This is a genomic window from Amycolatopsis sp. NPDC051372 (assembly GCF_040682095.1).
GTDB lineage: Bacteria > Actinomycetota > Actinomycetes > Mycobacteriales > Pseudonocardiaceae > Amycolatopsis.
In genome coordinates this window covers 56,516-114,186 of the sequence record NZ_JBFBAF010000013.1, presented here as the reverse complement: position 1 = coordinate 114,186, position 57,671 = coordinate 56,516, and the positions used below count along the sequence as shown (strand labels likewise).

Genomic DNA, 57,671 nt, shown 5'->3' with positions numbered 1-57,671 from the left:
CGGCGGAGATTTCGGGGCGTCCGCGCCCGCGCCGGACGTGTGGGTGGTGTCGCCCGACTTCGGGGTACCGCCGCCTCCGCCCGACTTGGGTGTGCCGCCGCCTCCGCCTGACTTCGCCGGCGGGGGCGTGAAGTCGGATCCCGAGCCGGTGTAGCCCGAGCCGCCGGGCGTGTCGTCGGCCGACTTCGCGGCGGGCGGCGGGGTGTAGTCCTTCGGCGAGCCTTCGTAGCCGGACGCCTTGGTCGAGTCGTCCGCGCCCGACTTGCCCGGGGGTGGGGTGTAGTCCTTCGGCGTGCCCTCGTAGCCGCCGCCCTTGGGCGCGCCACCGCCGTCACCGGCGGTTTTCACCGGCGGGGCCGTCGGGGTGCCGCTGAGGTCCTTGGTCTTCGGCGGCGGGGCGACCTTGCCGCCCTTGAGGCCTTTCAGCGCCTTGCCCGCGTCCTCGAACAGCGTCCCGGCCTTCTTCAGCAACGGCACCAAGGCCTTGAGCGCCTTCACCAGCTTCGTCACGAGGCCCGTGATCTGCGACGCCGTCTTCGCGACGGCGCCGGCGACCTGCGGAACCACCCACGCCAGCCCGATGCCGAGCGTGAACACCACCTGCAGCGCCCAGCTGATCAGGTGCCCGATGAGCTCGGAGATGATGTCGCGCACGAGCGTCCGGACGGCGGCGACCACTTCACCCGCGGTCTTGACCCCGGACGACGCGCCCTCGGTGCCCTTCTGCGCGGACTGCAGCAGCGTGCCGATGTCCTGCGCACGCTGCCGGTACGCGTCCGACGCGGAGCCCGACCACGACTGCAGGTCGGCGTTCACGGCGTCGGTCAGGTCCGAGGCCACACTGCCGAGCTCTTTGGCGACGTTCGCCCACGTCTCGGACTGCGCCTTGATCTGGTCGGCATTGCCGGTGAGGCCGTTGAGCGCGTCCTTGAGCGGTCCGACGTGCTCCATGAGCCACGACACACCCGCGGCCAGGATCGCGCCGAAGGGGTCCATCGCGACCGACAACGCGTCGAGCGCGGTCCCCACCGCCCCCATAGCGACCGACGCCCAGTCGCCCGACTCGATGGCCGTCGAGAGGTCGTTCGCGGTCTCCAGCAGCGAAATCCCCGAATACGCCTTGGTCGAATCCACGGTCGGCGCAATCAGCGGATTGCTCATGCGGTGTCTCCTCGTGCCCTGAACTTGATCTCATCTCATCACGGCCGCACGGGGGCCGTCGGTTCACCACAGTGATGTGTCGCCGCGCACAAACCCACCCGAATGAGTGCACGATCGACCCTGCCCGCCCGCGTGACGCGGCGCCGATGCGCCCTCACCACTCGCAGTGCGGTTAACCTCGTGCGCGAACGGGAGGCGTCATGACCGCAGAATCGCACGCCCGGAAGCGAGACGCCGCGGCGACGAAAGCGGCGCTGCTCGACGCCGCCGAACAACTCTTCGCCGAGCGCGGCTTCGACCGCACCACCGTGCGCGACATCGCCAGGCGCGCGGGCGCGAACCAGGCGCTGCTGTTCCGCTACTTCGGCAGCAAAGAAGCCCTCTTCGAGTCCGTCATGACCCGCGGCGGCTTCGCCCAGCTGGAGGCGACCCCGCCCGAGCACCTGTTCGCCGAAACCCTGCGCAGCCTCCTCAAGGACGACTCCGAACGCCGCGACCGCTCCCTGGAGACCTACCTGCGCTCCACCGGCACCGACGGCGCCGGCGCCGCCCTGCGCGACCAGCTCGGCGAGGAATACGCCCGCGCCCTGGCCTCCCTCACCGACGAGCCCGACGCCGCCCTCCGCGCCGACCTCGCGCTGGCCTGGCTGCTCGGCATCGGCCTCGTCCGCGCGGTCACCCACAAGGACCCCCTGGCGAGCGCCTCGCCGGAAGACGTGGCCCGGTTGACGGGGCCGGCGGTCCGGACGTTGCTGGAGCGCAGCGAATAAGCCGGAGCAGCACCGCGAGCGGGTCCAGCTCAGTCACGCGGCTGACCGGACCATTCCGACCATGGCGCCGGCCCTCGGCTCGTTCGCCGAAACCTGGCGGGGCACCGGCTAACGCAACGCCCGCCGCAGGAACTCCGCCAGGTGCACCGCCTTTCGGCCCGACTCCTGCGCGATCTGCGTCCGGCAGCTGAACCCGTCGGACAACACCACAGTGGACTCCGCGGCCCCTCGCACCGCCGGCAGCAAGCGGTCCTCCGCCACGGCCTTGGACACCTCGTAGTGTCCCTTCTCGAACCCGAAGTTCCCGGCCAGCCCGCAGCACCCCGAGTCCAGCGTCGTGTTGCGCACGCCCGCCGCCGCCATAGCCGCTTCGTCGGCGGCGAAGCCGAGCACGGCGTGCTGGTGGCAGTGGACCTGTGTGATCGTCTCGACGTCGAGCGACACCTCCAGCGGCTTCGGCGCGTCGGCCAGCAGCTCGGCGAACGTCCGGGTTCGCGAGGCCAGCAGCTCGCCGACGGGATCGCCGGGCAGCAAAGCCGCCAGGTCACCTCGGAACAGCGCCGTGCAGCTCGGCTCCAGGCCCGCCACCTCGTAGCCGGCTTCGAGATACGGCCGCAGCACCGTCAACGTCCGCTGCAGCACGCGCTTCGCCACGTCCAGCTGGCCCGTCGACACCCACGTCAGTCCACAGCAGACACCGCGGTCGGGCAGGACCACGTCGTACCCGGCCGCCGTGAGCACCTCGGTCGCGGCTTCGAGCACGTCCGGCGTGAGGTAGTTGTTGAACGAGTCCGGCCACAGCACCACCCGCCGCTCACCCGTCGCCCAGCGGCGCAAGTCGCGACGGGCCCGCGTGAACGGCACGGTGGCAAACGTGGGCAGGTCGCGTTCGGCCGCGATGCCGCCCAACCGCTTCAGCGGCCCGGCAGCCCAGCGGCGGCGAGAGAAGAAGTTCGCCACGCGCGGCGCGAGCGACACCGCGCGAAGCCACATCGGCAGCCAGCCCATCGAGTAGTGCGACGCCGGGCGCCGCCGCCCGCGGTAGTGCTGGTGCAGGAACTCGGCCTTGTAGGTGGCCATGTCGACGTCCACCGGGCAGTCGGACAGGCAGCCCTTGCACGACAGGCACAGATCCAGCGCCTCGGCGACCTCCTCGGACGCCCAGCCGTCCTTGATCACCTCGCCGTTCACCATCTCGGCCAGCAGATGTGCGCGTCCGCGCGTGGAATGTCGTTCTTCGCGCGTCGCGCGGTAACTCGGGCACATCACACCACCGCCACTGGTGTTGCGGCACTTCCCGACGCCGACGCACCGCCGCATCGCCTGGCCGAAGCTGCCGCGGTCCTCGGGGTAACCGAGCACCGTCACGTCTTCGAGCGCGAGCGGCGCGCGGCGCACACGCAAGTCGGCGTCCACCGGCCGCGGGTCCACGATGATGCCGGGGTTCATCCGGCCCTCCGGGTCGAAGATCGCCTTGAACCGCCCGAACAACGCCATCATCTCCGGGCTGTACATGCGGCCCAGCAGCTCCGAACGCGCCTGCCCGTCGCCGTGCTCGCCGGACAGCGAACCGCCGTGTGCGGCGACGAGATCCGCGGCCTGCTCCAGGAACTTCCGGAATTGCGCCTTCCCCGGCGTGGACAGCAGGTCGAAGTCGAGCCGCAGGTGCAGACAGCCCTCGCCGTAGTGGCCGTAGACCACGCTGCGGCGGCCGTGCTCGCGCATCAGCTCCTTGAACCCCCGCAGGTACGAGCCGAGCTGCTCGGGCGGCACCGCGGCATCCTCCCAGCCGGGCCAGGCTTCCGCGCCGTCGGCCAGCCGCGTGGCCAACCCCGCCCCGTCCTCGCGGATACGCCACAACCGGCGCTGCGCCGCGGGGTCGTCGAGCACCACCGAACCCGTGAGCGCGCCACCCAGCGAAGCCGCCAGCTCCCGCGCCCGCGAAGCGGCTTCGGCCGGCGAGGAACCCGCCAGCTCCACGAAAAGCCACGCCCCGCCCGGCGGAAGTCCTTGCGCCCGACCGGGTTCCAGCATCGCGACGAGCTCCGCGTCCACGCCCTCGACGGTCAGCGGCGACCACGGCAGGATCCCCGGCACCGCGTCGGCCGCGTCGATGTCGGACGGGAAACCCAGCACCGCCAGCACGCGGTGCTTCGGCAGCTCGGCGAGTGCGACGGTCGCCCCCAGCACCGTCACGCACGTGCCCTCGCTGCCGACCAGCGCCTTGGCGACGTCGAACCCGTTCTCCGGCAACAGGTGCTCCAGCCCGTAGCCGGAGACGCGCCGGGAGAAGCTCGACAGTTCGGTGCGCAGCAAAGCGAGGTTGTCCCGCACCAGCGAACGCAGCTCGGTGAACACCCGACCCTCGGTGCCCGGAAGACCGGCCCGGGCGTCCGCTTCGGACGGTGTCGTCGGCCCGACCGTGAGCCGCGTGCCGTCGTAGAGGAGCACGTCGAGCTCACGCACGACGTCGACGGTCCGGCCCCACGCCACGGAGTGCGAACCGCAGGCGTTGTTGCCGATCATGCCGCCGATCGTGCAACGGCTGTGCGTGGACGGGTCCGGCCCGAACCGCAGCCCGTGCGGCGCGGCCACCGCCTGCAGGTCGTCGAGCACCGTGCCGGGCGCCACGCGCGCGAGCCGCGTTTCGGGATCGATCCACTCGATCCCGCGCACGTGCCGTGACGTGTCGACCACGATCCCCGGCCCGCACGCGTTCCCCGCGACACTCGTGCCCCCACCACGCGGCACCAGCGGCGCCCCGCGCTCGCGCGCCGCCGCGACGGCGGCGACCACGTCGTCCACCGTCTCCGGCAGCACCACGCCGAGCGGCACGTGGCGGTAGTTCGACGCGTCGGTGGTGTAGAGCGCCAGCGTGGCGGTGTCGCTGAGGATTCGCACGCCTTCCATTCAAGACACGCCGTCCTCCGGGCGGCACAGGGGGGACCCCGGAAAATCTCGACATCACCCCAGAGAACACGTGAAATGCACGACATCGGGCCTGTCGGGACGGAAACTGTCGGTGGTGCGGGTTCTACTGGAGCAGCGAAGGAAGGAGGCACCGCGATGCAAAGTGAAGACTCGAGTGAGCTGAACTACCGCGAGCGGGCCACCCTGAGAGCCGTCGCGTCGGGGCGGGCCGAGATCAGCTGCAGCTGCGAGCCAGACCTGTACGTCGACGGGTTGAGCTGTTGCGACCAGGCCACCACCCGCCGGCTCGTGCGGCGCGGGTTCATCGAGGCCGCGGCCGAAGGGCCGTGCGGCGAACTGGTGCTGGCCGTGCTGACCGCGGCCGGGATGGTGGCGCTGAACGAAGCCACTCGGTCCGGGGCGGTCACCGCCGCCTGAGCCGGCCGCGCACCGAGCGCGATTCCCGGCACCCCACGGCGGTTCCGCAGCGGAGGCGTCCGTCAGGAACGCACCCATTCCTCCCCGAGTTCGACAGCCTCCGCCGTTCCGCCGGTCAGGTCGGCCAGCCAGGCGGCGAACGCCGGTTCCTCACCGGGAGCCAGGCCGACCTCGAAGTGCGCCGACGCCTCGAACCGGGTGTCGTGCAGCACATACGACGAAGCACGCAGGTCGTTCTCCAGTCGGCCCGAGCGGGTGTAGTCCACCTCGACGTCGAACAGCAGCAGGCGCCGGTACTCGACCACGGACGCGGCGTCCAGCGCGTCGGACACCGCTTGCCCGTACGCGCGGATCAGACCTCCCGCGCCGAGCAGCACCCCGCCGAAGTGACGCGACACCACGGCGACCGTGTCGGTCACCTCGCGCCGGCGCAGCACCTCCAGCATGGGGACGCCCGCGGTGCCGGCCGGTTCGCCGTCGTCGCTGGAGCGCTGGGTACGGCCGCCCGCGCCGAGGACGAAGGCGTGGCAGTGGTGGCGCGCCGCCGGTTCGGCCTTGCGCCGGGCCGCGATCACGGCCCGCGCGGCCGCCTCGTCGGCCACCGGAGCGAGCGCGCAGAGGAACCGGGAGCGCTTGATCTCGATCTCATGCAGTACCGGGCTCGCCACGGAGAGATAACGATCAGCCATCGACGATTCGCCTCATGTGTCCAGTCAACCAGCTCCACCCGCGGCACAACCCGCGACCCGCGCAGCCGTTTGCGCAGGTCAGCGCGGCTACTGACCAGTGGTCGGGAGACGTGGCCCGACATATGGGCATACCCGCGGAGCCGTCAACGTAAGCGTGGCATTTCCCACCCGGGCGCAACGACATATGTCGAACACAGCGAATTCACACTATCGTCATAAGACCCGGCGAACCCGGGGGTAACACCACGCGCCCGGCCGGCCCCCCACCACACAGGCTGACCGAACCGCGCGTGCGCAGCCGCAGCGAACCGCTGCACCACCGAAGGACTGCTGCACCGACGAGAACAACAGCGCCGATCGTCAGGCAGAGCACTGGCGTAGAACGCGGCGCTGACGTAACTTGTGGCCGCCCAATGCTGTGCGGCTGTACCCGGAACCGCCCCTGCCGCAGCCCGGTCGATGTCGACCGAGCCGGCTTCAAGGGCGGTTTCCCCTTCTCGACTGACCATCGCGGTTCCGGACCACTTCGTTAACCGGTTCAGTGTCGAACCACCCGATGGAGTGAGTACCGGTCGCGCCAACGCCTTGGGAGGCGGCCAGCCGTGACCCACCGTTCCACTGCCGGTTCCACCGGTCTGTACGACCCCGCGTATGAGCACGACGCCTGCGGAGTCGCCTTCGTCGCCGATCTCGCCGGTCGCCGAGATCATCAGATCGTGGCGAAAGCCCTGGTCGCACTGCGGAACCTGGAGCATCGCGGAGCGCGCGGCGCCGAGCCCGACACCGGCGACGGCGCCGGATTGCTGATCCAGGTACCCGACGCGTTCTTCCGCGAGGTCGTGGACTTCACGCTGCCCGAAGAGGGCGCGTACGCCGTCGGCACCGCGTTCCTGCCCCGCGACGAGAAGCGCCGCGGCCGGGCCATGACCACCATCGAGCGGATCGCCGCCGAGGAGGACATGCGCGTGGTCGGCTGGCGCGAGGTGCCCGTGGACACCGCGCACTGCGGCCCGACCGCCGCCGAGACGCGCCCGCACCTCACACAGCTGTTCCTCGCCGGGCGCCGGCACAACCGCGACGGCCTCGGGCTCGAGCGGTCGGCCTTCTGTGTGCGCAAGCGCGCCGAGCACGAACTCGTGGACGATGACGTGTACTTCCCGTCACTGTCCTCGCGCACCATCGTCTACAAAGGAATGCTCACCGAGGACCAGGTCGAGCGGTTTTTCCTCGACCTGCAGGACGAGCGCGTGACGAGCGCCATCGGCCTCGTGCACTCCCGCTTCTCCACCAACACCTTCCCCTCGTGGCCGCTCGCGCACCCGTACCGCTATGTGGCACACAACGGCGAGATCAACACCCTCAAGGGCAACCGCAACTGGATGGACGCCCGCGAGGCCCTGCTGGAAACGGACCTCATCCCCGGCGACCTCAAACGCATCTACCCGGTCATCACGCGCGGCGCGAGCGACTCCGCCTCGTTCGACGAGGTGCTCGAACTGTTGCACCTGGGCGGCCGTTCGCTCCCGCATTCGGTCCTCATGATGATCCCCGAGGCCTGGGAGAACCACCAGGAAATGGACCCCGCCCGGCGGGCCTTCTACGAGTTCCACTCCACGCTCATGGAGCCGTGGGACGGACCGGCGCTGGTGGCGTTCACCGACGGCGCGCAGATCGGCGCGGTCCTCGACCGCAACGGCCTGCGCCCCGGCCGCTACTGGGTCACCGACGACGGCCTCGTCGTGCTCGCCTCCGAGGTCGGCGTGCTGGAGCTGGACCAGTCGACGATCGTGCGCAAGGGCCGGCTGGAGCCGGGCCGCATGTTCCTCGTGGACACGGTCGAGGGCCGGATCATCGAGGACGAGGAGATCAAGGGCCAGCTCGCCACCGCGCACCCGTACGACGAGTGGGTGGAGGGCGGCCTGCTGCGCCTGGAAGAACTGCCCGAGCGCGACCGCGAGGTGCCGCTGCACGCCGCGCTCGTGCGGCGTCAGCAGTCCTTCGGCTACACCGAGGAAGAGCTCGAGGCCATCCTCGAGCCGATGGCCCGCACCGGTGCGGAGCCGATCGGCTCCATGGGCAACGACTCGCCGCTCGCGCCGCTGTCTTCGCGTTCACGGCCGTTGTTCGACTACTTCATCCAGCTCTTCGCTCAGGTCACGAACCCGCCACTCGACTCGATCCGCGAAGAGCTCATCACGGCGCTCGGGACGCAGGTCGGCGCCGAACCGAACCTGCTCGTGGCCAACGCGGCGTCGTGCCGGCGCATCGTGCTGCCGTTCCCGGTGCTGGACAACGACCAGCTCGCCAAGCTCGTGCACGTCAACGACGACGGCAACCTGCCAGAGTTCCAGGCCGTGACGGTGCTCGGCCGCTACAACGTCCATGGCGGCGGCGAAGCGCTCGTTCAGCGGCTCGACGAGATCCGTTCCGAGGTGTCCGAGGCCATCGAGGACGGCGCGCGGCTGATCGTGCTGTCCGACCGCGGCGTCGACGAGAACCACGCGGCCATCCCGTCGCTGCTGCTGACCGGCGCCGTGCACCACCACCTCGTGCGGGAGAAGACACGCACGCAGGTGGGCCTCATCGTCGAGGCCGGCGACGCGCGCGAGGTGCACCACATCGCGCTGCTTGTCGGGTACGGCGCGGCCGCGGTCAACCCTTACCTCGCGATGGCGACGGTCGAGGAAATGGCCCACCAGGGCCTGATCCCGGGCGTCACGGCGAAGCAGGCGACCGCGAACCTGATCAAGGCGCTCGGCAAGGGCGTGCGCAAGACGATGTCCAAGATGGGCGTCTCGACAGTCGCCTCCTACACCGGTGCGCAGATCTTCGAGGCCGTGGGCCTGGGTGCCGACATCGTCGACACCTGCTTCACCGCCACCACCTCGCGGCTCGGCGGCGTCGGGTTCGACACGATCGCCGACGAGGTCGAGCAGCGCCACCGCCGCGCGTTCCCGGGTGACGGTGTGCGCGCGAGCCACCGCGAGCTGGAGACCGGCTCGGACTACCAGTGGCGCCGCGAAGGCGAGCCGCACCTGTTCAACCCGCAGACCGTGTTCAAGCTGCAGCACTCCACGCGCAGCGGGAAGTACGAGGTCTTCAAGGAGTACACGAAGGCCGTCAACGACCAGTCCGAGAAGCTGCAGACGCTGCGCGGGCTGTTCGACTTCAAGACCGGCGAGCGCCCGCCCGTGCCGATCGAGGAGGTCGAACCGGTCTCGGAGATCGTGAAGCGCTTCGCGACCGGCGCCATCTCCTACGGCTCGATCTCGATGGAGATGCACCAGACGCTGGCGATCGCGATGAACCGCCTCGGCGGCAAGTCCAACACCGGCGAAGGCGGCGAGGACGCCGAACGGCTCTACGACCCCGAGCGCCGCTCCGCGGTGAAGCAGGTCGCTTCGGGCCGTTTCGGCGTGACGAGCGAGTACCTCGTGAACGCCGACGACATCCAGATCAAGATGGCGCAGGGCGCGAAGCCCGGTGAAGGCGGGCAGCTGCCCGGCGCGAAGGTGTACCCGTGGATCGCGAAGACGCGGTACTCGACGCCCGGTGTCGGCCTGATTTCCCCGCCGCCGCACCACGACATCTACTCGATCGAGGATCTCGCCCAGCTGATCCACGACCTGAAGAACGCCAACCCGGCCGCGCGCATCCACGTGAAGCTCGTGTCCGAGGTCGGCGTCGGCACGGTCGCGGCGGGTGTGTCCAAGGCGCACGCCGACGTGGTCCTCATCTCGGGCCACGACGGCGGCACCGGCGCGTCGCCGCTCTCGTCGATCAAGCACGCGGGCGGTCCGTGGGAGCTGGGCCTGGCCGAGACGCAGCAGACGCTGTTGGCCAACCGCTTGCGCGACCGCATCGTGGTGCAGACCGACGGGCAGCTCAAGACCGGCCGCGACGTCGTGATCGCCGCGCTGCTCGGCGCCGAGGAGTTCGGTTTCGCGACCGCGCCGCTGGTGGTTTCGGGCTGCATCATGATGCGCGTGTGCCACCTCGACACCTGCCCGGTGGGCGTCGCGACGCAGAACCCCAAGCTGCGCGAGAAGTTCAGCGGCAAGGCCGAGTACGTGGTGAACTTCTTCGAGTTCATCGCCCAGGAAGTGCGGGAGTACCTGGCGGAGCTGGGTTTCCGGTCGATCGAAGAGGCGGTGGGCCGCGCCGAGGTGCTCGACAAGCGCAAGGCCGTGGACCACTGGAAGGCGGCCGGGCTCGACCTGTCGCCGATCTTCCACGTGCCGGAGCTGGCCCCGCGCGCGGCGCGCCACCAGGTCGTGAAGCAGGACCACGGGCTCGACAAGGCGCTGGACAACACGCTGATCCAGCTCGCCGAGGGCGCGCTCTCCTCGGGTGACAAGGTGCGGCTGGAGCTGCCGGTGCGCAACGTCAACCGCACCGTCGGCACCATGCTGGGCTCGGAGCTCACGAAGAAGTGGGGCGGTGAGGGCCTGCCGGACGACACGATCGACGTGACGTTCACCGGTACCGCGGGCCAGTCGTTCGGCGCGTTCGTGCCGAAGGGCATCACGCTGCGGCTCATCGGCGACGGCAACGACTACGTCGGCAAGGGCCTCTCGGGCGGACGGCTGATCGTGCGCCCGCCCAAGGAGGTCTCCTTCGCGGCGGAGGACCACATCATCGCGGGCAACGTGATCGCCTACGGCGCCACGAGCGGCGAGATCTTCATCCGTGGCAAGGTCGGCGAACGGTTCTGCGTGCGCAACTCGGGCGCGCTGGCCGTCGTCGAAGGCGTGGGCGACCACGGCGGCGAGTACATGACGGGCGGGCGAGTGGTGGTGCTCGGCGCCGTCGGGCGCAACTTCGCGGCCGGCATGTCCGGCGGCATCGCCTACGTGCTCGACCTGCCGGCGCACCGCGTGAACCCGGAGATGGTCGACATCGACCCGCTCGACGCCGACGACACCGACTTCCTGCGCGAGACCGTGGAGAAGCACTACAACGAAACGGAGTCCGCGGTCGCGCGCGAGCTGCTCGCCGACTGGGACGCCGCCGTCGACCGGTTCGGCAAGGTCATGCCGAAGGACTACAAGCGCGTGCTCGCCGCTCAGGTTCAGGCGGAGCGGGATGGGCGCGATGTGAACGAGGCGATCATGGAGGCCGCACATGGCTGACCCCAAGGGCTTTCTGACCACCACCCGTGAAGAACCGAAGCGCCGTCCGGTCGATCTTCGGCTGATGGACTGGCGTGAGGTCTACGAGGACTTCGCGTCGACCAAGCTGGAGAAGCAGGCCGGGCGGTGCATGGACTGCGGTATCCCGTTCTGCCACCAGGGCTGTCCGCTCGGGAACCTGATTCCCGAGTGGAACACGCTGGTGTGGCGGGAAGACTGGCGCGAGGCGGCCGAGCGGCTGCACGCGACCAACAACTTCCCGGAGTTCACCGGCACGCTGTGCCCGGCGCCGTGCGAGACCGCGTGCGTGCTCGGCATCAACGACGACCCGGTGACGATCAAGCGCGTCGAGATCTCCATCATCGACCGGGCTTTCGCCGAAGGCTGGGTCACGCCGCAGATCCCGGTGGCGAAGACGGGCAAGAAGGTCGCCGTCGTCGGGTCCGGGCCGTCCGGGCTGGCCGCGGCGCAGCAGCTCACGCGAGCGGGCCACAGCGTGGTGGTCTACGAGCGGGCCGAGAAGATCGGCGGGCTGCTGCGCTTCGGCATCCCCGAGTTCAAGATGGAGAAGTTCCGCCTCGACCGCCGGCTCGACCAGATGCGGGCCGAGGGCACCGAGTTCCGGACGTCGGTGAACGTCGGCGTGGACGTCACCGTCGAACAGCTGCGCTCGAACCACGACGCGGTGGTGCTCGCCGGCGGCGCGACCGCGTGGCGCGACCTGCCGATCGACGGCCGCGAGCACGACGGGATCCTCCAGGCGATGGAGTTCCTGCCGCCGGCCAACCGCGTCGCGTCGGGTGACCTCGACGAGGTCGAGTACTCCGCCGAGGGCCTCGACGTCGTGGTCATCGGCGGCGGCGACACGGGCGCGGACTGCGTCGGCACGTCGCACCGCCAGGGCGCTCGTTCGGTCACGCAGCTGGAAATCATGCCGCGGCCGCCCGAGGCCCGTTCGGACGCGCACCCGTGGCCGACGTACCCGATGATCTACCGGGTTTCCTCGGCCCACGAAGAGGGCGGCGAGCGCCTGTACTCCGTGAACACGCAGGAGTTCCTGGCCGACGCGGACGGTCGCGTGCGCGCGCTCAAGCTCGTGGAGGTGCGCAACGAGGGCGGCAAGTTCGTCCCGGTCGAGGGGAGCGAGAACGAGCTGCCCGCGCAGCTCGTGCTGCTGGCGATGGGCTTCGTCGGCCCTCAGCACTCGGGCCTGCTGGAGGACCTCGGCGTCGACCTCGACCAGCGCGGCAACGTCGCGCGCGACAAGGACTTCCGCACGAGCGTCGACAACGTCTTCGTCGCCGGCGACATGGGCCGCGGCCAGTCGCTGATCGTGTGGGCCATCGCCGAGGGCCGCTCGTGCGCCGCCGGCGTCGACGCCTTCCTCACCGGCCGGGCCTTCCTCCCGGCCCCGATCGCGCCGACGGACCGGCCGATCGCGTGACCCCGTGGTGGGCGCACCAACGTTGCTGCGTCCGCCACGACCCCCTCAGCCCGAGGCAGGCGCACCAGCGTTGTTGCGCCTGCCTTGTCCTCAGTGGACCGTCCGCGGTCCGCCCCGGTCCCGGGTGGTCACGGCAACGGCGCCGTGTCCGCCCGGCCCGAGGTGTCCGCCCGGCCCGAGGTGCGCGCCTGGGCGAAGTGTCCGCCCGGCCCGAGGTACGCGCGCAGGCGTTGTGCGCGCCTGGGCAAAGCGCGCCAGGCAATCCCCTTACCTGGCTGGGCAAACCCCCACCCTCCCGAGGGGGCGTCCCGGCTCCAGTCTATCGACTACCCCCGACAAAACCCGTGGCCAAGCCGAAAACGGGCCGAGCTGTCCACAACTCGGTATGCCTGTGGACAAGCCGCGCAAACGTGTGCGCCGGCCTGAACCACGCCGAGCCCCGCGCCGGGAAGCCCGCCCGCGAAATCACCGGCCACGCAACAGATCCAACGCCAGCAACGCCGCACCGAGCCGCCCTGCTTCGTCACCCAGCGAGGCCACCCGAAGTTCCGGCATCCGCTGGAAAGTCAGCGCCGAAGCCAGGTAGTCGCGCACCGGATCGAGCACGTAGTCGGCCGCGGTGAACAGCCCGCCGCCCAGCACGATCACCTCCGGCGCCAGCAACGTCAGCAGCGTCCGCAAGCCGTGGCCGAGGCCGTCGAGCGCGTCGGACACCACGGCGACTGCGGCTTCGTCGCCGTGGCGCGCGGCGTCGACCACGGGCTGCGCACCGTCGGCGGGGCGGCCGGTCCGTTCGGTGTAGCGACGTGCGATGGCCGAGGCCGACGAGATCGCCTCGAGGCAGCCCGTGGCGCCGCAGCCGCAGACGATGCGGTGGCCCACGTCGATGTGGCCGATCTCGCCGGCCAGCCCGTGGGCCCGGTAGAGGCGCCCGTCGAGCAGCATCGCGGCCGCGATCCCCGTGCCCACGGCGATGAACGCCGCGTCGGTGCAGCCCTTCCCCGCGCCCACGCGGAACTCCGCCAGCCCACCGGCGCTCACGTCGTGGCCGAACGCCACCGGCAGCCCCAGCCGGTTCTCCAGCAGGTCGCCGAACGGCACGTCGCGCCAGTCGAGGTTGGCCGAGAACCGGGCGACGCGCGCCTGTTCGTCGACGATGCCGGGCACCACGACGCCGACCGCGCCCGGCGAGCCCGTGCCGGCCTGCTCCGCGAGCGAAGAGACGACATCGGCCACCTGCTCGGCCAGCGCCGTTCCGTCCGCGCTCTTCGCCGTGGGCACCCGGGTCGTCGCGAGCGCGTTGAGTTCCGCGTCGAGCAGGGCCGCCTTCACGGTCGTGCCGCCCACGTCCAATGCCGCCACCAATTCAGCCATACCGTGATTCTCACATCGGGCACCTCACATCGATGTGACATTGACGGGCGGTAGCACAGCAACCTACGCTCGGTCAGCCAGACGACGAGTTCCGGAACGCGGTGAGAATCCGCGCGGTCGCGCCACTGTGACCCCTCGACGAATTTCGAGGGGAAGCCAGACCCGGACCCGTCGTGTCGCTCCCGATGAGGCCGCGAAAAGCCCGAGGAGGCACAGTGACCACCCCCGCAGCACCCGCCGTCGCCACACCGATCCCCGTCCGGATCCCCGTCCGCCAGATCGTTCCGTGGGCAGTGCTGGTGGGCCTGCTCGCCCTCATCGCCCTCTACTTCGTGAGCGCCGAACAGGGCGCCACCGCGGTGTTCGCCAACATGTACGTGCACGAGTTCGTGCACGACGGCCGGCACCTGCTCGCGTTCCCCTGCCACTGAGGCGGGCGAACCACCGTGATGAGGTCCCTGCTGGTCCGCGGCATGCTCGCGGGCCTGATCGCCGGCGTGCTCGCGTTCGTCTTCGCCTACCTGTTCGGCGAGCCGTCGGTCAACAGTGCCATCGGCATCGAGGAGGCCGGCTCCGCCGCGCACTCCCACACCCACGACCCGGCCGCCGGCCAGGGCACTGGCGAGGCTGCCCAGCCGGCCGAGGAGCCCGAAGAAGAGCTGGTGCCGCGCGACATCCAGAGCACCGTCGGCCTGCTGACCGGCGTGCTCGTCTACGGCGTCGCGATCGGCGGGCTGTTCTCGCTGGCCTTCGCGTTCGTCTACGGCCGCATCGGCTCACTGCGCCCCCGCGTGACCACGGCGCTGCTCACCGCGGGTGCGTTCGGCGTGGTGTTCTTCGTGCCGTTCCTCAAGTACCCGGCCAACCCGCCCGCGGTGGGCCAGCCGGGCACCATCGGGGAACGCACCGAGCTGTACTTCGGCTTCGTCGCCGTCTCCCTGCTCGCGGGCATCCTCGCCACGGTGTTCGGCCGCAAGCTCGCCGACCGCCTCGGTGCGTGGCGCGGCGGCCTGCTGGCCTGCGCCGGTTACGTCGTGGTGATGGCCGTGGTCGCGTGGCTGATGCCGGTGATCGACGAGGTGCCGCCGACGTTCCCGGCGTCCACGCTGTGGAGCTTCCGCACCGCGTCCATGGGCACGCAGGTGACGCTGTGGCTCACCCTCGGCCTGTGCTTCGGCTTCTTCGCGGAGAAGGTACTGAAGCCCTCCCAGAAGGCCGTCGCAGCAGCCGTCTGAGGGCCCGGGTCACCAGTCCAGGTCGCCGGTCATTTCACGCCGTCCAGTCGGGGTGGTTCGGCATCGCCGGGGTGGTGGAGCCGTACAGCCAGTCGTGGAAGAACGCGCCCAGGTCGCGGCCGGAGACGCGTTCGGCCACGGCGACATAGTCCTGCGTCGCGGCCGGGCGGCCTTGGAACTCGTCGAAGAAGGTGCGTTCGATGCGGTCGAAGGTCGCCGGGCCGACGAGGCTGCGCAGCGCGTACAGCGTGAGCTTGCCGCCGAGGTCGGTGCCGAACATGACGCCCGTGGCGGAGCTCTGCTGGGCGACCGGGCCGTTCTGCTTCAGGATCTCGTTGTTCTGCGAGTAGCCGGACTTGGCCTTCTCGTCGAACGGTTTCCCGCCGTGTTCGGAGTCGTAGAGGTCCTGGTAGAAGGTGGCGTGGCCCTCGCTGAGCCACATGTCGTCCCAGTGCCGCACCGGCACGGCGTCACCGAAGTACTCGTGCGTCAGCTCGTGCGCCATGGTCGAGACCTCGCTGGGGTATTCGAGGGCCAGGGCGCTGTAGGTCGGCATCGCCGCGGTCTCCAGCGCGACACCGCCACCGTAGAGGCGGTTGACGCCGAGGGCGCCGGCGCTCGCGTACGGGTACGGGCGGCCCAGGCGCTGCTCCAGCCACGCGATGATCTCCGGGGTCTTGCGAGCGGTGTCGAGCGCGGCCGGTTTCGCCGCCGTGGTCACGTAGCTGCGCACCGGCAGGCCGTGCGGGCCCACCTGGTCGACCTCGGTGAAGTGGCCGGCCGCGAGCTGCACGACGTCGGTGGCCGTGGGCCGGTCGACGCGGAACACCGAGGTCACCCGGTCGCCCGCACGGTGCTTTCCGACGAGCGTGCCGCTGCCGACGCCCTGGACGTCGGCCGGTGTCGTGATCCGCAGGGTGTAGGTGGCCGGGTCGCCGGGAACGTCGTCGGAGGGGAAGACCGCGTGCTCACGGTCGGTCTGCCCCATCACCGCGAAGCCGTCCGGGGTGTTCTGCCACACGCCCACGGCCTCGGCGAGGTCGGGCGGCAGCGGGAACTTCACCGTGGGCGAGGCCGGGCTCTTCGCGCGGTCCGCGACGTAGCCGATCCGCACGGTGAACGGCACACCTTTGCGCACCGGCCGCACGGGCGTGACCACCAGCTTTTCGCCCTGCACCACGAACTTCGCGGCCGCGCCGTCGACCTCGACCGTCCGGATCTCGCCCACGGCCGAGTCGAGCCCGAAGGAAGACAGCGACTGCGTGGCGACGGCCCGCATCGTCACCGCCGCGTCCATCGTGGTCACCCCCGGCCGGTAGTCGAGGGAGACGTCGTAGTCGCGGGCGTCGTAGCCGCCGTTGCCGAGCCCTGGGAACAGCCGCTCGCCCGCGCTCAGTGCGCCGGGAGACGCGGGATCAGCCGTGGCAGCGGTCGCGGTGCCGGCGGCCAGCACCGCGGCGAGCCCTGCCACCGCTGCGGTTTTCACGATCGTTTTCGCCATGCGGTCCACCTTGCCGAGGCCGCCGCCGCGCGCACATCAGCCAGGCAGCTCGAACGGGCTAACCGGAAAGTCGTACGGTGATCGCCGTGCGACTGCTACTGCTCGACGCTTGCCTGGCGATCGCGGTCGCGGGCGCGCTCGTGCTGGAGGCGCTCGCCGGCGTGACCCGGCCCCCGCTGTGGCAGCTCACGATCGTGGCCGTGCTGGTCCTGTTGGTGCTGCGGCGCCGGTTCCCCCTGGTCACGATGCTCGCGTTGGCAGTGCTGGCCTGGTTCGAGCCGACGACGGAGATCGCCATGATCTTCACGCTCTACACGGTCGCCGCGCTTCGCGGGCCGAAGTGGCCGACGGCGGTCGCGGTGGGCGCCGACCTGGTACTGGCGCTGGCCACCTACCGGCCCGACGACCTCCAGGGCTGGGAGATCGTGGGCTTCGTCCTGGCCCTGACGCTGCTCCTGCCGCTGCTCGCGGGCCTGTGGATGCACCAGCGCGCCGTGCTCGTCGACGCGCTGCACGACCGCGCGGACCAGGCCGAACGCACTCGCGACCTGCTCGCCGAGCGCGCCGTGACGGCCGAGCGCAGGCGGATCGCGCGCGAGATGCACGACGTGGTGGCCCACCGCGTGAGCATCGTCGCGTTGCAGGCCGGAGCGTTGTCCGTGCGCGCGCCCAACGACGAGACCGCCCGGCTCGCCGAGGTGATCCGCGAGTCGAGCGCCGCCGCACTCACCGAACTGCGCGACATCCTGCGGGTGCTGCGCGAGGACGAGACCGAGCCGAAAGCACTGCCGAGCCCCACGCTCGACGGCGTCGCGCAGCTGGCCGGCGACCTCGCCGCGGCCGGCGCGGACGTCGACGCCGAGGTGCCCGATCCCCTGCCGCAGGTGCCGGAAAAGGTGGGCCGGGCGGCGTACCGGATCGTGCAGGAGTCGCTGACCAACGCGGCGAAACACGCACCGGGCGCGCCGATCCGCGTCCGGCTGTCGCTGGACAGCGGCAAGCTCGTGGTCGAGGTGGCCAACGCCCTCGGCGCCTCGGCGGGCCTGCCCGGCGCGGGCTACGGCGTGATCGGCATGCGCGAGCGCGTGACGCTGGCCGGCGGCGCGCTGCGCGTCGGCCCTGACGGTTCGGGTGACTACGTGGTGCGCGCGGTGTTCCCGCTCGCCGGCGGCGCGTGAGATGAGGAGGACGCTGCGGTGATCAAGGTCGTGCTGCTGGACGACGAGGTGCTCGTGCGCAGCGGCATCCGGATGATTCTCGAGTCGGATCCGGAGATCCGCGTGGTCGCGGAGGCGGGCGACGGTACGGGCGTCGCCGAGCTCGTCGCGCGGCATCAGCCTGACGTCGTGCTCACCGACATCCAGATGCCCGGCGTCGACGGCCTCGAGGTGACCCGCGTGGTCACGGCGCTGCCCGAGGCGCCGTCGGTGGTCGTGCTGACCACGTTCGACCTCGACGAGTACGTGCACACCGCATTGCGCCGCGGCGCCACCGGGTTCCTGCTCAAGGACACGCCACCACGCGACCTGGTGAGCGCCGTGCACGTGGTGCGCCGCGGCGAGGCGATGCTGTCGCCGGCCATCACGCGGCGGCTGCTCGGCGAGTTCGCCTCAGGCGGGGCCACGGAGAGCGCGAAGGCGCGGCTGACTGCGTTGACCTCGCGCGAGCGGGAGGTCGCGGTGGCTGTGGCGGAGGGCTGGAGCAACGCGGTGATCGCCACCCATCTCGGTGTGAGCGAGGCCACGGTGAAGGTGCACCTGGGGCGGATCATGTCCAAAGTGGAGGCCGCCAACCGCACCCAGGTGGCCATCCTGGTGCACGACGCCGGTCTTGCCTGAATTGTTGTGGTGCAGGCGGTCTCGCACCGGTTACGATCTTCGACGGGTCGGGGGATTCCACAGAGAAAGTTCAGGGGACCCTTCATGTCCGAATCTGTCCTGCCGCCCAAGCCGACGGGGCCGAGTTACCAGGACGCGCCGCTGCCGCCACCGCCGCCGCGCGCGGCCGGCAACACCAACGGCTTCGCCATCGCCTCGCTGGTGCTGGCGTTCCTGCCGGCCACTGCGTGGCTGAGCGTGATCTTCGGGATCCTCGCGTTGGTCCAGATCCGGCGCAAGGGCCAGCGTGGCCGCGGGCTGGCGATCGCGGGGCTGTCCATCAGCGGCGCGTGGGTGCTCCTCATCGCCGCGGCCATCGCGATCGGCGTCGCGACCGGTGGCTTCGCGCCCGCCGCCGACAACGCCGCCGCGTCCGTCGGGGACAACAGCGTCTTCGCGGCGAAGAAGGGCGAGTGCTTCACCACCTACGACGAACGGACCAGCAACATCGAAAAGGTCCCGTGCGACAAGCCGCACCACTCCGAGATCTACGGGCTGGTCGTGCTGCCGGGCGACGACACGGACGCCTACCCCGGCGACGCGACGCTGTCGGCACAGGCCCGTCAGTACTGCGAGGCCGAGCAGAGGAACTTCTTCGCGACCACCACGCCGCCTTCGGACCTGGTCATGGCCGTGTACTACCCGGATGAAGGGTCGTGGCAGCACCGCGGGCACTCGGCGGTCTGCACCTTCGAGTCCCAGAACGGCGCGCTGACGGCCCCGGTGGTGCATTAACGGATCACGGTGCGCCGGGCGGAACGAACGGCAACCCGTCCGGCGCACCGTTTTCCAGCAGCTCCAGCAGGTTCTCTGTGTCCACTTCGGACTCTACGGCGTCCGCAAGACGTTCCAGCATGTCTTCGCGCAGCGACGCGAAGCCCGGCGCACCCACCGCCGGAGCCCAGTCGACGCCCGCCTGAGCCGCCGCTTCGGTGAGCCACGCACGGCGGAAGCCGTCGTTTTCGAAGGCGCCGTGCCAGGTCGTTCCCCAGACCGCGCCGACTCGGAAACCGTCCAGAAAGGACTCGGCGTCGGCGGTCGAGGCGCTGCCGTGGTGGATTTCGTAGGCCTCAACCCGGTGGCCGCACCATTCGCCGACCGGGCGGTCGAGCACCTTCTCCCCCGCGAACGTCACCTCGGTCGGCAGCAAGCCGAGTCCCTCGACCGTGCCGGCGCGCGACTCGACGTCGTCGTGGATGGTGGTGGCGAGCATCTGGTAGCCGCCGCAGATGCCGAGCACGGGACGGCCGGCGGCGGCGCGCGCGGTCACCGCGTCGGCGAGGCCGCGCTCGCGTAGCCAGCGCAGATCGTCCACGGTGGCGCGGGAACCGGGCAGCACCACTAGATCCGCGGCGGCGACCGTGTCCGGGTCGGCGGTGAGGCTCACCGTCACGCCGGGTTCGGCGGCGAGGGCGTCGACGTCGGTGGCGTTCGAGGCACGCGGGAAGCGCACCACGGCCACGCGCAGCCCGCCGCCCCGCGGGGCTTCGTGCCGCCAGCCCGCCACGGCCAGCGCGTCTTCGGAGTCGATCCACACGCGGTCGAGCCAAGGCAGCACCCCGAGCACGGGCCGGCCGGTCACGTCTTCGAGGCTCTTCAGCCCCGGGCGCAGCAGGCCGACGTCGCCGCGGAACTTGTTGACCACCCAGCCCGCGACCAGCGCCTGATCCTCCGGCGACAGCAGCGCGAGCGTGCCGAACATCGCCGCCAGCACACCGCCGCGGTCGATGTCGCCGACCACCACCACCGGCAGCGAGAACCGCCGCGCCAAACCCAGGTTCACGTAGTCGCCGCCACGCAGGTTGATCTCCGCGGGGCTGCCCGCGCCCTCGCACACGACCACGTCGAAGCGGGAGCTCAGGTCCTCGAACGCGCCGAACGCGATCTCCGCCAGCCCAGCGCGGCCGGTCGCGTACTCGCCGGCTTCCAGCGTGCCGAACGGTTTCCCGAGCGCGATCACGTGGCTGCGCCGGTCGCTGCCCGGCTTGAGCAGCACGGGGTTCATCGCCGCTTCGGGCTCGACGCGCGCGGCGCGGGCCTGCAGCCACTGCGCGCGGCCGATCTCGGCACCGTCGGCGCAGACCATCGAATTGTTCGACATGTTCTGCGACTTGAACGGCGCCACCCGCACGCCGCGGCGCGCCAGCCAGCGGCAGATCCCGGCCGTGACCAGGCTCTTGCCGGCGTCGGACGTCGTGCCGGCGACGAGCAGCCCGCTCATCGCGCCACCGCCACCGCTGCTGCCACCAGGGCCGCGGCCGCGCCGACCACGCGCGACAACCGCACCGCGCGGCGCAGGTCGACGGGCTGCGGCGCGCGGCCGTCACCGAGCGTGCCGCGGTCCTCGATCTCGCCGCCGTAGCTGTTGGTGCCGCCGAGGCGCAGGCCGAGCGCGCCGGCGAACGCCGCCTCGACCTGGCCGGCGTTGGGGCTCGGGTGGTGCGAGCCGTAGCGCCGCCACGCCCGAAACGACGCCCGGACCTGCCCACCCGCGAGCGGCGCGGACACCGCCGTGAGCACGGCGCCGGCCCGCGACGGGACGAGGTTGACGAAGTCGTCGAGGCGTGCCGCCGCCCAGCCGAAGTTGCGGTGACGCGGCGAGCGGTAGCCGACCATCGCGTCGAGCGTGTTCAGCGCGCGGTAACCGAGCAGGCCGGGGATTCCGGCGACGGCACCCCACAGCAGCGGTGCGACCACGGCGTCGGACGTGTTCTCCGCGATCGACTCGGTGGCCGCGCGGGTGAGCTCGGCGGTTTCCAGCTCCGTCGCGTCACGCGCGCAGAGGTGCGACAGCCGGGCGCGCGCGCCGGGGACGTCGTGGGCGTCGAGCAGCCGCGCCATCTCACGGCCCTCCGCCGCGAGGCCGCGGCCGCCGAGCACCACCCACGTCGCGGCGGCGGTGAGGGCGAAGCGCGCGAAGGGACGTCGGCGCGTGCTGAGCTGAGCGGCCACGCCCAGGCCCGTCGCGGCTCCCGCGCACACCGCCGCGTACGCCGCTCCGCGCGGCTTCGAGTCGGCCCACCAGCGGCGTTCCAGCGCGCCGGCCCAGCTGCCGAACACCGCGACCGGGTGCCCGCGGCGGGGGTCACCGAAGAGTGAGTCGGCCGCATATCCGGTGATCAGGCCGGCCGCTGTGACGGCTTGTCGGAGTGGCACGTGGCGAACGGTAGCGCGTGCACGAGAATGCCGGGTATGACCAAGCTGACGCACCGGCTCGCCGGGTATCTCGAGACCCTGGCGCGGACCCTCCGCCGGTACGGACGCGACGACGGCAAGGTGCTGGTCCTCGGCGGCGTCCGCTCGGGGAAGTCGAGGCACGCGGAGCGGATCGTCGCGCACCACACGCACCTCGTGTACGTGGCCCCTGGCCTCCCGCCGAGCGACGACGACCCCGAGTGGGCCGCCCGCGTCGCCGCGCACAAGGCCCGGCGCCCGCGCCACTGGACCACGGTGGAGACCACCGACCTGGCGACCGTGCTGCGCTCGGCGACGAGCCCGCTGCTCATCGACTGCCTCGGCACGTGGCTCTCGCGCGTGCTCGACGAGGTCGGCGCGTGGTCGGGCAAGCCGGGCTGGGAGCGCCGTCTCGACGACCGGCTCGAGGATTTCCTGGCCGCCTGGACCCAGGCACGCGTGCCCGTGGTGGCCGTGAGCAACGAGGTCGGCAGCGGTGTGGTGCCCGCTACGTCGTCCGGACGGCTGTTCCGTGATGTGCTGGGCGCACTCAACAACCGGGTGTCCGCCGAGTCCGACCGGAGTCTGCTGGTCGTCGCCGGGCGGGTGCTCGAACTGCCGTAAGGAGTCCGCCGTGCCGCGTTTCGACATTCCCGTGCCCGACGCCGCCGCTCGCGCCGCCGCGCAGGAGCGCCTCGACGGCCTGGTGAAGCCACTCGGCGCGCTGGGCCGGCTCGAGGAACTGGCCGCGTGGCTCAGCGCCGCCCACGGCGTGGTGCCACCGCGTCCGCTGGACGACGTGCGCGTGGTCGTTTTCGCGGGTGACCACGGGGTGTCGGCGCAGTCGGCCTACCCGCGTGAGGTCACGGCGGCGATGGTGCGGGTGTTCCTCGCCGGGCGCAGTGGCGTCACGGTGCTCGCCGCGCAGGTCGGCGCTCGCGTGCGGGTGGCGGACATCGCGGTCGATTGGGACGCTTCGGATGTTCCGGCTTCGGTGACCGCGCACAAGATCCGCCGCGGCTCGGGCGCCATCGACGTCGAGGACGCGCTCGCCCCGGGTGAGGCGCTCGCCGCGTTCGAGGCGGGGCGCGCCATCGCGGCGGAGGAGGCGGACGCGGATCTGCTCATCCCGGGCGACATGGGCATCGGCAACACCACGATGTGCGCGGCCCTGGTCGCGGCCACGCTGGGCCTGCCCGCGGCCGAGGTCGTCGGCACGGGCACCGGCGTGTCCGGGGCGGCTTTGGACGCGAAGACGGCCGTGGTGGAGGCCGCGGTGCAGCGCGCCGCGGGACGGGTCGCCGATCCGTTCGAGCGGCTGACGGCGTTGGGCAGCGCCTGCGTCGCGGCCACCGCGGGGTTCCTCGTGGAGGCCGCGGTGCGGGGCATCCCCGTGCTGCTCGACGGCATCTTCTCCGGCGCGGCCGCCCTGGTCGCCCGGGACATCGCGCCGGGTGCCGAGCAGTGGTGGCTCGCAGGGCATTGCTCGACGGAGCCTTCCCAGGCGTTCGCGTTGAAGGCGCTCGGGCTCACGCCGATCCTCGACCTGGGCCTGCGCCTCGGCGAAGGCAGCGGCGCTGTGCAGGCCGTTCCGACGCTGCGGGCGGCCCGGGCGATCATCGCGGACATGGGGTTGCTGGCGGACCTCGCGTGAGGGCTGCCCGCGAGGAGGTGAGGGCCGCCGGAGCACGGCTCGAAGGATCCGGGTGGCCGTCAGCCGCGGCGCGGCGAGGCGCGGCGAGGCGGCCGGCGGCCGCTGTCAGGTGCCTCGATTCCGGAGGGCTGCGAGTGGGGCGCCGGTGAAGCTCGGCGACGCGCTGCGGCTGGCCGTCGGCACCCTGACCACCGTGCCCGTGCCCGCCCCGCGCGTCATCGATCGAGGGGTGGCCGGGGCGGCGATGGTCCTGGGCCCGGTCGCGGCGGTCCCCCTCGCGGCGGCCGCGGGCCTGGTCGTGGCCGGCGGCGTGGCCGTGGGACTGCCCGCGCTCGCCGTCGCCGCCCTCGCGCTGGGAGTGGTGGCTCTGGGCAGCCGCGGCCTGCACCTCGACGGGCTGGCCGATACCGCGGACGGGCTCGGCGCGTCGTACGACCGCACCAAAGCCCTCGACGTCATGCGCCGCGGCGACTCGGGCCCGACCGGGGTGGCGACGCTCGTCTTCGTGCTCCTGGTGCAGGTCGGTGCTTTGACCGGCGCCGTGTCGGCGGACCACGGCGTCGTGGCCGCCGTGGTCTCCGTGCTGGCGGGCCGGTGCACGCTGTCGATGTCGTGCGCGCGCGGCGTGCCGTCCGCCCGGCCGGAGGGGCTCGGAGCGACGGTGGCGGGGTCCGTGCCGCGGCTGGTCGCGGTGGCCGTCGGTCTGGTGGCCGCCGCGCTGGCCGCGCTGGCGCCCGGCTTGCCGTGGTGGCAAGGGGTGGCTGCGGTCGGCGCCGGGTACTTCGTCGCGGCTGCCTTGCTCGCCCGGTGCGTCCGGCGCCTCGGCGGAATCACCGGTGACGTCCTCGGCGCCGCAGTCGAAGTGGCGGTGGCGGCGACGCTGCTCACGCTCGCCGTCTGAGCCGCACCCGGTTCCGGTCGGCGACGGCGACGCTAGCCGAACGTGAACACGTACGCCTTGGCGCCGGGTTCGAGGAAGGTGATCTCCAGCGTCCGCTCGCGGACCTCGCCCTGCTGGCGCACGAGCTGGTAGAGGCGGGCGTCCCGGAGCAAGCCGTTCCCGTCCTCGTCGACGTCCACACCGTGTGCCGGGCCCGGAGCCGCGCCATCGAGGAACACGCGGAAGACAATCGGCTCTCCCGCACCGCGAGACAGCACGAGATGCGCGTCCCGCGCGTGGAACCGGTAGGAGATGCTCCCCCCGGCTCGGTCGAGCACGACGTTCTCGGGCCCGATCGTCCAATCTCCGGCGAGGGCCCAGTTGCCGAGGTGCAGGTGCGGCGGGACCCCGTAGGTGCGGCGTTCGTCGAACCCGACGCGGCCCGGCGACGCGAAGTGCTCACCACGCCCGTAGCCGAGATACGTCTCGGACGTCCGCAGGTGCTCCCAGTCGGCCTCGGCCTCCACGCCGCGCCCGGCGACGGAGACGAGCTCGCGCTCGACACCGAGCAGCCGCTGGATGAGGCGCTCCGACTGTTCGTAGCGTCCTTCACCGAAGTGGTGGTCGCGGATGACGCCGTGGGCGTCTACGAAGTAGAGCGCCGGCCAGTAGTGGTTGCCGAAGGCGCTCCAGATGGCGTAGTCGTTGTCGACCGTGACGGGGTAGTCGATTCCTCGTTCCATCGTCGCCTGCCGCACGCGGTCGATCTTGTGCTCGAAGGAGAACTCCGGCGTGTGGACTCCGACGACGACCAACCCGTCGTCGCGATAGGCCCGCGACCAAGCGCGGACGTAGGGCTCCTGGCGCAGCCAGTTGATGCAGGTCAGCGTCCAGAAGTTGACGACGACGACGCGGCCCTCCAGCTCGGCGGGGCCGAGGGGCCCGGAGTTGAGCCACTCGGCCCCGCCGAGTGCGGGCATCTGCACGCGTGCGGATACCGACATCTAGCGGACCGAACGCAATCCGGCGCGGACCTCGGAGGCGAACAGCTTCGGCTGCTCCCAGGCGGCGAAGTGCCCGCCCTTGTCCAGGCGGTTGTAGTGGACGAGGCGGGGATAGGCCTCCTCCGCCCAGCTCCGCGGCACCTGGTAGAGCTCGTCCGGGAAAACGCTCACCGCCACCGGGACGGAGACGCCCTTCGGGTCGAAGAAGCCGAGCTTGTTCTCCCGGTAGAGGCGTCCCGAGGAAACCCCCGTGTTCGTCAGCCAGTAGTGGGTGATGTTGTCGAGCACGTCGTCTCGGGTCAGGCCCTCGGCCTGCCCGTCGAAGACGCGTGCGATCAGCGCCAGACTGGCCGAGTCGTGGTCGAGCATCCAGGCGGCGAGGCCGACGGGTGAATCGGCGATCCCGTAGAGCGTCTGCGGGTGGGTCCCCATCTCGAGGGCGTAGGCCACGTCGGTCGCGAAGAAGTCCTTCAGCTTTTCGTAGAGGCGGGTTCCCTCGTCGGACAGATCGGGCGGCGCCGAGCCGCCGGACTGCACGGCCTGGGCGACGTCGGGTCGGACGGCGCCGGGGAAGTTGGTGTGGATGCCGATCAGGCCTCCCGGTGCCTGTGCACCCATCAGATCGACGATCTGCCCGCCCCAATCGCCGCCCGAGGCGACGTAGCGTTCGTATCCCAGGCGCTTCATCAGCACCGCCCAGGCGCGCGCGATGTGCTCGGGGCCCCAACCGGTGACGGCCGGCTTGCCCGAGAACCCGTAGCCGGGCATCGACGGGATCACCAGGTGGAACGCGTCCGCTTCGCTCGCGCCGTGGGCAGTGGGATTGGTGAGCGGATCGATGATCTTCAGCTGCTCGATGACCGAGCCGGGCCATCCGTGCGCGACGAGGAGCGGCAACGCGTCTTCGTGTTTCGAGCGAACGTGGATGAAGTGGATGTCGAGGCCGTCGATCTCGGTGATGAAGTGCGGTAGAGCCTTCAGTCTCTCCTCGCACCTGCGCCAGTCGTACTCCGTCGCCCAATAGCGGGCGAGCGCCTGCATCGTCTCCAGCGGCACGCCCTGTGAGATGTCCGAGACGGGTTCCTTTTCCGGCCAGCGAGTGGCCAGAATGCGCGCACGCAGATCATCGAGATCCGCATCGGGCGTCTCGACCGTGAACGGCCGGATCGCTTGATCGTGCGCTGCTCCTTCAGTCGTGACAGACATGCGTCTCCTCGGTGGGCTGGGTGCGGTGGTCGATGGCGCGTTGCCGGACCAGACGCGGAGCTCGGTACTGTGCCACCGGAGCACCGGCGGTTCCTCACCCGAAACGAGTGATACGCACGGTTTCGTCGTGCTCGCCGGCTAGAGCGAGCGGGCCAGCGCGGCGACGAACCCGTCGGTCACCTCGCGGGAACGGACCGCCAGGCGCAGGTGCCGGGGGCCCAAGCCGGGGAACGTATCGCCGCGGCGCACCGCGTACCCCGCGGAGCGCAGGCGAGAACGCAGGCCTTCGTCGGGAGCCTCGATCAGCACGAACGGACCCTGCGGGTCACCCAGGACCGGAATGCCCAGTCCGCTCAGGCGGGAGACGAGGTAGTCACGGTCGGATTCGGCGGTGGCGGCCAGCTTTTCCGCTTCTTCCAGCGCGGTCGGGCGGCAGCAGGCGACCGTGGCGACCGCGGCCGGCGTCGACACGGACCACGGCGGCTGGACGGCCCGCAGCCGAGCCAGCTCTTGAGGCGGGCCGAGGACGTAACCCGCGCGCAAGCCCGCCAGCCCCCACGTCTTGGTCAGGCTGCGCAGCACGACCACACCGTCGAGCGACGAACCCGCCAGGCTCTCCGCTTCGCCGGGGATGGCGTCGAGGAAGGCTTCGTCCACCACGAGCAGGCGGCCGGGCTGTGCCAAGGCACGAAGTACGTGAGCGGGGTGCAGCACCGAGGTCGGGTTCGTCGGGTTGCCGACGAACACCAGATCGGCCGACGCCGGGACGAGTCCGGGATCCAGCACGAAACCGTCCGACGACGGCAGGACCACACGCGACACGTCGTGACCCGCAGCGCGCAGGGCGGCCTCGGGTTCGGTGAACTGCGGGTGCACGACCACCGCGTGCCGCGGCTTCAAAGCCGAAGCCAGCAGGGTGAACGCCTCCGCCGCACCGGCCGTCACCAGCACTTCGTCCACCGGCCGGCCGTGCCGCGCGGCCACAGCTGCCTGTGCCGCCGACGGATCGGGGTACGCGGCGAGACTGTCCACAGCGGACACCAGCTCCCGCCGCAACCACTCGGGCGGGCGCGGCAGCCGGACGTTGACGGCGAGGTCCACCAGCCCCGGCCCGACCTCGCGATCGCCGTGATGGTGCAGGTCGTAGTCCGAGGTGTCAGCCACGCGAAGCCACCTGGGCAAAGGCGCGTACGTGGGTAGCGAACCGTTCCGCGAGCTCCGGGTACCCGGCCCAGTGCACATGCAGGTACGACGCGTGCAGCGAAGCCGAAGCGAACCCGTCCACTGTCCGCTCCCAGCCCCACGCCGGCGACGGACCGGCCCCAGGCGTGAGCTCCGTCCGGTGGAACTCGTGGCCGGTCACACGCTGACCCGCGACCGCGAGCACGTTGTCCGCCAGCGAAACCGCCGTCCGATACCCCAGCTTTCCGCGCTTGGTCATCACCGCCGTCGCGTCGACGACACCGGCCATCGGCAGTCCGTCCAGCTCACGGCACAGGTAAAGCAGCCCCGCGCACTCCGCGCTCACCGGCATGCCGAGCCCGACCGCGTCCGCCACCGCCGTGAGCAACGGCTTGTTCGCCGACAGCTCCGCCGCGTGCACCTCCGGGAACCCGCCGCCGAAGTACAACCCGGCACAGCCCTCGGGCAGCTGCTCGTCCCGCAACGGATCCACGTCGACGACGTCCACGCCGAGCGAAGCCAGCTGCTCGATGTTCTCCGTGTACCGGAACGTGAACGCCGGCCCGGCCGCGGCGGCCACCACCGTCCGCGGTCCCTCGAAGTCACCAGGCGGTGTCCACACGGGACCAGTCAACGGCGGCGCCGCCCGCGCGACCCGGACCACGGCCTCGAGATCCACCCCGCCGGCCACCCACGACGCCAGCTCCGGCAGCACCCGCTGCGAGTCGGCAGCGCGCTCGGCCGCGGGCACCAGGCCGAGGTGGCGGCTCGGCGCGTGCACGTTCTCGTTGCGCCGCAACGCACCCAGCAGCGGCACGCCCGTGGCCTCCAACGCGGACGCGATCTCGTCCTCGTGGCGCTGCGAACCCAGCTTGTTCAGGATCACCCCGGCGAGACGCACGCGCGTGTCGTAATTCGCGAACCCGAGCACGGTCGCCGCGACGCTGCGCGAAGCGGCCGAAGCGTCGACCACCAGCACCACCGGCGCGTCGAGGACCCGGGCGACGTGAGCGGTCGACGCGTAACCCTCCGTGCCGAGGGCGCCGTCGAACAGTCCCATCACGCCTTCGATCACGGCGATGTCCGCGTCGGAGGAACCGTGCCGCAGCAGGGGAACCAGCCGGTCCTCACCCTGCAGGAACGGATCGAGGTTGCGGGCGGGACGGCCCGTGGCGAGCGCGTGGTAGCTCGGGTCGATGAAGTCGGGCCCGACCTTGTGGCCCGACACGCGGTGCCCGGCCGCGCGCAACGCCGCCATCAGCCCTGCGGCGATGGTGGTCTTGCCGTGCCCGGAACCGGGCGCGGCGATGACCACCCGCGCTACCACTCGATCCCCCGCTGCCCCTTCTGGCCCGCGTCCATGGGGTGCTTGACCTTCGTCATCTCGGCCACCAGGTCGGCGGCCTCGACGAGCTCCGGCGGCGCGTAGCGGCCGGTGATCACCACGTGCTGGTGCCCGGGCCGGGAGACCAAAGTGGACACCACGTCGTCGACCTCGAGCCAGCCCCACTTGAGCAGGTAGGAGAACTCGTCGAGCACGTAGAAGTCGTGCGTCTCGGCGGCGAGGCGGCGCTTGATCTCGGCCCAGCCCTCGCGCGCGTTGGCGGCGTGGTCGGAGTCGGTGCCGGACTTGCGCGTCCAGCTCCAGCCCTCGCCCATCTTGTGCCACTCGACGGGCCCGCCCTCACCCGTGTCGTCGTGCAGCTTCCCGAGCGCACGGAACGCGGCTTCCTCCCCGACGCGCCACTTCGCCGACTTCACGAACTGGAACACCCCGATCGACCAGCCCTGGTTCCACGCGCGCAGCGCCATGCCGAACGCGGCGGTCGACTTGCCCTTCATCTCGCCGGTGTGCACGGCGAGCAGCGGGCGGTTGCGCCGCTGGCGCGTGGTGAGCCCGTCCTGCGGGACGACGGCCGGTTTCCCTTGCGGCATCAGGCAGCCCTCCCGGTGTGTTCGCGGACGGCCGAGGCCAGCGTCTCGGCCGCGACCTCGGCGAGCGGCACGTGCTCGGCGCCGAGGTGCCCGGCCAGCTCCGCCGCCAGCCCGAGGCGCATACGGCCGCTCTCGCAGTCCATCACGATGGTGGTGACGCCGGCCAGCAACCCCGCCGCGGCCTGCGAGCGTGCGACGGCGTCGGCTCCGCTCGTGGCCCGCCCGTCCGTGACAAGAACCACCAGCGGACGCCGGCGTGGATCGCGGATCGCCTCCACGCGCAGCACGCGCGCCGCTTCCAGCAGCCCTTCCGCGAGCGGCGTGCGGCCGCCCGTCGGCAGTCCTTCCAGCCGCGCGGCCGCGGCCTCGACGCTGATCGTCGGCGGCAGCGCGAGCTCGGCCGAGTCACCACGGAAGGTGACGAGCCCGACCTTGTCACGCCGTTGGTAGGCGTCCAACAGCAGCGACAGCACCGCCGTCTTCACCTCCCGCATCCGCGTGCGCGCGCCCATGGAGCCCGACGCGTCCACACAGAACAACACGAGGTTGCCTTCGCGCCCTTCGCGCAGCGCGAACCGCAGATCCTGCGAACGCACCAGCAGTCCGGGACCGCTTCGGCCACGGGACCGTTGGTGCGGCGCGGCGGCACGCATCGTGGCGACGAGGTGCGGCCGGCCGTCGCGGACGCTCGGTGGCTGGACCCCGATCGTGCGGCCGGTGTCGGTGATGGCCCGCGACCGGCGGCCGCGCTCGCCTTCGCCGGTTCCCTTCACGCGGAACACGCGCGCCCGGAACGTCTCGCCGGAACCGACCGTGTTCTGTGGTCCGGAACCCGTCCCGTCGCCCGGTTGCTGCTGCGGTTGCTGCTGGGGAGGCGCCGGCTGGTCCCCCGGCGGCTGCTCACCTTCGGCGCGCGGGGACCCGGAACCCGAGCCGGGCCCGTCGTCCTCCGGGCCGGAACCGGGATCTTCGGACGGTTGCGCGTCCTGCAACGCCTGTTCCAGCTGCTCCTCGGAAATCCCCGGCGCGTCGAACGGGTTGCGGCGGCGCCGGTGCGGCAACGCGAGCCGCGCGGCCACGCGCACGTCCTCGGTGGTCACCTCGTTGCGCCCGGCCCACGCCGCGTGCGCGACGGCCGTGCGCGCCGTGACGATGTCGGCCCGCATCCCGTCCACCTCGAACGACGCGCACACCTCGGCGATCTGCCGCAGCGCGTCGTCGGGCAGCTTCACCGCGGGCAGAAGCCGTTGTGCCGCCTCGATGTCCGCGGCCAGGGCCGAGTCTTCGGCGGCGTACGCGGCCGCGAACCCGTCGGGATCCGCCTCGTACGCGAGGCGCCGGCGGACCACCTCCACGCGCTGCTCGGGCTCCCGGCTCGACGCGACCTCGACGGTCAGCCCGAACCGGTCCAGCAGCTGCGGCCGCAGCTCGCCTTCCTCGGGGTTCATCGTGCCGATCAGCACGAACCGCGCCGCGTGCGACACGGACACGCCCTCGCGCTCCACGGTCGCGCGGCCCATCGCGGCGGCGTCGAGCAGGGTGTCGACGAGGTGGTCGTGCAGCAGGTTGACCTCGTCCACGTAGAGCAGGCCCCGGTTCGCCGCGGCCAGCAGACCCGGCTGGTAGTCCGTGACGCCCTCCGACAGCGCCTTCTCCAGGTTCAGCGACCCGACGACCCGGTCTTCCGCCGCGCCGACGGGCAGCTCCACCAGCCGCGCCGGCCGCCGGTGCGCGGGCGCGCCCGCCGGGTGCGGACCGTCCGGGCAGACGGGGTCGGGCGCGGCGGGATCGCACGAGAACCGGCAGCCGTCCACCACGTCGAGCTGGGGCAGCAGACCGGCGAGCGCACGCACCATCGTCGACTTCGCCGTGCCCTTCTCGCCCCGCACCAGCACGCCGCCCACGGCGGGTGAGATCGAGGACAGGATCAGCGCCAGGCGCAGGTCCGGCATCCCGACGACGGCGGTGAACGGGTACGGCTTCAAGAGCTCTCCTCGTGGTCGGCGTCCAGCCGATCATCGCACAGGAAACGCGTCGTCTAGCGTGGGTGAACGTGCGCGAAAAATCACCTCTCACAGTGGTCGGGATCGGGGCCGACGGCTGGGCGGGGCTGGGCGGAAAAGCGCGAAAAGCCGTGCTCGAAGCCGACGTCGTGCTGGGCGCGCCGCGGCAGCTCGCGATGCTGCCCGAAGGCGTCCGCACGCAGCCGTGGCCGAGCCCGCTGCTGCCCGGGCTCGACGACGTCCTCGCCGAGCACGCCGGACGCCGGATCTGTGTGCTGGCCAGCGGCGATCCTCTGCTCTCAGGCATCGGCACGACCCTGCGCGACCGCGGCCACGAGATCGACGTCCTGCCCGCGCTCTCGTCGGTGACGCTGGCCCGCGCGCGGCTCGGCTGGTCGTTCGAGGAGACCGAGGTGGTCACCGTGGTCGGGCGCGTCGTGGACCGCGTGGCCCGCGTGCTCGCGCCGCGCCGGAAGGTGCTGGTGCTGGGCGCGAACGCGGCCGACCTGCGGGAACTGCTCCGGACCCGCGGCTACGGCGAATCCACCCTGACCAGCCTCGAAAACCTCGGCGCCGAAGACGAGCACGTCGCCGACGGCTGGACGCACGAACCCGGCCCCCTCACCGTGTTCGCCCTGGTCTGCGCCGGCCCCGCGCTCCCGCTCACCGGCCTGCCCGACAGCGCGTTCGAGCACGACGGCCAGCTCACCAAACGCGACGTCCGCGCGTCCGCCCTCGCCCACCTCGCGCCCGTCCCCGGCGAGCTGCTCTGGGACGTCGGCGCGGGCGCGGGCAGCATCGGCATCGAATGGTCCCGCGCGCACCCGCTCAACCGCGCGATCGCCGTCGAACGCGACCCCGCACGCGCCAAGCGTATCACCCGCAACGCCGCCACGCTCGGCGTCCCCGAGCTGCGAGTGGTCACCGGCCCGGCCCCCGACGCGCTGGCGACCCTCCCCGGGCCCGACGCCGTCTTCATCGGCGGCGGCCTCACCGTGCCCGGCCTGCTCGACGCGTGCCTCGCCACCGGTGCCCGCGTGGTCGCCCACGGTGTCACGCTGGAAGCAGAACAGATCCTGGCGAACGCCTACGCGAGCCGGGGTGGTGAGCTGACGAGGGTCACCGTCGACCACGCGCAGCCGCTCGGCGGGTTCACGGGGTGGACCCCGTCGCGCACCGTGACGTCCTGGAGTTCGAGATGACCGTTCACTTCATAGGCGCCGGCCCCGGCGCGGCCGACCTCATCACCGTCCGTGGCCGCGACCTGCTCGCGCGCTGCGGTGTGTGCCTGTACCCGGGCAGCATGACGCCGACCGATCTGCTCGCGTACTGCGCGCCCGAGACCGAGCGCGTCGACACGGCGAACCTGAGCCTCGACGAGATCGTCGAACGCCTGATCACGGCCCACCGCGCGGGCCACGACATCGCGCGGCTGGTGTCCGGCGACCCGTCGCTCTACAGCGCGGTGGCGGAAACCGTGCGCCGCCTCGACGCCGCCGGAGTGCCCTACGCCATCGTCCCCGGTGTGCCCGCGTTCGCCGCGTCGGCCGCCGTGCTGGGCCGTGAGCTGACCGTGCCCGGTATCGGGCAGAGCCTCGTGATCACGCGGGCGCAAGCGCGGTCGACGGCGTTGCCCGAGGGCGAGACGCTGGCGAACTTCGCCCGCAGCGGCACCACACTCGCGTTGCACCTGGCCATCAACCACATCGAGCGCGTCACCGAGGAGCTCGTGCCGTTCTACGGCGCCGACTGCCCCGCGGCCGTCGTGGCGCTGGCGAGCCAGCCGGGCGAGACCGTCGTGCGCGGCACGCTCACCGACATCGCCGCGCAGGCGCGCGAAGTCGGAATGACGCGCGCGGCCACCATCTTCGTCGGCCAGGTGCTCGCAGCCGGAGGATTCCCCGACAGCTTCCTGTATTCGAGCACCCGAGACCGCGCGAGCCAACCGGAGTCACTGTGACAGACCTACGCTGGGGCCTGCTGGCCGCCGGATCGATCGCCGCCGACTTCGCGACCGGCGTCGAGCTCAGCAAACACGGCACGCTGGAAGCCGTCGCCGCCCGCTCGGCCGACCGGGCGCGCGAGTTCGCCACCCGCTTCGACATCCCGAAGGCCTACGGCTCCTACGTCGACCTGCTCGCCGACCCGGACATCGACGCCGTCTACATCGCCACGCCGCACCCGATGCACGCGGAGTGGGCGATCCGCGCCGCCGAAGCCGGCAAGCACGTGCTGTGCGAGAAACCGCTCACGGTCACGGCGGCCGAGGCCGAGAAGGTGATCGACGCGGCGCGCCGCCACGACGTCTTCCTCATGGAGGCGTTCATGTACCGCCTGCACCCGCAGACGCGCCGGCTCGTCGAGCTGATCTCGTGCGGCGCGATCGGTGAGGTCCGGGCCGTCGACGTCTCGTTCAGCTTCGACACCGGCGCCAACGACGCCCCTCGCCTGGCCGACCCGGCGCTCGGCGGCGGCGGGATCCTCGACGTGGGCTGCTACTGCACGTCGCTCGCGCGGCTCGTTTCGCAGGCGGCGACCGGCATCGACGTCGTGGAGCCCACCACCGTCACCGGGATGGCGCGGCTGACCGACCGCGGCGTCGACGAATTCGCGATGGGCCTGCTGCGGTTGCCGGGCGACATCATCGCGCAGCTGTCCTGCGGCTACCGGCTCACGCAGGACGACCACATCCGGATCTACGGCACCACCGGGCAGATCCACGTGCCGAAACCGGCCTGGCTGCCGCAAATGCGCCGGGCGACGTCGTCGCAGATCGTGCTGACGCCGGGGGGCGGCGAGCCCGAGGTGATCGAGATCGAGGCGACGCAGAGTGTGTTCGCGCGCGAGGCCGACCACGTCGCCGCCCACGTGGACAACCGGCAGGCACCCGAGCTGACTTGGGCCGAGACGCTCGCGAACATGCGCACGCTCGACCGCTGGCGCGCGGCCGTGGGCTACGGCGGATGACCGTGCTGATCCTCGGCGGCACGGCCGAGGCGCGGGCGCTCGCGGCCGAACTGCACTCGCGCGGAGTCGCCGTGGTGTCGTCGCTCGCCGGGCGGGTCGCCCGGCCACGGCTGCCCGCCGGCGAGGTGCGAGTCGGGAGTTTCGGTGGTGTCGAAGGGCTGTCCGCGTGGCTTCGTGAGCACGACGTGGCGGCGGTTGTCGACGCGACCCATCCGTTCGCGGAACGCATCGGTACCAACGCTTTCGCCGCCACGTCGGCCATCGGCGTGCCGCTGCTGCGGCTCGCCCGGCCCGGTTGGCAACCCGCCGAAGGCGACCGCTGGCACTGGGCCGACGACCTCGGCGCCGCCGCCGAACTGCTGCCCGGCCTCGGCTCCCGCGTCTTCCTGACCAGCGGACGACAGGGGCTCGCCGCGTTCGCCGAGCTCGACGCGTTGTGGTTCCTCATCCGCTGCGTCGACCCGCCCGAGCCGCCGTTGCCGAGGCAGCACGAGGTCCTGCTGAATCGCGGACCGTACGAAGTGGACGGAGAGCGCGCGCTGCTGGCCGAGCACCGCATCGACGTTCTCGTCACCAAGGACAGCGGCGGCCCGATGACCGCTGCGAAGCTCACCGCCGCCCGCGAGCTGGACCTGCCGGTGGTCGTCGTGCGCCGCCCGCCGCGCCCGGCCACCGCCGAGGTCGCGGGGGTCGCCGAAGCCGTGGAATGGGTGCTGCGCCGATGATCGACGAGTTCTACGAAGTACTTCGCCGCCGCCGCGACGTCCGCGGCGAGTTCACCGGCGAGCCGATCGACGACGCCGTGCTCATCCGCGTGCTCGAAGCCGCGCACGCCGCGCCGAGCGTCGGTCTGAGCCAGCCGTGGGACTTCGTGCTCGTGCGCGATTCCGCCACGCGCGAGTCCTTCGCCCAGCACGTGCACGACGAGCGCGACGTGTTCGCGGCCGAGCTGGCCGGCGAACGCGCCGACACGTTCTCCCGCATCAAGATCGAGGGCATCCGCGAGTCGACCCTCGGCATCGTCGTCACCTACGACGCCGAACGCGGCGCGCCCGCCGTGCTGGGCCGGCACGCGATCGCCGACGCCGGGCTGTACTCGGTCTGCCTCGCCATCCAGAACCTGTGGCTGGCCGCGACCGCCGAGGGCCTCGGTGTCGGCTGGGTGAGCTTCTACCGCGAGCCGTTCCTCGCGTCGTTGCTCGGCATCCCGACCGGAATCCGGCCCGTGGCCTGGCTCTGCGTCGGCCCCGTGACCGCGCTGGCCGAGGTCCCGGACCTCGAACGCCACGGCTGGCGCACCCGCGCGCCGTTGGCCAACGCCGTGCACCACGAGCGATTCACGCTCCGCAGTGAGGGGCCTTCGTAGCCCCTGCGGCGCACCGGATAACTTCTCCCGATGCGTCCGATTGCCGTAGCGCTGGGGTTGCTTTCGGCGCTGTGCGCCCTGGCCTATCCGTTCCTGCCCGTCGTGCAGGACACCGCGTTGGTCGGCTGGCCGACCGGCTCCGACACCCGGTCCGTCAACGCGCCCTTGACCGGGTACTGGGCCCAGGACCTCGAGGCCGAGATTCCGTGCGCCACGGTCAAGTCGCTCGACGCGCGCACGAACGGTCCCGCGCTGCTGTTCGCGACGGTGCCGGACGGGCGCACCGACCCGCGCGCCGGCAACGGCGTCGGATTGCAGCTGCGCGTGGACAACGGCGTGCTGCTCGCGTCCAGCCAGGGCCAGCAGATCACGCAGCAGCCACTGCCGCCGGCCGGCTGCACAGTGACGCTGAAGTCGGACGCCACGCAGATGACGCTCGCCGTCGCGGGCACGACGGTGTTCCACACGACCGGCGACGTCCGCCCGCGCGTGGTCGGCATCTACTCCTCGATCAGCTCCGCGAAGGACCCGATCGCGGGCCTGCGCGTGACGGTCGTGCCGGACACCCGCTACCAGACTTCGCCGACGGCGTTGAAGATCGGCGTCGGCATCCTCGGCGTGCTCGCGTTCGTCGCCTGCCTGATCGCCGTGTGGCGTATGGACTCCGGGTTCGCCCGGCGCGCGCCGCGTTGGGCTCCCGTGGGCTGGTGGCGCCTGACCGGCCGCGACGCGACGGTGATCCTCGCGCTCGGCGCGTGGGTGTTCATCGGACCGGTGACCTCGGACGACGGCTACATCCTCACGATGGCCAGAGTCACGGAGTCCACGGGCTTCCTGACCAACTACCACCGCTGGTTCGGCGTCGCGGAGGCGCCGTTCGGCTGGTTCTACCACCTCTACGAGCTGATGACGCACGTCAGCACGGTGCCGCCGTGGATCCGGCTGCCCTCGTACCTGGTGGGCGTGATCAGCTGGCTGCTCATCAGTCGCGAGGTGATGCCCCGGCTGGGCACGCAGGTGCGCGGCAGCCGCGCGGCCGGCTGGGCCGCGGCGGCCGTGTTCCTCGTCTGGTGGATGCCCTACAACAACGGCGTGCGGCCGGAACCCGTGGCCGCGCTGGGTTCGCTGCTCGCGATCTGCGCCGTGGAACGCGCGTTGGTGACGCGCCGCCTGCTGCCGCTGTGCCTCGGCCTCACCGCGGCCGCGTTCACGCTCGCCGCGACGCCGACGGGGCTGATCGCGGTGGCGCCGTTCCTGGTCGCCGCGCGGCCGTTGTTCAAGCTCGTGCGCCAGCGCGCGGCCGGTGGCTGGCTCCCGATCCTCGCGCCGATCGCCGCGTCCGGGCTGCTCGTGCTCGTGGTGGTGTTCGCGGACCAGACGTTCGCGACCGTGCAGGAAGCCACGCGCATCCGCACGCAGGTGGGGCCGAACCTGTCGTGGTTCCAGGAGCTCGCGCGCTACCAGCTGCTGTTCGAGAACCTGCCCGACGGGTCCGCGCCACGACGGTTCCCGGTGCTGCTGGTGGTCCTGTGCACGGTGACGTGCCTGGTCGTGCTGCTGCGGCGCGGCCGGATCCCGGGCGCGGCACTCGGGCCGAGCCGGCGGCTGATCGGCACCACCGCGTTGTTCTTCCTGCTGCTGGCCCTCACGCCGACGAAGTGGACGCACCACTTCGGCGCGTTCGCGGCCGTCGGGGCGTCGATGGCGGCGTTGACCGCGTTGGCGACGAGTTCCACCGTGCTGCGCTCGAACCGCAACCGGGCCACGTTCCTGGCGGGGCTGCTCGTGGTCGGCGCGCTCGCCGCGACGGGACCCAACACGTACTGGTTCGTTTCGCGCCTGGGCGTGCCGTGGACCGGGCTGGCGCCGTCGGTCGCCGGGATCCCGCTGTCGACGATCCTGCTGGTGGCCGCGGCGATCGCGGGGATCTACGCGTTCGTGGAGAACATCCGCGCCCACCGCCCGGTCGCGCCCGCGCCGCAGGAAAAACGCGGCCGGTCGCTGCGGCTGGGTTCGCTGTCGCTCGTGGTGGTCTGCGGCTTGGTCGCGGCCGGCGAGTTCTACACGATGGCGGCGGCGATCTACATCCAGCGGGGCAGCTACAGCCTGGGCGCCGCCGACTTCGGGCACCTGTTCGGCAAGAGCTGCAACCTGTCCGACCACGTGATGGTGGAGACCGACGCGGCGAAAAGTGTCCTGCACCCGCAGCCCGAGCAGCGGACCGTGCCGGCGAAACAGGAGGAGTCGCCGCTGCCGAACCCGGATCAGGGCAACGGCCAGGTGCAGACCGGCTTCCACCCGCGTCCCACCGAAGAGGACGACCCGCTTTCCGAGCCCCCGCACGGCTTCACGCCCGACACCGTGCCGATGTGGAGCAGCTACTTCGAGCAGAACCGCGCGGGCCGGCTGCGCAGCGAGTGGTACGCGCTGGCCGACAAACCCGCCGACGGCCAGATCGTGATCGCGACGGCGGGCCAGCCGCGGCGTCCCGCGTCGGTCAGCCTCGACTACGGCGTGGTGACGGCCGACGGCGTCAAGGTGCTGCGCAGCCAGTTCGCCCTTCCGCCGGGCGCCGGCACCGGCGGCTGGAACGACACCCGCATCAACCTGCGCGACCTGCCGCCGCAGACCACGTCGGTGCGCGTGGACATCGTCGACAACGACCTCACCGAGGACGGCTGGATCGCCGCGTCCGCCCCGCGCGTGCCGACCTTCACGACGCTGACGGACAAACTCGTGGGCAAGTCCGTGTACATCGACTGGCCCGCGTCGTTCGTCTACCCGTGCGCGAATCCCGTGACCTCCCACGACGGCATCTCGCAGGTCCCCGACTACCGCATCACGGCCGGCGCCCTGGCCGACGAGGCGCAATGGGCCTCGGCCACCAACGGCGGGCCGATCGGCTGGCTCGAGGAGGTGGCGAAGGAACCCGAGGTGCCCAGCTACCTGATCGGCCAGCCGAGCCAGTCGTGGGGCCAGCTGCTGCAGGTGGAACCGTTCAGCGAAGGCATCGCGCCCACGGTGCAGCACGGCCGGAAAACGGTGTGGGGCTGGTGGTCTCCGGGGCCGGGGCCGGCACAGCCGAACGGGAAGGACCCGACGCGCTGACCCTCACGCCTTGACCGTCTCCTGTGGACGGTCCTCGTGGTGCGGTTCGGTCAGCCCGCGGGCCGCGACCGCGGCGAGCACCGGCAGCACGGTCAGCGACAGCAGCGCCGACTGCAGGCCCGCCGCGTTCGCGAGCCCGCCGACCGCGGGCGCGGCCAGGCCGCCGACGCTCACCGCCAGGCCGAGGGTGACGCCGCTGGCCGTGCCGTGGCGGTGGGGCAGGTAGTCCTGGCCGAGGGTTACGTGCAGGGAGAACGGGACGTAGGTGGCCACGGCGGTCAGCGCCACCAGCGCGTACACCGCGGGTCCGGGCACGAGCGCGACGCCGGCGACGGCGGGAATCGCGACCAGGTACGCCACGCGCAGGGTGCGGATGCGGCCCCAGCGTTCGGCCAGCACTCCGCCGAGCAGGGTGCTCGCCGCGCCGGCGCCGAACAGCACGACCAGCGCGGCCCCACCCGCCGTCGGACCACCGCCGACCCGTTGCGCGACCCAGATCGCGAGGAACGTGCTCAGGCCGAACGGCACCATCGAGCGAGCGACGACCACGATCGTCAGCCGGGCGAACTGGCGCCAGTCGTCGCGCCCGGCCGCGGCGGCGTGGCTCGCGGCGGCGAGGGGACCCTGCAGCTTCCGCAGCACGGCGACGGTGAGCAGGCCCGCGGCGAGCGCCGGGACCGCCAGCAGCGGGGTCGCGCCGAGCCCGCCGAGGTGGAGCACGGGCGTGACGAGGATCGGGCCGAGCGCGAAACCGACGTTGCCGCCCAAGGAGAACCAGCTCATGCCGACGTGCCCGCGCCGCGCGACCCGGCGGGCCAGCCGCGCCGATTCGGGGTGGTACGCGGCGACGCCGAGCCCGGACAACGCGATGGCCAGCCACGTGAGCGCACACGAGTTCCCGAGACCGGACAACCCGTGCCGGCACCGGCGACCGTCATGCCGGCCGGGACGAGCTACGGCAGCGCCCGCCGGTCGGTCAGCACACCGAACAGCGGCTGCACGACCGACGACAGCAGCGTCGCGGCCAGCGTGATGCGGGAAGCGGCGAGGTAACCGTAGGAGCGCTCGGCCACGAGGAACGGGACGAGGGCCGGCACGGCGCCCTGGTAGCGGTCGTCGACCGCGTGGCCGACGACGAGCATCACCATCGGCCACCGGGAGTTCGTTGAAGTCATTCGGGGATCGTCGCGCCGGCCGAGGTGGTCCCGATTCCGTTATTCTGCCGACCTATATCGATTTCTCGCCATTTGCCCGCGGCGCCCACCTTCGAGCCGCGAGCTCCAGACCACTGAGGCGGTCGCGGCGCACTGGCACGACGAGAACCAGGTCGTCTACGCGAGCCGCGGCGTGCTCGCGGTGCACACGGCAACCTCGCGGTGGATCACGCCGGCCCACCGCGCGCTGTGGGTCCCGGCGGGCACCGTGCACGCCCGCCGCGCATACGGCGTCACGCGGATCCACCTGGTCGGCCTCGCCCGCGCGCTCAACCCGCTGGGCCTGGTCGAGCCGACTGCACTGGAGGTCTCCCCGTTGCTGCGAGAACTCCTCGTCGCCTACACCACGCTCGCCGACGATCGCGACAGCCCGGTCGGGCGGCGGATGCGCGCGGTGCTGCTCGACCAGCTCGCCGCCGCCGAGGAGCGGCCGGTACGCGTGCCGGAAGCCCGGGATCCACGCCTGGCCGCGGTCTGCCGGCTGCTGGAGGCCGACCCGTCGGACTCGCGCGGGCTCGACGCGCTGGGCCGCCAGGCGGGGGCGAGCGGCCGCACGTTGACGCGGCTGTTCCGGCAGGACACCGGCATGACGTTCCCGCAGTGGCGCACCCTGCTGCGGCTCTACCACGCGCTGCGGCTGCTCGCCGAGGACACGCCCGTGACGACCGTCGCACGCGAGTGCGGCTTCGCGACGGCGAGCGCGTTCATCGATGTGTTCCGGCGGTCGCTCGGGCACATCCCCGGGTTCTACCTCCGCGGCGGCGACGGCTGAGCCGCTTTGACGCTACCGACGACCGTGGCTAGGTTCGTTGTCGTGGCTGATAAACCTCGACTTCCCGGATTGACGTTGGCCGACGCCGATGAGCTGGTGCGGACGGCGCTGGCCGTCGGCGCTGAGCGGGGTTTCCCGCCGCTGGCAGTGGCCGTGATCGACGTGGCCGGTGAGGTGATCGTGCTGCGCCGTTCCGACGGTGGCATGCCGATCACCAGCCGCGTCGCCGTGGCCAAGGCGCGCACCGCCCTGCGGATGCTGCAGCCCTCCGGTGAGATCTCCCTGCCCGGCGAGATCGTCGAAAGCATCCAGCACCTGTACTCCGGCGACTTCGTGCCGCGAGCCGGCGGCGTGCTGGTGACCGAGGGCGACGTGATCGTCGGTGCCGCGGGCGCGTCCGGTGCGCACGGTTCCGAGGACGAGGAAGCCGTGCGCACCGCCGTCGCGCGGTGGCAGGAGAAGCGTCAGGCGTAGCTCTGCTGCTGGTTACCGACCCGACCACAGTCACGGCGGGAATGGTTGTCCAACAAGGTAACGTCCTGCTGGGTGCCCGCCTACTTCTGGTCGGATGGGTAACTGCGCGGCGTCCAGACGACCGTCGTGCCGTCCAGGCCCTCCTGCGCCACCGTTTTCGACGAGCCCACAATGAGCAGGCACCGCATGTCCACAGTGGACGGGTCCAGCTCGCTCAGGGTGGTCACCGTGATCCGCTCCTCCGGCCCGCCCACGTCACGCGCCACGACGACCGGAGTGGCCGGTTCACGGTGGCGCAGCAGGACTTCCCGCGTGGTGGCCAGCTGGGTCGTGCGAGTGCGCGAAGCCGGGTTGTACAGCGCCAGCACCAGGTCGGCCGCGCCCGCGGCGTCCAGGCGGCGTTCGATGACGTCCCACGGCTTGAGGCGGTCCGAAAGGGACAGCACGCAGTAGTCGTGACCCAGCGGCGCACCGACACGGGAAGCGGCTGCCTGCGCGGCCGTCACCCCGGGGACGATGCGCACGCGCACGCCGGCACCGCGGCCGGCGGCGACCTGTTCCAACACGGCGGAGGCCATGGCGAACACGCCCGGGTCCCCTGAGGAAACCACCGCAACCCGCGCCCCGGAAGCCGCCAGCTCCAGCGCTTCCACCGCACGGTCGGCCTCGACGCGGTTGCCCGACGCGTGCCGCTCCTGGCCGGCACGCTGGGGCACGCGGGCGACGTACGGGCCGTAGCCCACGATGTGTTCCGCCGCGGCCAGCTCGGCCGACGCTTCGGGCGTCAGCCACTCCGGTCCCGCCGGGCCGAGGCCGACGACCACGACCTCGCCGGTGCCGGAAACCGGCTTCGCCGCCTGAGGAACCACCGCCGGCTCACCGTCCACCCTGGACGCATACGCCGGGCTCGGCAGCAACGCCAGCGAGAAGTACGGCACCGTCGACGGATCGACGTCGGCGAGCGGCTCGATCCGCTGCTCACCCCACGTGGCGCGCTCGACGTACCACACGTCGTCCAGCTTGCCCGCCTCCGCGAACGCCTCGCGGACGGCGCCGAAGGTGCGCCCCAGCTTCAGCACGGCCGCGGCCTGCGTGTCGGCCAGCCGGCGCGCCAGCTCGGGCGCCGGCAACGTGCCCGGCAGGACCGTGAACACCTCGTCGCGCTGCACCAGCGGACGGCTCAGCACCGACGACGCCGCGCTCACCGACGTCACGCCCGGCACGACCTCGGCCTCGAAGCGACCGGCGAGGCGCTCGTGCATGTACATGTAGGAGCCGTAGAAGAACGGGTCGCCCTCGCACAGCACGACCACGTCGCGTCCCGCATCGAGGTGCTCGGCCAGCTTTTTCGCGCTCAGCTCGTAGAAATCGGCGATCGCGCCCTCGTAGCCGCCGGGGTGGTCGGTGGTCTCCGTGGTGACCGGGTAGACCAGTGGCTCCTCCAGCTGCCCCTCGCGCAGGTACGGCGCGGCCACCGAACGCGCGATGCTGCGGCCGTGGCGCGCGCTGTGGTAGGCGATCACGTCGGCCTCGCCGATCAGCCGCGCGGCCTTCACCGTCATCAGTTCCGGGTCGCCGGGGCCGAGCCCGACGCCGTAGAGCCGGCCGGTCATTCGACCACGCTCGCGATCGCGTTGACGGCCGCCACGGCCATCGCGCTGCCACCCCGGCGCCCCTGCACCACCAGGTACGGCGCCGGAGCACGCTTCGCCAGTTCCACTTTGGACTCGGCCGCGCCGACGAAACCCACCGGCACGCCGATGATCGCGGCCGGCGCCCCGACACCTTCCTCGAGCAGCTCCAGCAAGCGGAACAACGCCGTCGGCGCGTTGCCGATCGCCACGACCGAACCCGGCAGCCGGTCGCGCCACAGCTCCAGCGCCGCGGCCGACCGCGTCGTGCCCATCCGCTCGGCCAGCCCCGGCACGCTCGGGTCGTCGAGGGTGCAGACGATGTCGTTGGCCGCGGGCAGCCGCTTGCGGGTGATGCCGCTGGCGATCATCTTCGCGTCGCACAGCACCGGCGCGCCCGCCTCGAGCGCCGCCCGGCCCGCCTCGACGACGTCGAGGGAGTAGCGGAGGTCGTCGACCAGGTCGACCATGCCGCAGGAGTGGATCATCCGCACCGCGACGCCGGCGACGTCGTCCGGCAGAATCGCCAGGTCCGCCTCCTCGCGGATCGTGGCGAACGAGTGCCGGTAGATCTCGGCACCGTCGGCCAGGTAGTCGATCACGGGTTTTCCTTCCTCACCAAGGAGTCCGCCAGGCGGGACGCCGCCAGCAGGCGTCCGCCGACACGGTAGCCGCCGGCTTCGGCGACCACGTCGAGGTGGGGGCCCGACGGCCGCCCGCAGCGCCGTGCACAGCCCGCCACGTGGGCGCGGACCCCGGCCGGGACCAGGCGCGCGGCGTCGGCGCGCACGTCGGCCAGCGACTTCGCGCAGCCAGGGCGGCCGATGCAGGCCGTGATCTCCAGCGCGGCGGGGTCGGTGCCCAGGCCGGCCGCGTGCAGGCGCGCGACGGCGTCCGGCGCGGCGTCCGGCAGCACGATCGACCGCCACGGTGTGACGACGGCGAGGTCGGCGAGATCGGCGAGAATCCACAACTGTGCGGCCGTGAGCTGCCCGAACCGGGGCGCGACACCGACGCCGTGGTCGCCGAGCGGCCCGACGGTCGGGTCCACGCGCACCGGGCGCTCCACGGGCTCAGCCCGCGATCCCCGGGGCAGCAGCACGGTGGGATCAGGCAGCTCCGCGATCCGCCAAGCCGTCCCCCGCTGCGCGGCGAACTCGCGCGCGACAGCCAGCAACGCGGCCACAGCTTCGTCACGCGGCACGGACCAGCCGGTGTCCACGCCCGCGAGCAGCACCGTGCCCGCGTCGGACGTCACCGCGCGCCAGCACACATCGGCGCCTTCACCCGCGACGTCACCCCGGCCGTCGTCGAACGCGAACAGGAACCGCCCCGGCAGCTCGGCCAGCTCCGGCTCGGCGCACAAGGCCACGTCCAGCTCCCCCGCCAGCCCGCGGACGTCAGCGGTCCCGCCGTGCACCCCGCTCAACGGCGAGGCCAGCACGTTGCGTACCCGCTCGTGCGTCGGCGAAGGCAACAACCCGGCAGCCATGAGCCTCGACGCGAGGCCGGGCCGCCGCACCCCACGCAGCTGGACGTTGCCCCGCGAGGTGAGGTGCACGTCGCCGTCACCGAAGTCTTCGGCGCAGGAAGCCAGCACCCGCAATCGCTCCGCGGAGACGACCCCGCCGGGCAGGCGCACGCGGGCGAGCGGTCCGTCCGCCGCGTCGTGCGTGGCGAAGACGCCGGGGCAGGCGTCGGCGCGTACGCGGGCAGGGCTGGACATGCCGCTCACTGTAGCTGGCTGCGGATTGAGCAGGATTGCGATCGTACGTAGTAGGTATGCTACATTTCGTCGCACACAAACGATGGGGGTGGATTCGGTTGAGGAATCCAGAGGAAGTCGTGCTGCGGGTCGAGGGCTTGCGCATGAGATACGGCGCCAACGACGTGCTCCACGGCGTCGACTTCAAGGCCTACCGCGGCGAAGTGCTCTGCCTGCTCGGGCCCAACGGCGCCGGCAAGACGACCACGATCGAGATCCTCGAGGGTTTCCGGATGCGGTCGGCGGGCGACGTCGAGGTGCTCGGCACCGATCCCGCGCGCGGCGGTGAGGACTGGCGGGCACGGCTGGGGGTCGTGCTCCAGTCCTGGCGAGACCACGGGAAATGGCGCGTGCGCGAACTGCTGACGCACCTCGGCGAGTACTACGCGCCCTACTCGACCGACACGATCCGCCGCCCGTGGGACACGCGCGAGCTGATCGACGCCGTCGGGCTCACCCCGCACGCGGACAAGAAGATCCGGCAGCTCTCCGGCGGGCAGCGGCGCCGCCTCGACGTCGCGATCGGCATCGTCGGCCGGCCCGAACTGCTCTTCCTCGACGAACCGACAGCGGGCTTCGACCCCGAGGCGCGGCGCGAGTTCCACGACCTCGTGCACCGCCTGACCGACGACGAGGACACCACGATCCTGCTCACCACCCACGACCTCGACGAGGCCGAGAAGCTGGCCGACCGGATCCTCATTCTCAACGGCGGCCGGATCGTCGCCGACAGTTCCGCCGACGAGCTCAGCCGCCGGATCTCCGGCGAGGCCGAGGTGCGCTGGTCCGTCCACGGGCAGCACTTCGTGCACTCCACCACGGAGGCCACGAAGTACGTATTCGAGCTCTTCAAGCAGCACGGCGAGGCCGTGGCCGACCTGGAAGTCCGCCGCGCGTCCCTGGAGGACACCTACATGACCCTGGTGCACCGCGCCGAGGCCGGACTCGTGGAAGCGGGTGTGTGATGACTGCGATGACCACGCCGATGGCGTTCGCCGCGGCCGCGAAGCGAAGGGCCCTGCGCACCGGGTTGCGCCGCGGGCTGACCGAGTTCCGCCAGCAGTGGACCAACCGCGACGACGTGCTCGGCCAGGTGGTCTGGCTGGTCCTGATCCTGACCACGCTGTTCTTCATGCGCAACGCGCACCTGCCCGGCACGTCGTTCTCGCTGGGCACCGCGACCGTGCCGAGCGTGCTCGGCGCCGGGATCGTGTTCAACGGCCTCTCGGGCGCGGCCGGCCAGCTCGTGATCGACCGCGAGGACGGCACGCTGCTGCGCGCCAAGGCCACGCCCAACGGCATGCTCGGCTACCTCCTCGGCAAGATCGTGTCGCTCTCGCTCATGCAGGTGGCCGGCCTGGTCGTGGTGCTGGTGCCGTGCCTGTTCCTGTTCTCCGGGCTGGCCGCGGACGGCGTGTGGTCGTGGCTCGACCTGATCTGGGTCCTGGTGCTCGGGCTCCTGGCCACGCTGCCGCTGGGCGCCGCGATCGGCTCGCTCATCCGCGACCCGCGGGCGATGGCCCTGGTCATGCTGCCGGTCACGGGCCTGACCGCGATCTCCGGCATCTTCTACCCGATCACGGCCCTGCCGGTCTGGGTGCAGGGCATCGCCCAGGTGTTCCCGATGTACTGGCTCGGCCTCGGCATGCGCTCGGCGCTGCTGCCGGACTCGGCGGTGGTGGTGGAGATCGGGCAGTCGTGGCGGCCCTGGTGGACCCTCGGCGTGCTGGTCGTGTGGGCCGTGATCGGATTGGCGCTGGCCCCGGTGCTGCTGCGGCGCATGGCGCGGCGGGAATCCGGGTCGTCGGTGGCCGAACGACGGGAGAGGGCACTGCAGCGTGTGTGATCCGCGGTGAGCGAGAACGTCTACAACCGCATCGCGGTGCTGCGCGCCGAACGCGGGATCTCGCGCCGGCAGCTGGCCGACGCGCTCGGCGTGCACTACCAGACGATCGGGTACCTGGAACGCGGCGAGTACAGCCCGAGCCTCCACCTGGCCCTGCGCATCGCGGAGTTCTTCGAGGTGGCCGTGGAGGTGCTCTTCTCCACCGAGCCGTTCCCGCGGATCGGCGACCGGTCGGCGTAGAACGGATGGGGTGACCGCCCACCTGCACGCCGCCGAGGACTTCATCGACCGCCTCTCGCCGGAGGCCAACCGTTACAAGGCCTCCGGCGAGCCCGACGTCGTGAGCTGGACTCGGCCGCGGCGCAACCACACGCAGTGCGCCTCGTTCCAGACCCAGCTGCTCAAGCACGTCTACGACTGGGCCGACGACGAGTTCTTCACCACCCACTTCCGCTCGGTGAGCCCGCCTTCGCGCACGTACCGGTGGGTCTTCGAACAGCAGCAGGTGCCGCACTTCGCACGCGTGGACGCCGTCGCCGATCTGCGCCCCGGCGATCTCGTGGTGATCGACTACGGGCACCGCCGGCCGACGAACACGGGGCACATCGCGCTGGTGCGGGGCACGCCCGTCGTGGACGAGGACAAGTCGTACGTCGTGCCCGTGGCCGATTGCACCGCCGACCCGCACGGCACGTCACCGGACTTCCCCGACAGCCGCTCCCCCACAGGTCAGGGCGCCGGTTACGGGCACCTGGTCTTGCACGCGTCGCCGGATACGGGCGGCTTCGCGGGTTACGCGTGGAGCGTCACGGCCCAGCGGTCCCACCGCGTGGCCGAGCGGCCGATCGTGGCCGTGCGCGTGGTCTGAGACGTCACCTTGACGCGGGCTCGCACGCCCGTGAGAGTGAGTGGCGAACCACGCGTCGGCAGGTGGAGGAACCCGGTGAGAGTCCGGGACGGTCCCGCCACTGTGACCCGGAGTGATCCGGGGAGCCAGGAACTCCCGCCGGCGCGACCTACGACCCGGGGCGCGGACACCCCGAGTGAGGAACGCCGTGATCCTGCTGCTGTCCACTTCGGACACCGATCTGCTCAGCGCCCGGGCTTCACAGGGTGTGTTCCGGCTCGCGAACCCGGCCCGGCTCGACGTCGCGGACCTGCCGGGGCTGCTGGACGGCGCGCCGATCGTCGTGGTCCGGATCCTGGGCACGCCGCGGTCGTGGCAGGAGGGCCTGGACACGCTGCGTGCCTCGGGCTCGCACGTGGTGGTGCTGGGCGGTGAGCAGACGCCGGACGCGGAGCTGATGAAGCTCTCCACCGTGCCGGCGGGCATCGCGGCCGAGGCGCACGCGTACCTCGCGCAGGGCGGGCCGGAGAACCTCACGCAGCTGCACCGGTTCCTGTCCGACACGCTGCTGCTGACCGGCGACGGCTTCGAGCCGCCCGCGCAGCTGCCGTCGTGGGGGGTGCTGGAGCGCGCTTCTTCGGGTCCGGCGGACGGCCCGGTCGTCGGGATCCTCTACTACCGCGCGCACCACCTGTCCGGGAACACCGGGTTCGTCCACGCGCTGGCCGACGCGATCGAGGCCGCGGGCGGGCGCGCGCTGCCGATCCACTGCGCGTCGCTGCGCAACCGCGAGCCGGAGATGATGGCCGAGCTGGGTCGTGCCGACGCGCTGCTGGTCACGGTGCTGGCGGCGGGCGGCACGCGGCCCTCGGAGGCCGGCGCGGGGGGCGACGACGAGGCGTGGGACGTCGCCGAGATGGCGGGGCTCGACATCCCGATCCTGCAGGCGCTGTGCCTCACCAGCGACCGCGCGACGTGGTCGTCGAGCGACGAGGGCCTGTCGCCGCTGGACGCGGGCAACCAGATGGCCGTGCCGGAGTTCGACGGCCGGCTGATCACGGTGCCGTTCTCCTTCAAGGAGTTCGACGAAGACGGCCTGCCGCGCTATGTCGCCGACGCCGAGCGCGCTTCGCGGGTGGCCGGGATCGCGCTGGCGCACGCGCGGCTGCGCCACACGCCTCCCGCGTCGCGGCGCATCGCGCTGATGCTCTCGGCGTACCCGACGAAGCACTCGCGGGTGGGCAACGCCGTGGGGCTGGACACGCCGGCGTCGGCGATCAAGCTGCTGCGGCTCATGCGTTCGCAGGGTTACGACCTGGGCGCCGACGCGTTCCCCGGCGTCGAGCCGACGGGCACCGACCAGCCGGACGGCGACGCGTTGATCCACGCGCTGATCGCCGCCGGCGGGCAGGACCCGGAGTGGCTGACGGAGGAACAGCTCTCGGGCAACCCGATCCGGGTCCCCGCGGCGCGGTACCGCTCGTGGTTCACCGAGTTGCCCGCGGAGCTGCGCGAGGCGATGGAGCAGCACTGGGGTCCGGCACCGGGCTCGCTCTATGTCGACACATCGGCAAATCCCGAGGGCGACATCGTCCTGGCGTCGCTCCAGTCGGGCAACGTCGTGATCATGATCCAGCCGCCGCGCGGGTTCGGCGAGAACCCCGTGGCGATCTACCACAACCCGGACCTGCCGCCGAGCCACCACTACCTCGCCGCGTACCGCTGGCTGGAGGAGGAGTTCGGCGCGCACGCCGTGGTGCACCTGGGCAAACACGGTTCGCTGGAGTGGCTGCCGGGCAAGACGGCGGGCCTGTCGGCGTCCTGCGCGCCCGACGCCGTTTTGGGCAACCTGCCGCTGATCTACCCGTTCCTCATCAACGACCCGGGCGAGGGCGCGCAGGCGAAACGGCGGGCGCACGCCACGATCGTCGACCACCTGATCCCGCCGATGGCGCGGGCCGAGTCCTACGGCGACCTCGCGCGGCTCGAGCAGCTGATGGACGAGCACGCGAACATCGCCGCGATGGACCCGGCCAAACTGCCGGCCATCCGCGCCCAGATCTGGACGCTGATCCAGGCGGCGAAGCTCGACCACGACCTGGGTGTCGCCGAGCGCCCGCACGACGTGGAGTTCGACGACTTCCTGCTGCACATCGACGGCTGGCTCTGCGAGGTGAAGGACGCGCAGATCCGCGACGGCCTGCACATCCTCGGTGAGGCCCCCGTCGGCGAGGCGCGCGTGAACCTCGTGCTGGCGATGCTGCGGGCCCAGCAGATGTGGGGCGGCAAGCAGGGGGCGGTGCCGGGACTGCGTTCGGCGTTGGGGCTGAAGGAGAACTCCGACGCCCCGCTGTCCGAAGTGGACGCGGTCGAGACCACGGCGCGGTCGCTGGTGGTGGCGATGGAAACGCGTTCGTGGGCTGCGTCGGCCGCGCCCGCCGTGGTCTCTGAAGTTCTGGGCACCGCGGACGCGGAAGTTTCGCGGGTGCTGACGTTCGCGGCTTCCGAGATCGTCCCCCGGCTGGCGGGTACCTCGGGCGAGATTTCCGCGGTGCTGCACGCTCTCGACGGCGGTTACATCCCCGCGGGGCCGAGTGGTTCGCCGTTGCGCGGCTTGGTGAACGTGCTGCCGACCGGGCGGAACTTCTACACCGTCGACCCGAAGGCCATCCCGAGCCGCCTGGCGTGGGAGACCGGCCAGGCGCTGGCCGACTCGCTGCTGCGCCGCTACCGCGAGGACACCGGCTCGTGGCCGACGTCGGTGGGGCTTTCGGTGTGGGGCACCTCGGCGATGCGCACCTCCGGCGACGACGCCGCGGAAGTGCTGGCGCTGCTGGGCGTGCAGCCGGTGTGGGACGAGGCTTCGCGGCGCGTCACCGGCCTGGAAGCCATTCCACTGGCCGAGCTGAGCCGCCCGCGCATCGACGTCACGGTGCGCATCAGCGGCTTCTTCCGCGACGCTTTTCCTCACGTGATCACTTTGCTGGACGACGCCGTCCGCCTGGTCGCGGGCTTGGACGAGCCGGCTTCGGAGAACTTCGTCCGCGCCCACGTCTCCGCCGACTTGGCCACACACGGTGATGCCCGCCGCGCCACCACCCGCATCTTCGGCTCGAAACCCGGCGCCTACGGTGCCGGCCTGCTGCCCCTGATGGACTCCGGCAACTGGCGCGACGACAAGGACCTGGCGGAGGTGTACGCGGTGTGGGGTGGCTTCGCCTACGGCCGCGACCTCGACGGCCGCCCCGCGCGCGAGGACATGGAGCAGTCCTACCGGCGCATCGTCGTGGCCGCCAAGAACACCGACACGCGCGAACACGACATCGCCGACTCCGATGACTACTTCCAGTACCACGGCGGCATGATCGCCACCGTTCGCGCGCTGACGGGTTCCGCGCCCGCGTCGTACATCGGCGACAGCACCACCCCGGACGCCGTCCGCACCCGAACACTGGGAGAAGAGACGGCCCGCGTGTTCCGCGCCCGCGTGGTCAACCCGCGCTGGCTCTCGGCCATGCGCCGCCACGGCTACAAGGGCGCCTTCGAACTCGCCGCCACGGTCGATTATCTCTTCGGCTTCGACGCCACCGCCGGCGTCGTGGGCGACTGGATGTACGAGAAGCTGTCCGAGTCGTACGTGCTGGACGCCGAAAACCAGGACTTCCTGCGCCAGGCCAACCCGTGGGCCCTGCGCGGCATCATCGAGCGCCTCACCGAAGCCGCCGACCGCGGCCTCTGGTCCGACCCGGACCCCGACCTGATGGCCCAGTTGCGCGACGTCTACCTCACCCTGGAAGGCGACCTCGAAGGCGAGTGACCACCCTCCCCCTCCCGGCGGCCCTCACCTACCGCGCCGCCGGGTCGGGCCGCCCCCGTGGTCCGCTGAGTAGCGTTAGATTCTCAGGGTGTCCGGCACCCCGCACAATCCTGTCGGCGACGCCGCTGTTCTGCGCGCCCTCCGCCAGATCGTGCCCGCAATGACCGATTCCAGGCATTCCTCGCGCTCGCGCCGCACTTTCCCCAGGCGTGCCCACATGACCGAACCCGTGCACCGCGGCCGCCGCGCTCCTGCGCTTTTCCCCGGAGGCGAAGCGACATGACCGAAACCGCACAGGTCTTCCACTACCCCGGCCGCGACGGCGCCGTTCTTGCCTGCCGCTCGCTGGGCGAGGGCCGTCCGCTGGTGCTGCTGCACGGATTCACGGCGACGGGTTCTCAGTGGCTCAACCAGGGCCCGGCGGCCTCACTGGCGGCGCGCGGCCACCGCGTCCTGGTGCCCGGCCTGCGCGGCCACGGCGCGAGCGCCCACCCGCGCACCCCGGCGGCCTATCCGCCCGACGTCCTCACCGACGACATCTTCGCCCTGCTCGACACGCTTTCCCTCAACGACTACGACCTCGGCGGCTACTCCCTCGGCGCCCGCATCGTCGTGCGTCTCCTCGCCCGCGGCGCCCGGCCGGGCCGCGCCATCGTGGCGGCCCAAGGCCTGTCCGTCATCACGCGCGCCGAGGCCGGCGACCAGAGCCGCCACATCCTCACCGCTCTGGCGAACGGCGAGCCCCTCGAGCCCGGCGCCCCGGACGCCCGGGCCGCCCGCTGGATCACCGCCCTCGCCAATGACCCCCAGGCCCTGCTCCGCGTCCTGGACACCCACGTCCCGACTCCCGCCGCGGACCTGCCGCACATCCCCACCCCGACCCTGGTCACCGCCGGCGCCGACGACCCGCGCCGCGCCTCGGCCGAGGATCTCGCCGCCGTCTTGCCCCACGCCGAGTTCACCCTTGTGCCCGGCAACCACATCACCGCGCTCGGCACCTCGGAGTTCGCTGCCGCGCTCACGTCATTCCTCGCCCGACCGATCGCCTAGTTCCGGCGGGGTCCGGACCTGGCCCGGGGACCGCTTCCGCCGTGGCCTCAGCCGGTTGTCGGCAGCTTTCGCCACAGCCGGCAGCGCAAGCCCGCGCTGCGGCTTTCGACTTGCGTTTGCGGCCTTGCTCCCCGGGCAAACCGCTCCGTCTCCCCCGCGTGGCCAAGGCAGTCACCCGCGCAATGGCGCGCTGTCCGCAGTGGACCAGCGGGGCGGTTGGTCCGCGTCCGGTCGGGGCGGGCGCGTTGGGCCGCCAGGGTGAACACCGGGGGCCGATACCGACATTTCGCCCGTCGCGGCCCGCCGATCGTCGGGTGGCGGGTTGACTTCGTATTGGTCTAGTCCAATGCTGTAGCGCACCCCGCTCGTCAGCTGGAGGACAGATGCAACGAAGCAGACTGGCCGCCGTCGGGCTCGCCGCCGCCGCCGTGCTCGGGTCAGCCGCGACCCTGGCCGCCACGGCCGACGCCCAGCCCGCGGCCGCCGCGGCCCTGAGCAACAACTGGTACGCCTCGGCGCCGTACCTCATGCCCGTGAGCAACAACCCGCCCGACCCGGTCACGGTGATGAACGCGACCGGGCAGAAGGCGTTCCAGCTGGCCTTCATCCTCGCCCCCGACGGCGGCGGCTGCAGCCCGACGTGGGACGGCAAGTCGGCGGTCTCGTCCGACACCGCGGTCGCCGGGGTCGTGAACCGCATCCGCGGCAACGGCGGCGACGTCTCGGTGTCCGTCGGCGGCTACGGCGGCACGAAGCTGGGCCAGACGTGCGGCACCGTCGACGCGACCGCCGCCGCCTACCAGCAGGTGGTGACGAAGTACGGCCTCAAGGCCATCGACTTCGACCTGGAAGAGCCCGAGTACGAGAACACCGCGGCGATCGCCAACGAGCTCGGCGCCGCGAAGAAGCTGCAGGCCGACAACCCGGGCCTGTTCGTGTCCGTCACGATGCCCGGCACGTCGGCCGGCACGGGCTGGTTCGGCACGCAGCTGCTCGACCAGGCCAAGTCCATCGGCTTCACACCCGACAACTTCTCGATCATGCCCTTCGACGGCGGCTTCAACGGCTCCTCGGCGCAAGTCTCCGCACTCGAGAACTTCCACGGCCTGCTGGAAAGCCACCTCGGCTGGGACAGCGCCACCGCGTACTCGCACGAGGGCTTCTCGGGCATGAACGGCCGCTCCGACAACGCGGAGATCTTCACCCTCGCCGGCTTCCAGACCGTCTACGACTATGCGACCAGCCACCACCTCGGCCGCTTCACGTACTGGGCTGTCAACCGCGACCGCCCGTGCACCACCACGACCGACAACGCCGTGTGTTCCAACGTCACCCAGAACGACTGGGACTTCACCAAGTTCACCACCCGCTTCGCCGGCGCGACGCCGCCCCAGACCGGCCCGCCGACGACCCCGCCCACCAATGCGCCGGGCACCTGCACCGCGCCCGAGTGGCAGAAAGCCTCGGTCTACGTCGGTGGCAACTCCGTCTCCCACAACGCCCACAAGTGGACCGCCAAGTGGTGGACCCAGGGCGAAGAGCCCGGCGCAGGCGGCCCCGACGGGGTCTGGTCGGACAACGGCCCCTGCTGATCGCTTTCCCGGTCCCCCCGGCTGCCGGGTGGTCCACGGTGAATCCACTGTGGACCACTCGGTGTTCCACGTTCGGCGGCAGGCTCAGGGGCGGATGCCGGGCAGGTGGGTGTTGGCGCGGCGGACCTCGGAGGCCAGCGCGGGCACCTCGACGACCTTGCGGCCCGCCGCGGCGAGGAGTTCGACGCCCTCGGCCTCGACGAACAGAGACGGCTCGCGCCAGGCGATGACGACGCGCGGGATGGGCGTTTCAAGGATCAGCTGCGTGCAGCTCTTCGGGTGGGACGCGCGGGAGCTGCACGGCTCGAGCGAGCTGTACATGGTCGCGGTGGCCAGGCGGGGGTCGTCGGCGCGGAGCTTGGCCAGGGCGGCTTCCTCGGCGTGGTTGTGCGGCTCGCCTTCGCCGGAGTGACCGGTGGCGAGCACGGTGCCGTCGGGCGCGGCGATGACGGCGCCGACGCGGAACGTCGAGCTGGGTGGGCATTCGTCCGCCAGCGCGATCGCCTGGCGCAGGCGCAGGACGTCGATCGGGGTGGGCTCGACGGCCGCGCGGTAGTGGAGGACGGCGACGTTGCCGAGTTGACGCAGTTCGGCCAGCTCCAGCGGGCGCGGGAACGCGCCGGGGCCGAGAAAGCGCGGCGCGCGCGGGTCGCCGACCACCAGGGGCGCGATGGCGAGGCGCAGCTCGTCGGCGAGGCCGGCTTCGAGGAACTGCGTGTGGACGGCGCCGCCACCCTCCACCAGGAGCAGGCGGACGCCGCGTTCGCCGAGGTCGTCGAGGATGCGCTCGAGCCGGGGCGGGGTGCCGGCGTCGATGATCGTGGCGACGTCGCGCAGGCCGTCGACCGCGACCGGCGGCGCGTAGACGAGCTTCGGCGCTTCGCCGACTGTGAAGAAGCGCGACGCCGGATCGAGCTTGCCGGTGCTCGTCACCGTCACCTTGATCGGCTGCTCCGGCCGCCCCGCCGCGACGCGCTCGCTGCGCAGCTCCGCCGAACGCACGAGCAGCCGCGGGTTGTCCGCGCGCACCGTATTGGCGCCGACGAGGATCGCGTCGGCGTCGGAGCGCAGGCGGTCGACCTCGGCGAAATCGTCCTCATTGGACAGGATCAGCCGGGTGGTGCTCGCGTCGTCGAGATAGCCGTCCAGCGACTGGGCGGCGGACAACACGACATGGGGACGGCTGCTCATGCGGGTTGGACCGCGTACTGGCGGACGTACAGGTCGGTGTAGGTCACCGGCCCGCGCGGCCCCGGCACGCGGTCGAGATTGATCCCGGTCTCGGGCACGGCCAGCAGCTTGAAGCCGTCGAGCAGCCGCGTCGGCGCGTTCCAGAAGACGCCCGTGCCGGTGTAGCCGTCGAAGAACGCGCCGGCCGCCACCTCGTCCTCGGTGGCGATGCCCGCCGCGAGGCCCGACGTCCGCTCGTTGGCGATCTCCACGGCCTCGTCGAGCCCGCTCACGCGCTCGACCGTGACGGTCGCCTCGCGGTCGGAGTCCAGCGCCCACTCGTAGCCGATGGCGTGTTCGTGCGGCGCCAGCGACGGCGTCACCCCGCGCTCGGCCAGCGCGGCGGTGATCGACGGCCACACGGCGTCGTGCACGTCGTCGTGGACGAGCAGCAGGTTGAGCCGGTTGCACACGCCGAGCCGGTCGAGGCTCGCGGACACGAGGTCGCGCACCTTGCCGGCGTCGGCCGCCGCATCGACGTACAGCACGCCGCCGCCGTCCGCGTGGGCCAGCGTGCGCACGCCGTGCACGGCCGCCTCGGTGGCCAGCGCGCGCGTGCTGTCGCCGCTGCCGCGCAGGATCACCAGCGGCACCAGCCCGGGCAGCCGCACCAGCGCCGACGCGGCCTCCCGCTCGACGCGCGGCACCAGCTGCACCACGTTCGGGTCGATCCCGGCCTCGGCCAACGCCGGCGCGATCACCGTGTCACGCAGCCGCTGGGCCGAGCCCAACGCCGCCGACCCGGTGCGCAGCACCCCGGCGTTGCGCGACTTCACCAGCTGCGACGCCACGTCGACCGTCACGTTCGGCCGCGCCTCGTAGTTCGCGCCGATGACGCCCACAGGACGGCGCCGCTCGATCAGCCGCAGTCCACCGTCCAATGTGGACACCTCGACGGACCGCTCCTGATGCGGCGCGCCGGCCAGCAGCCGCAGCTGCTCGGCCATGCCGTCGAGGCGCTCGGGCGTGATGGTGAGCCGGTCGAGCAGACCCGCGCTCATCCCGTCCTCGCGCGCCTTGGCGACGTCGGCCCTGTTGGCGTCGAGCACCTCCTCGCGGTGCGTCTGCAGGCGTTCGGCCATGCCTCGCAGCGCCGCGTCCACGGCCTCCTCGGTGGCCCTGGCCAGCGACGGCGCGGCCAGCTTCGCCGCTCGCGCGCACTCCTCGACGGCCTTCGCGACCTCGTCCATCGTCGTCTCCCTCCGCGCGTTCGGCAGAGGACCAGTTTGCCGCACCGCCCGCATCCGGGGACGACTGGCTCAGCCCTCGGGACGCACCCTCACGCGACGACCGGCTCCAGGAGCCACAGCGCACCGGCCAGCAGGCAGCTCACCGTGAGCACCACGAACACCAGCACCCACAGCACGGCGGGCACCGCGGTGAGGCGGCTGAGCTGGTCGGCGTCAGAGTCGCGCGCCTGGCCGCGGTGGCGCTTGACCTGCAGCTCCACCACCGGCCGGACGCCCCCGAACAGGAGGAACCACGTCAGCAGGTACGCGAACGGCGCCTGCACCACGGGCGGCGCGACCAGCGCCACGAGCCCCAGCACGACCGCGCTCGCGACCACGGTGAACACGCCATACGCGTTGCGCACCATGATCAGCACACCCAGCAGCAGCAACGCCACCAGCACCAGCACGGCCGTGATCAGGTCCTGCCCGACCAGGCTCGCGAACAGCAGACCCAGCACCGACGGCGCGACGTACCCGGCCAGCGCCGTGAACGCCATGCCCGGCCCCTCCGGCTTCCCGCGCGACACCGTGACGCCCGAGGTGTCCGAGTGCAGCTTGATCGAGCGCAACCGACGCCCGACCAGCACCGCGGCCAGCGCGTGGCCCGCCTCGTGCACGATGGTCACCACGTTGCGCGCGAACCGCCACGGCGTGCCGCCCACCAGCACCACCAGCAACGCGACACCACCGGTGACCAGCGTGATCGCCGCCGGGGTGTTCGCCTGCGTGAGCGCCGCCTCGACAGCACCGGGCGCGCCGGCCGCACGCTCCCACCCACCAGCCACGGCTTGGCTGGTGACCACGGACGAGACGTCGAGCACACGCGAAATCACGCGCACACCTCACCACAAGCGACATCTGGCCACTGTTAGTGCCCGTCGCCCGGTGGGCCGACAGAGGTCGGTATGGGGTGGGTCACTTCATGGGGTCTCCCTTCTTCGTCTTCGACATCTGCTGGTTGGGGCGCAGGCCTCTACGGCGCCGTTGACCACCTCCTTCACTTGCCTGCCCGCTCCTCGGCCAGGACCGAAGTTTGCGGCTCCGGCGCCGGCTCCGGCCCTGCTCCGGCGCCGGCTCCGGCTCCGGTTGCGCCTGCGGCTCCGGCTCCAGCTGCGGTTGGGCCTCCGGCTCCGGCTCCAGCTCCGGTTGCGGTTGCGGCTGCGGCTGCGCCCGCGGCTCCGGTTGCGGCTG

47 protein-coding genes, 1 pseudogene and 1 riboswitch are annotated in these 57,671 nt (G+C 71.8%); of the genes and pseudogenes, 27 read left to right on the top strand and 21 right to left on the bottom strand.

The window, feature by feature from the left end:
• Positions 1-159: 159 nt before the first annotated feature.
• Positions 160-1,161 (bottom strand): annotated as a pseudogene (locus AB0M56_RS20975) (hypothetical protein); the annotation flags it as partial.
• A gap of 200 nt (positions 1,162-1,361) precedes the next feature.
• On the opposite strand from AB0M56_RS20975, the gene AB0M56_RS20970 reads away from it, so the two are divergent.
• Positions 1,362-1,931 carry a TetR family transcriptional regulator gene (locus tag AB0M56_RS20970; protein ID WP_364178608.1) on the top strand — a complete coding sequence of 190 codons (570 nt, stop codon included), beginning with the start codon at positions 1,362-1,364 and terminating at the stop codon, positions 1,929-1,931.
• A gap of 108 nt (positions 1,932-2,039) precedes the next feature.
• Here the strand turns inward: AB0M56_RS20970 and AB0M56_RS20965 are convergent, their stop codons facing one another.
• Positions 2,040-4,832 carry an FAD-binding and (Fe-S)-binding domain-containing protein gene (locus AB0M56_RS20965; protein ID WP_364178606.1) on the bottom strand — a complete coding sequence of 931 codons (2,793 nt, stop codon included), beginning with the start codon at positions 4,830-4,832 and terminating at the stop codon, positions 2,040-2,042.
• 165 nt (positions 4,833-4,997) lie between these two features.
• Here AB0M56_RS20965 and AB0M56_RS20960 point away from each other — a divergent pair, with 165 nt between their 5' ends.
• Positions 4,998-5,279 carry a hypothetical protein gene (locus AB0M56_RS20960; RefSeq protein ID WP_364178603.1) on the top strand — a complete coding sequence of 94 codons (282 nt, stop codon included), beginning with the start codon at positions 4,998-5,000 and terminating at the stop codon, positions 5,277-5,279.
• Between the two features lie 62 nt (positions 5,280-5,341).
• Here AB0M56_RS20960 and AB0M56_RS20955 read toward each other — a convergent pair whose 3' ends face one another.
• Positions 5,342-5,968: a YigZ family protein gene (locus AB0M56_RS20955; protein WP_364178600.1), complete on the bottom strand. Its 627-nt coding sequence runs from the start codon at positions 5,966-5,968 to the stop codon at positions 5,342-5,344.
• A gap of 602 nt (positions 5,969-6,570) precedes the next feature.
• Here AB0M56_RS20955 and gltB point away from each other — a divergent pair.
• Complete coding sequence (gene gltB, locus AB0M56_RS20950) at positions 6,571-11,100, top strand: glutamate synthase large subunit (RefSeq protein ID WP_364178598.1); 4,530 nt, start codon at positions 6,571-6,573, stop codon at positions 11,098-11,100.
• Entirely contained in the window at positions 11,093-12,544 is a 1,452-nt protein-coding gene (locus AB0M56_RS20945; RefSeq protein ID WP_364178595.1) for a glutamate synthase subunit beta, read from the top strand. Before gltB ends, AB0M56_RS20945 begins: the two co-directional genes overlap by 8 nt.
• A 465-nt stretch (positions 12,545-13,009) precedes the next feature.
• Here AB0M56_RS20945 and AB0M56_RS20940 read toward each other — a convergent pair whose 3' ends face one another.
• Positions 13,010-13,918: an ROK family protein gene (locus AB0M56_RS20940; RefSeq protein WP_364178592.1), complete on the bottom strand. Its 909-nt coding sequence runs from the start codon at positions 13,916-13,918 to the stop codon at positions 13,010-13,012.
• Positions 13,919-14,133: 215 nt separating this feature from the next.
• Between AB0M56_RS20940 and AB0M56_RS20935 the strand changes: the two genes are divergently transcribed.
• Positions 14,134-14,349, top strand: a complete 216-nt coding sequence (locus AB0M56_RS20935) for a CbtB-domain containing protein (protein WP_255638318.1) — start codon at positions 14,134-14,136, stop codon at positions 14,347-14,349.
• A gap of 15 nt (positions 14,350-14,364) precedes the next feature.
• On the top strand, positions 14,365-15,153 hold the full coding sequence (locus tag AB0M56_RS20930; protein ID WP_364178590.1) for a CbtA family protein: 789 nt from the start codon (positions 14,365-14,367) through the stop codon (positions 15,151-15,153).
• A gap of 34 nt (positions 15,154-15,187) precedes the next feature.
• Here the strand turns inward: AB0M56_RS20930 and AB0M56_RS20925 are convergent, their stop codons facing one another.
• Positions 15,188-16,654 (bottom strand): M1 family metallopeptidase, encoded by a 1,467-nt coding sequence (locus AB0M56_RS20925; protein WP_364178587.1) that lies wholly within the window; start codon positions 16,652-16,654, stop codon positions 15,188-15,190.
• A gap of 86 nt (positions 16,655-16,740) precedes the next feature.
• Between AB0M56_RS20925 and AB0M56_RS20920 the strand changes: the two genes are divergently transcribed.
• The 3 genes from AB0M56_RS20920 to AB0M56_RS20910 all read left to right on the top strand — a co-directional run bounded on the left by AB0M56_RS20920 (position 16,741) and on the right by AB0M56_RS20910 (position 19,266).
• The gene (locus AB0M56_RS20920) at positions 16,741-17,832 is read left to right on the top strand and encodes a histidine kinase (protein WP_364178584.1); all 1,092 of its coding nucleotides are present in this window, start codon (positions 16,741-16,743) and stop codon (positions 17,830-17,832) included.
• An 18-nt stretch (positions 17,833-17,850) separates the two neighbouring features.
• The gene (locus tag AB0M56_RS20915; protein WP_364178581.1) at positions 17,851-18,492 is read left to right on the top strand and encodes a response regulator transcription factor; all 642 of its coding nucleotides are present in this window, start codon (positions 17,851-17,853) and stop codon (positions 18,490-18,492) included.
• A gap of 84 nt (positions 18,493-18,576) precedes the next feature.
• Complete coding sequence (locus AB0M56_RS20910; protein ID WP_364178578.1) at positions 18,577-19,266, top strand: DUF4190 domain-containing protein; 690 nt, start codon at positions 18,577-18,579, stop codon at positions 19,264-19,266.
• A gap of 4 nt (positions 19,267-19,270) precedes the next feature.
• Here AB0M56_RS20910 and AB0M56_RS20905 read toward each other — a convergent pair whose 3' ends face one another.
• Together AB0M56_RS20905 and AB0M56_RS20900 are read right to left on the bottom strand one after the other, a co-directional pair.
• Complete coding sequence (locus AB0M56_RS20905; RefSeq protein ID WP_364178575.1) at positions 19,271-20,752, bottom strand: cobyric acid synthase; 1,482 nt, start codon at positions 20,750-20,752, stop codon at positions 19,271-19,273.
• The gene (locus AB0M56_RS20900) at positions 20,749-21,687 is read right to left on the bottom strand and encodes a cobalamin biosynthesis protein (protein ID WP_364178573.1); all 939 of its coding nucleotides are present in this window, start codon (positions 21,685-21,687) and stop codon (positions 20,749-20,751) included. The genes AB0M56_RS20905 and AB0M56_RS20900 overlap by 4 nt, the downstream gene beginning before the upstream one ends.
• A 36-nt stretch (positions 21,688-21,723) precedes the next feature.
• Between AB0M56_RS20900 and AB0M56_RS20895 the strand changes: the two genes are divergently transcribed.
• The 3 genes from AB0M56_RS20895 to AB0M56_RS20885 all read left to right on the top strand — a co-directional run bounded on the left by AB0M56_RS20895 (position 21,724) and on the right by AB0M56_RS20885 (position 24,260).
• Complete coding sequence (locus AB0M56_RS20895; RefSeq protein ID WP_354876980.1) at positions 21,724-22,329, top strand: bifunctional adenosylcobinamide kinase/adenosylcobinamide-phosphate guanylyltransferase; 606 nt, start codon at positions 21,724-21,726, stop codon at positions 22,327-22,329.
• 10 nt (positions 22,330-22,339) lie between these two features.
• Positions 22,340-23,359, top strand: coding sequence for a nicotinate-nucleotide--dimethylbenzimidazole phosphoribosyltransferase (cobT, locus tag AB0M56_RS20890; RefSeq protein WP_364178570.1), 1,020 nt, complete (start codon positions 22,340-22,342; stop codon positions 23,357-23,359).
• A gap of 145 nt (positions 23,360-23,504) precedes the next feature.
• The gene (locus AB0M56_RS20885) at positions 23,505-24,260 is read left to right on the top strand and encodes an adenosylcobinamide-GDP ribazoletransferase (RefSeq protein WP_364178567.1); all 756 of its coding nucleotides are present in this window, start codon (positions 23,505-23,507) and stop codon (positions 24,258-24,260) included.
• A gap of 32 nt (positions 24,261-24,292) precedes the next feature.
• On the opposite strand, the gene AB0M56_RS20880 is transcribed toward AB0M56_RS20885, so the two are convergent.
• From AB0M56_RS20880 to AB0M56_RS20855, 6 genes are all read right to left on the bottom strand, one after another.
• A complete protein-coding gene (locus tag AB0M56_RS20880; protein ID WP_364178564.1) occupies positions 24,293-25,243 on the bottom strand; it encodes a redoxin family protein in 951 nt (316 codons plus the stop codon).
• Positions 25,244-26,449 carry an epoxide hydrolase family protein gene (locus AB0M56_RS20875; protein WP_364178561.1) on the bottom strand — a complete coding sequence of 402 codons (1,206 nt, stop codon included), beginning with the start codon at positions 26,447-26,449 and terminating at the stop codon, positions 25,244-25,246.
• Positions 26,450-26,587: 138 nt separating this feature from the next.
• Positions 26,588-27,613 carry an Rv2231c family pyridoxal phosphate-dependent protein CobC gene (cobC, locus tag AB0M56_RS20870; RefSeq protein ID WP_364178558.1) on the bottom strand — a complete coding sequence of 342 codons (1,026 nt, stop codon included), beginning with the start codon at positions 27,611-27,613 and terminating at the stop codon, positions 26,588-26,590.
• On the bottom strand, positions 27,606-28,946 hold the full coding sequence (locus AB0M56_RS20865; RefSeq protein WP_364178556.1) for a cobyrinate a,c-diamide synthase: 1,341 nt from the start codon (positions 28,944-28,946) through the stop codon (positions 27,606-27,608). Before AB0M56_RS20865 ends, cobC begins: the two co-directional genes overlap by 8 nt.
• A 5-nt stretch (positions 28,947-28,951) precedes the next feature.
• Positions 28,952-29,566, bottom strand: a complete 615-nt coding sequence (gene cobO / locus AB0M56_RS20860) for a cob(I)yrinic acid a,c-diamide adenosyltransferase (protein WP_364178554.1) — start codon at positions 29,564-29,566, stop codon at positions 28,952-28,954.
• Entirely contained in the window at positions 29,566-31,551 is a 1,986-nt protein-coding gene (locus AB0M56_RS20855) for a putative cobaltochelatase (RefSeq protein ID WP_364178551.1), read from the bottom strand. Before AB0M56_RS20855 ends, cobO begins: the two co-directional genes overlap by 1 nt.
• Before the next feature lie 92 nt (positions 31,552-31,643).
• Here AB0M56_RS20855 and cbiE point away from each other — a divergent pair, with 92 nt between their 5' ends.
• From cbiE to AB0M56_RS20825, 6 genes are read left to right on the top strand one after another with little or no spacing between them, the layout of a single operon-like run.
• Positions 31,644-32,771 (top strand): precorrin-6y C5,15-methyltransferase (decarboxylating) subunit CbiE, encoded by a 1,128-nt coding sequence (cbiE, locus tag AB0M56_RS20850; protein WP_364178549.1) that lies wholly within the window; start codon positions 31,644-31,646, stop codon positions 32,769-32,771.
• Positions 32,768-33,529, top strand: a complete 762-nt coding sequence (locus tag AB0M56_RS20845) for an SAM-dependent methyltransferase (RefSeq protein WP_364178546.1) — start codon at positions 32,768-32,770, stop codon at positions 33,527-33,529. The genes cbiE and AB0M56_RS20845 overlap by 4 nt, the downstream gene beginning before the upstream one ends.
• A complete protein-coding gene (locus AB0M56_RS20840; protein ID WP_364178543.1) occupies positions 33,526-34,536 on the top strand; it encodes a Gfo/Idh/MocA family oxidoreductase in 1,011 nt (336 codons plus the stop codon). The genes AB0M56_RS20845 and AB0M56_RS20840 overlap by 4 nt, the downstream gene beginning before the upstream one ends.
• A complete protein-coding gene (locus AB0M56_RS20835; RefSeq protein ID WP_364178540.1) occupies positions 34,533-35,261 on the top strand; it encodes a cobalt-precorrin-6A reductase in 729 nt (242 codons plus the stop codon). Before AB0M56_RS20840 ends, AB0M56_RS20835 begins: the two co-directional genes overlap by 4 nt.
• Complete coding sequence (gene bluB, locus AB0M56_RS20830; RefSeq protein ID WP_364178537.1) at positions 35,258-35,902, top strand: 5,6-dimethylbenzimidazole synthase; 645 nt, start codon at positions 35,258-35,260, stop codon at positions 35,900-35,902. Before AB0M56_RS20835 ends, bluB begins: the two co-directional genes overlap by 4 nt.
• Positions 35,903-35,932: 30 nt before the next feature.
• The gene (locus AB0M56_RS20825) at positions 35,933-39,010 is read left to right on the top strand and encodes an arabinosyltransferase domain-containing protein (protein ID WP_364178534.1); all 3,078 of its coding nucleotides are present in this window, start codon (positions 35,933-35,935) and stop codon (positions 39,008-39,010) included.
• A 3-nt stretch (positions 39,011-39,013) separates the two neighbouring features.
• Here the strand turns inward: AB0M56_RS20825 and AB0M56_RS20820 are convergent, their stop codons facing one another.
• Positions 39,014-39,922, bottom strand: a complete 909-nt coding sequence (locus AB0M56_RS20820; protein ID WP_364178531.1) for an MFS transporter — start codon at positions 39,920-39,922, stop codon at positions 39,014-39,016.
• 41 nt (positions 39,923-39,963) lie between these two features.
• On the bottom strand, positions 39,964-40,185 hold the full coding sequence (locus tag AB0M56_RS20815) for a hypothetical protein (RefSeq protein ID WP_364178528.1): 222 nt from the start codon (positions 40,183-40,185) through the stop codon (positions 39,964-39,966).
• A gap of 181 nt (positions 40,186-40,366) precedes the next feature.
• Here AB0M56_RS20815 and AB0M56_RS20810 point away from each other — a divergent pair, with 181 nt between their 5' ends.
• Both AB0M56_RS20810 and AB0M56_RS20805 read left to right on the top strand, forming a co-directional pair.
• Entirely contained in the window at positions 40,367-40,996 is a 630-nt protein-coding gene (locus tag AB0M56_RS20810; protein ID WP_364178525.1) for an AraC family transcriptional regulator, read from the top strand.
• 69 nt (positions 40,997-41,065) lie between these two features.
• Positions 41,066-41,470, top strand: coding sequence for a heme-binding protein (locus AB0M56_RS20805; RefSeq protein WP_364178522.1), 405 nt, complete (start codon positions 41,066-41,068; stop codon positions 41,468-41,470).
• Positions 41,471-41,550: 80 nt separating this feature from the next.
• On the opposite strand, the gene AB0M56_RS20800 is transcribed toward AB0M56_RS20805, so the two are convergent.
• The 3 genes from AB0M56_RS20800 to AB0M56_RS20790 are packed head-to-tail and all read right to left on the bottom strand — an operon-like array spanning position 41,551 to position 44,827.
• Positions 41,551-43,083: a precorrin-2 C(20)-methyltransferase gene (locus AB0M56_RS20800; protein WP_364178519.1), complete on the bottom strand. Its 1,533-nt coding sequence runs from the start codon at positions 43,081-43,083 to the stop codon at positions 41,551-41,553.
• On the bottom strand, positions 43,080-43,703 hold the full coding sequence (locus tag AB0M56_RS20795; protein WP_220243175.1) for a precorrin-8X methylmutase: 624 nt from the start codon (positions 43,701-43,703) through the stop codon (positions 43,080-43,082). The genes AB0M56_RS20800 and AB0M56_RS20795 overlap by 4 nt, the downstream gene beginning before the upstream one ends.
• Entirely contained in the window at positions 43,700-44,827 is a 1,128-nt protein-coding gene (locus AB0M56_RS20790) for a precorrin-3B synthase (protein ID WP_364178515.1), read from the bottom strand. The genes AB0M56_RS20795 and AB0M56_RS20790 overlap by 4 nt, the downstream gene beginning before the upstream one ends.
• A gap of 143 nt (positions 44,828-44,970) precedes the next feature.
• Between AB0M56_RS20790 and AB0M56_RS20785 the strand changes: the two genes are divergently transcribed.
• The 7 genes from AB0M56_RS20785 to AB0M56_RS20755 all read left to right on the top strand — a co-directional run bounded on the left by AB0M56_RS20785 (position 44,971) and on the right by AB0M56_RS20755 (position 54,018).
• The gene (locus tag AB0M56_RS20785) at positions 44,971-45,831 is read left to right on the top strand and encodes an ABC transporter ATP-binding protein (RefSeq protein WP_364178894.1); all 861 of its coding nucleotides are present in this window, start codon (positions 44,971-44,973) and stop codon (positions 45,829-45,831) included.
• A complete protein-coding gene (locus AB0M56_RS20780; RefSeq protein WP_364178512.1) occupies positions 45,831-46,712 on the top strand; it encodes an ABC transporter permease in 882 nt (293 codons plus the stop codon). The genes AB0M56_RS20785 and AB0M56_RS20780 overlap by 1 nt, the downstream gene beginning before the upstream one ends.
• Positions 46,713-46,718: 6 nt before the next feature.
• Positions 46,719-46,952 carry a helix-turn-helix transcriptional regulator gene (locus AB0M56_RS20775; protein WP_364178509.1) on the top strand — a complete coding sequence of 78 codons (234 nt, stop codon included), beginning with the start codon at positions 46,719-46,721 and terminating at the stop codon, positions 46,950-46,952.
• Positions 46,953-46,962: 10 nt separating this feature from the next.
• Complete coding sequence (locus AB0M56_RS20770) at positions 46,963-47,580, top strand: hypothetical protein (RefSeq protein ID WP_364178507.1); 618 nt, start codon at positions 46,963-46,965, stop codon at positions 47,578-47,580.
• A gap of 27 nt (positions 47,581-47,607) precedes the next feature.
• A riboswitch (cobalamin riboswitch) is annotated at positions 47,608-47,735 on the top strand.
• A 32-nt stretch (positions 47,736-47,767) separates the two neighbouring features.
• Entirely contained in the window at positions 47,768-51,376 is a 3,609-nt protein-coding gene (gene cobN, locus AB0M56_RS20765) for a cobaltochelatase subunit CobN (RefSeq protein ID WP_364178892.1), read from the top strand.
• A 279-nt stretch (positions 51,377-51,655) separates the two neighbouring features.
• The gene (locus AB0M56_RS20760; protein WP_364178504.1) at positions 51,656-52,426 is read left to right on the top strand and encodes an alpha/beta fold hydrolase; all 771 of its coding nucleotides are present in this window, start codon (positions 51,656-51,658) and stop codon (positions 52,424-52,426) included.
• A 383-nt stretch (positions 52,427-52,809) separates the two neighbouring features.
• Positions 52,810-54,018: a chitinase gene (locus AB0M56_RS20755; protein ID WP_364178501.1), complete on the top strand. Its 1,209-nt coding sequence runs from the start codon at positions 52,810-52,812 to the stop codon at positions 54,016-54,018.
• An 84-nt stretch (positions 54,019-54,102) separates the two neighbouring features.
• On the opposite strand, the gene AB0M56_RS20750 is transcribed toward AB0M56_RS20755, so the two are convergent.
• From AB0M56_RS20750 to AB0M56_RS20740, 3 genes are all read right to left on the bottom strand, one after another.
• The gene (locus tag AB0M56_RS20750; RefSeq protein ID WP_364178498.1) at positions 54,103-55,209 is read right to left on the bottom strand and encodes a dihydrofolate reductase family protein; all 1,107 of its coding nucleotides are present in this window, start codon (positions 55,207-55,209) and stop codon (positions 54,103-54,105) included.
• A complete protein-coding gene (locus AB0M56_RS20745) occupies positions 55,206-56,438 on the bottom strand; it encodes an aldehyde dehydrogenase family protein (protein ID WP_364178495.1) in 1,233 nt (410 codons plus the stop codon). Before AB0M56_RS20745 ends, AB0M56_RS20750 begins: the two co-directional genes overlap by 4 nt.
• A gap of 89 nt (positions 56,439-56,527) precedes the next feature.
• Positions 56,528-57,184, bottom strand: coding sequence for a M50 family metallopeptidase (locus tag AB0M56_RS20740; RefSeq protein ID WP_220247012.1), 657 nt, complete (start codon positions 57,182-57,184; stop codon positions 56,528-56,530).
• Positions 57,185-57,671: the final 487 nt, after the last annotated feature.

What these genes read in the sequence shown, in the direction of transcription:
- AB0M56_RS20970 (WP_364178608.1), top strand. Translation starts at nt 1,362, where the DNA reads ATGACCGCAGAATCGCACGCCCGGAAGCGAGACGCCGCGGCGACGAAA.
- AB0M56_RS20960 (WP_364178603.1), top strand. Translation starts at nt 4,998, where the DNA reads ATGCAAAGTGAAGACTCGAGTGAGCTGAACTACCGCGAGCGGGCCACC.
- AB0M56_RS20955 (WP_364178600.1), bottom strand. Translation starts at nt 5,968, where the DNA reads ATGGCTGATCGTTATCTCTCCGTGGCGAGCCCGGTACTGCATGAGATC.
- AB0M56_RS20945 (WP_364178595.1), top strand. Translation starts at nt 11,093, where the DNA reads ATGGCTGACCCCAAGGGCTTTCTGACCACCACCCGTGAAGAACCGAAG.
- AB0M56_RS20940 (WP_364178592.1), bottom strand. Translation starts at nt 13,918, where the DNA reads ATGGCTGAATTGGTGGCGGCATTGGACGTGGGCGGCACGACCGTGAAG.
- AB0M56_RS20925 (WP_364178587.1), bottom strand. Translation starts at nt 16,654, where the DNA reads ATGGCGAAAACGATCGTGAAAACCGCAGCGGTGGCAGGGCTCGCCGCG.
- AB0M56_RS20910 (WP_364178578.1), top strand. Translation starts at nt 18,577, where the DNA reads ATGTCCGAATCTGTCCTGCCGCCCAAGCCGACGGGGCCGAGTTACCAG.
- AB0M56_RS20905 (WP_364178575.1), bottom strand. Translation starts at nt 20,752, where the DNA reads ATGAGCGGGCTGCTCGTCGCCGGCACGACGTCCGACGCCGGCAAGAGC.
- AB0M56_RS20895 (WP_354876980.1), top strand. Translation starts at nt 21,724, where the DNA reads ATGACCAAGCTGACGCACCGGCTCGCCGGGTATCTCGAGACCCTGGCG.
- AB0M56_RS20880 (WP_364178564.1), bottom strand. Translation starts at nt 25,243, where the DNA reads ATGTCGGTATCCGCACGCGTGCAGATGCCCGCACTCGGCGGGGCCGAG.
- AB0M56_RS20875 (WP_364178561.1), bottom strand. Translation starts at nt 26,449, where the DNA reads ATGTCTGTCACGACTGAAGGAGCAGCGCACGATCAAGCGATCCGGCCG.
- cobO (WP_364178554.1), bottom strand. Translation starts at nt 29,566, where the DNA reads ATGCCGCAAGGGAAACCGGCCGTCGTCCCGCAGGACGGGCTCACCACG.
- AB0M56_RS20845 (WP_364178546.1), top strand. Translation starts at nt 32,768, where the DNA reads ATGACCGTTCACTTCATAGGCGCCGGCCCCGGCGCGGCCGACCTCATC.
- AB0M56_RS20835 (WP_364178540.1), top strand. Translation starts at nt 34,533, where the DNA reads ATGACCGTGCTGATCCTCGGCGGCACGGCCGAGGCGCGGGCGCTCGCG.
- bluB (WP_364178537.1), top strand. Translation starts at nt 35,258, where the DNA reads ATGATCGACGAGTTCTACGAAGTACTTCGCCGCCGCCGCGACGTCCGC.
- AB0M56_RS20825 (WP_364178534.1), top strand. Translation starts at nt 35,933, where the DNA reads ATGCGTCCGATTGCCGTAGCGCTGGGGTTGCTTTCGGCGCTGTGCGCC.
- AB0M56_RS20815 (WP_364178528.1), bottom strand. Translation starts at nt 40,185, where the DNA reads ATGACTTCAACGAACTCCCGGTGGCCGATGGTGATGCTCGTCGTCGGC.
- AB0M56_RS20800 (WP_364178519.1), bottom strand. Translation starts at nt 43,083, where the DNA reads ATGACCGGCCGGCTCTACGGCGTCGGGCTCGGCCCCGGCGACCCGGAA.
- AB0M56_RS20790 (WP_364178515.1), bottom strand. Translation starts at nt 44,827, where the DNA reads ATGTCCAGCCCTGCCCGCGTACGCGCCGACGCCTGCCCCGGCGTCTTC.
- AB0M56_RS20785 (WP_364178894.1), top strand. Translation starts at nt 44,971, where the DNA reads ATGAGATACGGCGCCAACGACGTGCTCCACGGCGTCGACTTCAAGGCC.
- AB0M56_RS20780 (WP_364178512.1), top strand. Translation starts at nt 45,831, where the DNA reads ATGACTGCGATGACCACGCCGATGGCGTTCGCCGCGGCCGCGAAGCGA.
- AB0M56_RS20760 (WP_364178504.1), top strand. Translation starts at nt 51,656, where the DNA reads ATGACCGAAACCGCACAGGTCTTCCACTACCCCGGCCGCGACGGCGCC.
- AB0M56_RS20755 (WP_364178501.1), top strand. Translation starts at nt 52,810, where the DNA reads ATGCAACGAAGCAGACTGGCCGCCGTCGGGCTCGCCGCCGCCGCCGTG.
- AB0M56_RS20750 (WP_364178498.1), bottom strand. Translation starts at nt 55,209, where the DNA reads ATGAGCAGCCGTCCCCATGTCGTGTTGTCCGCCGCCCAGTCGCTGGAC.
- AB0M56_RS20745 (WP_364178495.1), bottom strand. Translation starts at nt 56,438, where the DNA reads ATGGACGAGGTCGCGAAGGCCGTCGAGGAGTGCGCGCGAGCGGCGAAG.